We start from the raw sequence: 56,669 nt of genomic DNA, 5'->3' as shown, positions 1-56,669 counted from the left end.
GTGAAGGCGCTGCTGGAGGAGGAGTACTATCCCATCCAGATCAACCTCCATGGAGATATCGAGATCGTGGACACGGATGGTGAGGCGCTGTCGGAAAAGCAGGCGACGCGGAAATGGGGCGTTCTGTTCACCCCGACCATGATCTTCTTTCCCACCGAACTGGACGAATCACTGAACGCGGGACAGCAGGCCGTGGCCATTATGCCGGGCGCTTTTGCACCGGGTACGACCATGGACATGCTCACTTGGGTTGCCGAGGAACGCTATCTCGACCAGTCCGAGGAAGATTTTCAGCGCTATCACGCCCGCAGGATACAAGAACGGGATGACGGCGACACGCGATAACGAATGAAAAGCAACCAGTAGTCTCCGGGAAACAAATGAAAAAGAATCCACCGACGTCGCGGATCGATATAACAATTCACATTCGTGAATTTGATGTTGCGTCCGGTGGGGTCTGTGGCCTACGGTATACAAAGCAATGTCGCCGCTGACCGTTTGTGCGAGTCGGGCGTCAGCCAAGGGAGGAAACATGAAACTGAAATCTCTGACACTGGCCGCCGTTATGATCGGTGGTGTCGCATACGCCGCCGAAGTCGCGCCAACCGAGGTTGCGTTCGACGAATATGGCGCGGTGGAAGCATCGTTGACAGGCAAGCCGGGTGATCCGGCGGCAGGCGCGATGGTGGTCGGATCGAAATCGGCCGGAAATTGCGTTGCGTGCCATGCGGTTTCCGCGCTGTCGGATATTCCGTTTCATGGTGAGGTCGGCCCGACGCTTGATGGGGCAGGCGATCGTTGGTCCGAGGCCGAGCTGCGCGGGCTGATGGTGAACGCAAAGAAAACCTTCGACGGGACTGTGATGCCGGCCTTCTACAAGACCGACGGCTTCACCCGGCCGGGTGACGGATACACCGGCAAGGCTGCCGGGGCTGATCTGCCGCCGCTTCTGAGCGCCGAGCAGATCGAGGATGTGGTCGCCTTTCTGGTGACCCTGAAGGAGGAGTGAGCCGCGCGCTGCCGCGGTTCGACTGACACAAAGGAGAGAACCGATGGAATTCACACGTCGTGATACCTTGGGCCTGGCCCTCGGTGCGGCGGCCCTGACCGTCCTTCCCTACCGCGTCAACGCGGCAGGCGAAGAGGCGATAGAAGCCTTTACCGGCGGGGCCGAGGTCAAGGATGGCGGAGTTAACCTCACCGCACCCGAAATCGCCGAAAACGGCAATACCGTCCCGATCGAGGTGAGCGCCCCGGGTGCTTCGGCGATCATGGTTCTGGCGCTGGGCAACCCGACGCCGGGCGTAGCGACCTTCAACTTCGGCCCGATGGCCGCATCGCAGGCCGCGTCGACCCGCATCCGTCTCGCCGGTACGCAGGACGTCGTCGCCATCGCCAAGATGGAAGACGGTTCCTTTGCCAAGGCGTCCTCGACCGTCAAAGTGACTATCGGGGGCTGCGGCGGCTAAGGCCGACCCCTCCCGCTCGTAACAGGAGTTATAGACATGGCATCTGGTGTAAAACCCCGCGTCAAGGTCCCAAAGAGCGCTTCGGCCGGCGAAGCGGTCGAAATCAAGACCTTGATCAGCCACAAGATGGAAAGCGGCCAGCGCAAGGACAGCGACGGCAACACCATCCCGCGTTCGATCATCAATCGCTTCACCTGCGCGTTCAACGGCGAGACCGTGATCGACGTGACGATGGAGCCCGCGATCTCGACCAACCCGTACTTCCAGTTCGAAGCCACGGTGCCCGAAAGCGGCAGCTTCGCCTTCACCTGGTATGACGACGATGGGTCGGTCTACGAGGACAGCAAGGACATTTCCGTCGCCTGATCCGCGACCCCAAGGCAGAAAAAAGGCCCCGCGCAGAGGTATCTTTGCGCCGGGCCGACCACCCAAGGGAGGATAATGAATGAAATTCAAGGCAATGACAGCAATTGCCGCTTTGGTGGCCGCACCTCTGTCCGCGGTGGCTGAGCCCGATGACGATACTTTGATCGTCAACGAAGAGATCGAGATGGTCACCAAGACGGATGCGCCGGCGCATCTTCAGGACGTGATGGATACCGTCATGTCCGGTTGGCACTTCCGCTCGGACGAAACCCAAGCGCTTCAGGCAGATGACTTCGAGAACCCGTCGATGGTTTTCGTTGATCAGGCACAGGAGCTTTGGGACACGGTCGAGGGAACCGAGGGCAAGTCCTGCTCCTCGTGCCACGAGGATGTTGCCGATAGCATGAAGGGTGTTCGTGCCGTATATCCGAAATGGAACGACGCCACGGAGGAAGTTCGCACCCTCGCCATGCAGATCAACGCCTGCCGCGAGAACAACATGGGTGCCGAGAAGTGGGGCTACACCAGTGGGCAGATGGCGTCCATGGAAGCTCTCATCTCGGTTCAGTCGCGCGGGATGCCCGTCAATGTCGCAATCGACGGTCCGGCCGAGTCGGCCTGGGCAATGGGTAAGGAGATCTACTACACCCGGTACGGTCAGCTCGAGCTGAGCTGCGCATCGTGCCACGAACTGAACTATGGCAACATGATCCGGGCCGACCACCTGAGCCAGGGTCAGATCAACGGGTTCCCGACCTACCGCCTGAAGAACGCCAAGCTGAACACTGTTCACGCGCGATTCAAGGGCTGTGTTCGCGACACCCGCGCCGAAACGTTCAAACCCGGAAGCCCGGAATTCGTGGCGCTCGAGCTTTATGTCGCTTCGCGCGGCAACGGATTGTCGGTCGAAGGACCGTCCGTTCGTAACTGATCATCGCAAGACGCCCCGCGTTCGCAACCGGACGCGGGGTAATTTGCACCAATAAAATTCACACATGCGAATGTGTCGCATGTTTCAGATGGGAAAGCTGAACCAAATGATTTCGCGTCGTGACTTTCTTCAGGTCTCCATGGCTGCATCGGCCCTTGTTGGCGCCTCGGGTTTTGGCGGCTGGGCACGGCTTGCTGCACAGCAGGCTCTGACACAGGATCAATTGCTGGAGTTCGATACCTTCGGCAACGTAACGCTTATCCATGTCACGGATATTCATGCGCAGCTCAAACCCATCTTTTTCCGAGAGCCGTCGATCAACCTTGGCGTTGGTCCCAACAAGGGCGAGGTTCCACACATCACGGGCGCCCAATTCCGCGAATTCTACGGGATCAAGGACGGAAGCCCGAGCCATTATGCGCTGACCTACAACGACTTTTCGTCGCTTGCGCAGGCCTATGGACGCGTTGGTGGCCTTGACCGCGTTTCGACGGTGATCAACGCAATCCGGGCAGACCGGCCCGAGGCGCTGTTGCTTGACGGCGGTGATACGTGGCACGGCTCTTACACCTGCTATCACACCGAAGGGCAGGACATGGTCAACGTGATGAACGCGTTGAAACCCGATGCAATGACCTTCCACTGGGAGTTCACGCTTGGTTCGGACCGGGTCAACGAGTTGGTTGAGGGACTGCCCTTTGCCGCACTTGGCCAGAACATTTTCGACGCGGAATGGGATGAGCCGGCCGAGCTGTTCAAGCCCTATGAGTGGTTCGAACGTGGCGGAGCCAGGATCGCGGTGATCGGTCAGGCTTTCCCCTACATGCCTATCGCAAACCCGGGCTGGATGTTCCCCGAATACTCCTTTGGTATCCGGGACGAGCGGATGCAGGAACTCGTCGATGAGGTTCGTGCCGAGGGGGCCGATCTGGTTGTCGTGCTCAGCCATAACGGCTTTGACGTCGACAAGAAGATGGCGGGAGTGGTGCAGGGCATCGACGTGATCCTGTCGGGCCACACCCACGATGCCTTGCCCGAACCGGTCTTGATCGGAAAGACGCATATCATAGCCTCCGGCTCGAACGGCAAATTCGTCAGCCGTGTCGATCTGGATGTGCAAGATGGCCAGATGATGGGGATCCGGCACAAGCTGATCCCGATCTTCTCGGACGTGATCGCGCCGGATCCGATCATCACCAAGCTGATTGACGAACAGCGCGCACCCTACGAGGCGGAACTCAAGGAGGTTCTGGGCCAGACCGAGTCGCTGCTCTATCGCCGGGGTAATTTCAACGGCACTTGGGACGACCTGATCTGTGATGCGCTATTGTCGGAGCGTGAAGCCGACATCGCCATGTCGCCGGGCGTACGCTGGGGGCCATCGCTGGTTCCCGGCGATGACATCACGCGCGAGGATCTGTGGAACGTGACCTCGATGAGCTACCCCAATGCTTATCGGACGGAGATGACCGGCGAGTTCATCAAGGTGATCCTTGAAGACGTGGCCGACAACATCTTCAACCCCGATCCCTACTACCAGCAGGGTGGCGACATGGTTCGCATCGGTGGCATGGGGTACAAGATCGATATCTCCAAGCCGCAGGGCGAGCGCGTATCCAACATGACCCTGCTCAAGAATGGCGAGGCAATCGACCCGGCCAAGAATTACGTCGTGGCCGGTTGGGCCAGCGTTAACGAAGGCACCGAGGGACCGCCGATCTGGGATGTGGTGGAAAGCCACATCAAGAAGCTGGGTACTGTTTCCGTCACCACGAACAACACAGTCGAAGTCACCGGGATCTGAACCGGTCGATTTCAGAGTTTAAGAGGAGGCAAAACGCATGACGTTTGGTTTCAAGGACAAGAAGCCGTCGCGCCGTCAGTTCCTGACGGGCACGGCGGCTGCAGCGGCCGGAGCGGTCGCGGCAGGCAGCACGCGAGCGGCCGAACCCGATCCGCTCATCACGGAGATCCAGGATTGGGCCGCTGGCCTGGGTGACGGCGTGGATGCAACCCCTTATGGCCTGCCGATCAAGTTCGAGGATGATGTCGTTCGCCGGAACGTCGAATGGCTGACGGCGGACACAATCAGTTCGATCAACTTCACCCCGATCCATGCGCTGGATGGAACGATCACTCCGGCGGGTTGTGCGTTTGAACGCCACCACTCCGGCGCGATTGAACTGCGCAAGGAAGACTACCGCCTGATGATCAACGGGTTGGTCGATAAGCCGCTGATCTTCAATTACGCGGATCTGGAACGGTTCCCGCGCGAGCAGCATGTGTACTTCTGTGAGTGCGCCGCGAATACCGGTATGGAATGGGCCGGATCGCAGCTGAACGGCGCACAGTTCACGCATGGCATGATCCACAACATGGAATATACCGGCGTGCCTCTGCGCACTTTGCTCGAGGAAGCGGGGCTGGACGCCGCAGGCGATCTTTCTGACAAGTGGGTTTATGTCGAGGGTGCCGACGCTTCGTCGAACGGGCGCTCGATCCCGATGGAAAAAGCCCTGGACGATGTGTTGGTGGCCTTCAAGGCCAATGGCGAGGCGCTGCGCAAGGAGCATGGCTATCCCGTCCGCCTCGTTGTTCCCGGCTGGGAAGGCAACATGTGGGTCAAGTGGCTCCGCCGCGTCGAGGTCATGGACGGGCCTGTCGAAAGCCGCGAAGAGACTTCGAAATACACCGATACACTGGCCGACGGGACCTCTCGCAAATGGACCTGGGTGATGGACGCGAAATCGGTTGTCACCTCGCCGAGCCCGCAAGCGCCTATCACGCACGGACCCGGTCCACTGGTGATCACTGGGCTTGCCTGGTCGGGGCGCGGGGCGATCACGGGGGTGGATGTTTCCATTGACGGTGGCAAGACATGGCAGCCTGCGAGACTGGCTGCGCCGGGCACCGACAAGGCGCTAGCACGGTTCTACCTCGACCATGTCTGGGACGGCTCGGAAATGCTTTTGCAAAGCCGGGCACGGGACGAGACCGGCTATGTCCAGCCCACCAAGGCACAGCTGCGTGAAGTGCGCGGCGAGAATTCGATCTATCACAACAACTGCATCCAGACCTGGTGGGTGCGCGAAACCGGAGAGGCGGAAAATGTCGAAGTCTCCTAACTCGATGCTCTTTGTCGGAACAGGCGTCGGCGTGGCTGCCGTGCTGACGCTGGCGGCGAATTTCGGCGATCATTTCGTGCAGTCCGTACCGGACAACCCGAGCATGTGGGTCGCACCGGCGGACAGCCTGTTCGTCAGCGCGGCAAACGCGGACAGCGAAGCAGAGGCGGGCGCCAAGTTCGGCCTCGGGCGCGAAGCGCTGCCAGAAGAGATCGCCGCTTGGGATCTTGACGTGAGGCCGGACGGAACGGGACTTCCCGAGGGCTCCGGCGATGTCTGGACGGGCGATGAGCTGTTTGCAGAGCATTGTGCAGTTTGTCACGGCGATTTCGCCGAAGGGCGCGACAACTGGCCCAAGCTGGCAGGGGGCAAAGACACCCTTGCGGACAAGGATCCGCTCAAAACGGTGGGGTCCTACTGGCCGTACCTTTCGACCGCGTGGGACTATGTGCACCGTTCGATGCCGTTTGGGAATGCCCAGTCCCTGAGTGCGGACGATACATACGCTATCGTGGCCTACATTCTCTACTCGAATGACCTTGTGGACGACGACTTCACGCTGAGCCACGAGAATTTCCTCGACGTCGAAATGCCGAATGCCGACGGGTTCATCGTCGATGACCGTGACACGGCCGAGAAGCATTTCTGGACGGACGAACCTTGCATGGAGAACTGCAAGGAAAGCGTCGAGATCACGATGCGGGCCGCGGTGCTGGACGTGACGCCCGAGGATGAAAGCGCTGAGGTGGAGGCATCGGCAACGACCGAGGATCAGCAAGAAGCCTCCGCGGTTTCGGCCGGTGCTGAAAAGGGTGAGGTTGAGGTCGCAAGCGTGGATGCTGCAGCACAGACCGATGCAGCGGAAAGCACGACAATGGCGGCTCCTGATCCCGAGCTGGTTGCGGCGGGCGAGGGTGTGTTCCGCAAGTGCAAGTCCTGTCACCAGGTCGGGGACGGTGCCAAGAACCGTACGGGTCCGATGTTGAACGGTGTGGTCGGTGCGCCAGCAGGGCATATCGAAGGGTTCCGTTACTCGAAGCCCTTGGAGAAAGCCGCTGCTGGCGGTCTGGTCTGGACGCCTGAAGAGCTTCGCGCTTTCCTCGCCAACCCTCGCGGTTACATGAAGGGTACCAAGATGTCCTTTGCCGGTCTGAAAAAGGATGAGGACCTGGATGCTGTAATCGCCTATCTTCAGAGCTTTTCGCAGTAAAATGCGGGGCTTGGGAGGAATAGTCTTGGCTTGGGCCGCCCTGGCGGGTGCGGCCCAAGCGGAAGAGATCGGTGATGCGTCGCGCGGGGAGGACCTGTTTCAGGTTTGCGCGTCGTGCCATGCCGTAGGAGAGGGAGCTGAGCACGGGATCGGACCGCACCTCAACAACATCTTTGACCGCAAGGTCGCACAGTTTGAGGATTTCGAGTACTCGGAAGGCATTGAGCGCGCGCGTCGTGATGGAATGGTCTGGACCCTCGAAAACCTCGACGCGTATCTTACGAACCCGAAACTGCTCGTCTCGGGTACGAACATGGAGTTCGCGGGACTGCCTGACAAAGGGGAACGGGGCGATGTGCTGGCCTATCTGCGGCAGTACTCGTCAAGCCCCCGAGACATTCCCGAAGCGGCACCCACGGCTGTACCCCAGGAGGTCAGCCTGACCCCCGAAGTTCTGGCGATTGTCGGTGATCCGGAATATGGTGAGTACTTGGCGACCGAGTGCACGACCTGTCACCGCACGGATGGCGACTACGACGGTATCCCGGTGATCACGGGCTGGTACGAGGAGGATTTCGTGCTGGCGATGCACGCATACAAACAAAAAATTCGACCGCATCCGGTCATGCAGATGATGGCAGGGCGTCTCTCGGATGAAGAGATAGCCGCACTCGCTGCATTTTTCGGCGCGTTGGAGTAGACCTCCGGCGCGTTTTTCTTTGGGAGGAGAGGAACATGACCCTGAACAGACGAAGCTTCATAGGGGCTGGAGTGGGCGTGGCTGCCGCACTCGGCGCGCCGATGGTAATGGGACAAGGCACACCGCGTGTCGTAGTGGTCGGTGGGGGCGCCGGCGGAGCTACAGCTGCGCGTTACATCGCCAAGGGTGCACAAGGCGCGATCGACGTTACCCTGGTCGAGCCTACACGCACCTATTACACCTGCTTTTTTTCAAATCTCTATATCGGCGGGTTCCGAGAATATGACAGCCTTGGCCACAGCTATGCCAAGCTTGCCAGCGATTACGGCATCAACGTCGTACATGACTGGGCCGTCGGGGTCGATCGCGATGCTCGGACGGTCTCGTTGGCTTCGGGCGGACAGCTGCCATATGACCGTTTGATCTTGTCGCCGGGTATCGATTTTGTGGACGGCTCGGTGCCGGGCTGGGATCTTTCGGCTCAGGATACCATGCCGCATGCTTACAAGGGGGGGACGCAGGCCGCGCTGCTCAAGGCCCAGATCGAGGCGATGCCCGAAGGCGGAACCTTTGCCATGATTGCTCCGCCCAATCCATATCGTTGCCCGCCCGGACCTTATGAACGGATTTCGATGGTCGCCCATCTGCTGAAGCAGAAGAACCCGACGGCGAAAATCATCGTTGCCGACCCCAAGGAGAAATTCTCCAAGATGGCTCTTTTCCAAGAGGGTTGGGGCAAGCATTACGATGGTATGGTCGACTGGATCGGGCCGGAATTCGGCGGAGGCAATGTCGAAGTGAACCCGGCGGCAATGACCGTAAGCATCGACGGCGAAGAAATGAAGGTCGACGCGTGCAACGTCATCCCCGGAATGAAAGCCGGTCGGATCTGTGAGCAGGCGGGCCTGACCGACGGCAACTGGGCCGCCGTCGATGGCCGCACCATGCAAAGCCGGTTGGATGAGAACGTGCACGTGCTGGGCGATGCGTCGTCGCAGGGAGACATGCCGAAATCGGGCTTCTCTGCCAACAGCCAAGCAAAGGTTGCGGCCATGGCCGTTCGCTCGGCCCTGACCGGGTCCAAGATGTTCCCGGCGAAGTTCTCGAACACCTGCTGGTCGCTGATCGCAACCGAAGACGGTGTGAAGGTCGGCGCAACATATGAGGCGACCCCAGAGAAGATTGCAAAGGTGGACGGTTTCATAAGCCAGACCGGCGAAGATGCCGAGCTGCGGGCACGGACGTACGAGGAAAGCCTCGGCTGGTACTCTGGTATCACGCAGGACATGTTCGGCTGATCGAATTTCCCCGTTTCAGGAGTAGCCACCCCCGGCCCGAGCGTCGGGGGTGTTTCGTTCCGGATCGGAAAATAGGCACACTGTCTCGTCCGGGTGCCCTTGCAGCCCCCCGGAGGCAACACTAAGACTCGGGTAACCCTTGAGCGGGTACCGTCCCCGACTATCCAGAGAAGCAGGCAGATTATATGTTCGATCCAGTTGATACCTACATGAATACCCTCGTCCCGATGGTCGTCGAACAGACCAGTCGCGGAGAGCGCGCATATGACATCTTTTCGCGTCTGCTGAAGGAGCGGATCGTTTTCATCAATGGACCGATCCATGACGGCATGAGCCACCTGATCGTGGCGCAGCTGCTGCATCTCGAGGCAGAGAACCCCAAGAAGGAAATCTCGATCTATATCAACAGCCCCGGCGGTGTGGTCACCAGCGGGTTGTCGATCTATGACACGATGCAGTACATCAAGCCGAAATGCTCGACGCTCGTGATCGGGCAGGCGGCTTCGATGGGTTCCCTTCTGCTCGTCGGTGGCGAGGCTGGAATGCGGTTTTCGCTGCCGAACAGCCGGATCATGGTTCACCAGCCTTCGGGCGGGTTCCAGGGGCAGACGACCGACATCATGATCCATGCGACCGAAGTACAGAAACTGCGTGATCGTCTTTACGACATCTACGTGAAGCATACCGGCCAGACCAAAAAGGCCATCGAAAAGGCGCTGGAGCGTGACTATTTCATGAGCCCGGACGAAGCCAAGGAATGGGGCCACATCGACGAAATCGTCGAGAACCGGGTCAAAGGCGACGAAGTCGAAGCATAAATGAAGCGCGGCGGCGGAGGGCTGCGGCCCTTTCCCGCCGCTTCGGAATTTGCGATTGTAGAGGTCGGATAGCTGGCCTAAGCTGCCCGGAACAGGCGGCAAGAAAGCGTGGCCCGACCGCGGGCCCGGCACGGACGGAGCCGGAAAGGTAGATCATGGCAACGAATTCAGGCGGAGACAGCAAGAACACCCTCTATTGCAGCTTCTGCGGCAAGAGCCAGCACGAAGTGCGCAAGCTCATCGCGGGCCCGACGGTGTTCATCTGCGACGAATGCGTCGAACTCTGCATGGACATTATCCGCGAGGAGACCAAGGCCAGCGGTTTGAAGGCGACCGATGGTGTGCCGACGCCCAAGGATATCTGCGACGTGCTGGACGATTACGTGATCGGCCAGGCCACGGCAAAGCGTGTCCTTTCTGTCGCCGTGCACAACCATTACAAGCGTCTGAACCACGCGCAGAAAGCCGGTGGCGACATCGAGCTTGCCAAGTCCAACATCTTGTTGATCGGCCCGACCGGCTGCGGCAAGACGCTGCTTGCGCAAACGCTGGCGCGGATCCTGGATGTGCCGTTCACGATGGCTGATGCCACAACACTGACCGAGGCCGGCTATGTTGGCGAGGATGTCGAGAACATCATTCTCAAGCTACTTCAGGCCAGTGAGTACAATGTCGAGAAGGCCCAGCGTGGCATCGTCTATATCGACGAGGTCGACAAGATTACGCGGAAGTCCGAGAATCCTTCGATCACGCGCGACGTGTCTGGCGAAGGTGTGCAGCAAGCCCTGCTGAAACTGATGGAGGGGACCGTCGCAAGCGTCCCGCCGCAGGGGGGGCGCAAGCACCCGCAGCAGGAATTCCTGCAGGTAGATACGACGAACATCCTGTTCATCTGTGGCGGTGCCTTTGCCGGGCTTGACCGCATCATCGCTCAGCGGGGCAAGGGCTCTGCCATGGGTTTCGGCGCCGATGTCCGTGACAATGACGAGCGCAATGTCGGTGAGCTGTTCCGCGAACTTGAACCGGAGGATCTGTTGAAGTTCGGCCTGATTCCGGAATTCGTGGGTCGCCTGCCCGTGCTCGCCACGCTTGAAGACCTGGATGAGGATGCGTTGGTCACGATCCTCACGCTGCCCAAGAACGCCTTGGTCAAGCAGTACCAGCGCCTGTTCGAACTGGAAGATGCCGAGTTGGACTTTACCGAGGATGCATTGCGTGCCATCGCGAAACGCGCCATCGAGCGCAAGACCGGCGCGCGCGGGTTGCGGTCGATCATGGAGGACATCCTGCTTGACACGATGTTCGATCTTCCGGGCTTGAAGAATGTAACAAAGGTTGTGGTCAATGAAGAGGCGGTGACCTCTGACGCGCAGCCGCTCATCATTTATGCTGACGCTGAAAAGGAACCGGCAACCGCTGGCTGAGTGATGAGGGCCGGACGGTCACAACGACGCGGAGGCCATGTGCTTCCGCGTTTCTTTTTTGGGGGGCCGGAACCTCTTTGAATAGCATGACAAAGGCTACTGGGGTTTGTGAGATTACCTTGGCAAGTTGATTGTCAGAAAGGACACGGAATGATCCGGCGTATATCCTCAGGCGGAGTATTTGAAGACAAGGCAGGCTATTGCCGGGCAGTCATCGCCGGAGGTTTCGTCCATGTGGCCGGCACTGTCGGAGAGGGTGATACGGCGTATGACCAATGCCGCGATGCCTTGGGAAAGATCGAAAGAGCGCTGTCGGAAGCTGGTGCTGATTTCGCCGATGTCGTTCGGGTGACGTACATGCTGCCTGATCGGACAGAGTTCGAATCCTGCTGGCCCTTGTTGAGGGAGACCTTCGGACCGAACCCTCCAGTGGCCACTATGATCGAATGCGGATTGATCGATCCGAAATACCGAATAGAAATCGAGCTGACTGCGCTCGCGCGGGAATGAGCCTGCGCGCGGATGTCCCGTGCGGTGCCACTGGACCTTGGCGGGGCTTTGCGCCATACCTTCGGACGATACTTGGCAGGAGAAAGCTGATGGGCATCCTGAATACGTTGCTGCAAGCGGTGACCTGGTGGAACGGGTCCACTCTCAACACGCGTATCTACACCTCTCGCAAGGGCGTGAAAGTCGGCGAGGACGATCAGGGCAACGTCTTCTACAAGACCGAAGATGACAGTCGGCGCTGGGTAATCTTCAATGGCGAAGCAGAAGCCAGCCGTATCGATCCATCATGGCATGGATGGCTTCACCGGACGTGGGACGAACCTCCGACCGAAAAGCCGCTGCCCCGGAAAAGCTGGGAAAAACCGCACATCGAAAACCTGACCGGAACGGCCTTGGCCTATGCGCCTGCTGGGTCGCTCCGTCGCGCCGATCCGGTTGAGAGGCGTGACTACGAGGCCTGGACGCCCGAGTGATCGAACATGGGAACGTATTCCTCCACCGAGGTCCTGGTGGGCGGTGCGGTTGTTGCGGTTGCAATTGCCTTTGGCATCTACTCGGCTCAAGCGACAGGCCAACTGCTTGGGGAAGGGGAATACCAACTCGGTGCGTCTTTTCGATCGCTTGAGGGGGTCGGGGTTGGTGCCGATGTCCGGCTGGCTGGCGTCAAGATCGGCTCGGTGACAGAAGTTGCGTTGAACCCTGAGAGCTATTGGGTCGATACGCGTTTCTCGGTTGCCGATAGCGTTCAAATCCCCGAAGACAGTGCGGTGGTTGTTTCGTCCGAAGGTCTATTGGGCGGGAACTTCATCGAGGTGCTTCCCGGTGAATCGCCTTTTCATTTCGAGCCGGGTGATGAGGTTGCCGACACGCAGGGTGCTCTCAGCCTGATTGCCTTGCTCGCAAAATTCGTGGCCAGCAATGGAGGCCGAGATTGATCCGTTCACTATCGATTGTCATGGGATTGGTTGCAGGTCTTGCCGCCGCCCAACAGGATGAACCCGTAACCTCGGCATCTGGTGCGGTGCTTCGGGGACTTGATAAGGTGAATGGCCGCACGCTTGACCTCAGGATCCTCAATGGCGAGACAGCCGAGGTTTTTGGGCTTGACGTGGCACTCGGTGATTGCCGCTATCCGGTCGACAATCCGACAGGGGATGCATTTGTCTATCTCACCATCTGGGAGCGTAACGAGCGTCAGGCGCTATTCGACGGTTGGATGGTTGCGTCCTCCCCGGCGCTGAACGCCCTGGACCACGCCCGTTACGATGTCTGGGTGATCCGCTGTATCACGTCCTGAGGAGTTTGAACGAGCGGGCGGTTGAAATCCGCATTTTCGGCAAGCGCTTTCTCCAGCATACGGTGATACTCGGCTCTTGGTATTTCCACGGCACCAAGTGAGGCGAGGTGGGGCGTCAGAAACTGCGTATCGAACAGTACGAACCCCGTCTCCCGCAGCCGGTCCACTAGGTAAGCAAGCGCGATCTTCGATGCATCCGTCCGGCGCGAAAACATGCTCTCGCCGAAAAACGCCGCCCCGAGTGTCACGCCATACACGCCGCCGGCAAGAAAGCCATCTTCCCAGACCTCGAGGGAATGCGCATGCCCAGCGTTGAATAGAGTTTGGTAGGCCTTCCGCAGATCAGCGTTGATCCATGTCTCTGCGCGATCTGCGCATCCGTCGAGAACGGCGCCGAAATCGCGGTCGATGGTAACGTCCAACCCACCGCGTCGCATACGACGGGCAAGCGAACGAGAGATGTGAAACCCGTTCAACGGGAAAACCCCGCGGCGTTGCGGGTCGACCCAGAAGATCTCCGGGTCGTCCCGGTGTTCTGCCATCGGGAAAATGCCGACGGCATAGGCTCGCAGCAGGAGTTCAGGAGTGAGGCTCACCTGCTCCCCCATCATGAGGCCCGGTTCACGCGCTCAGGTTTTCCTCGAGCCAGCGCTCCAGCCAGTGGATGTTGTACTTTCCCTCAAGAACATCTGGTTCCTGCAAAAGAGCATGGAACAGTGGGATAGTCGTATCGACGCCATCGACGATCAACTCACCCAAAGCGCGCTGGAGTCTCGCCAAAGCTTCCTGCCGGTCGCGTCCATGGACAATCAATTTGCCGATAAGGGAGTCGTAGTAAGGCGGGATGGTGTAGCCGTCGTAAAGAGCCGAGTCCATGCGCACGCCCAAACCACCGGGCGCGTGGTAGGCCGAGATGCGACCGGGGCAGGGTGAGAAATTCGGAAGTTTCTCGGCGTTGATACGCACCTCGATGGCATGGCCGTTGATAGTGAGGTCTTCCTGGCTGAAAGACATTGGCAAGCCTGACGCGACCCGGATCTGTTCACGCACAAGGTCAACGCCAAAAATGCCCTCGGTCACGGGATGCTCGACCTGCAGGCGCGTGTTCATTTCGATGAAATAGAACTCGCCGTTTTCATAAAGGAATTCGATCGTCCCTGCGCCCGCATATTCGATCTTGGCAACCGCTTCGGCGCAAATCCGACCGATTTCGGCACGCTCTTCGGTCGAGATGCTGGGGCCGGGGGCTTCTTCGAACACCTTCTGGTGACGCCGCTGGAGCGAGCAGTCACGTTCACCCAGATGCACTGCGTTACCCTTGCCATCGCCAAAGACCTGTATCTCGATATGGCGCGGCGTGGTCAGGTACTTCTCGATATACACCTCGTCATTGCCAAAGGCGGCTTTGCCCTCGGCCCGTGCGGTGTGAAAGGCGCGCTCCATTTCGGCGGCGGACTTGGCCACCTTCATTCCGCGGCCGCCGCCGCCGGCGGTGGCCTTGATGATCACGGGATAGCCGATCTCGTCGCCGATTTTCTGGGCGGTCTCAAGGTCTGGCACGCCGCCGTCCGAGCCGGGAACGCAGGGAACGCCAAGTTCCTTCATGGTTTCCTTGGCGGTGATCTTGTCTCCCATCACGCGGATGTGCTCGGCGCGCGGACCGATAAAAGAGATGCCGTGATCCTCGACGATCTGAACAAAGGCCGCGTTTTCCGACAGAAAACCGTATCCCGGATGGATTGCCTGCGCTCCGGTTACCTCGCAGGCCGAGATGATGGCTGGCACCGAAAGGTAACTCTGCGGGCTAGGGGCGGGTCCGATGCAGACGGATTCGTCGGCCATGCGCACGTGCATCGCGTCAGCGTCGGCAGTGGAATGCACCGCGACGGTCGCGATTCCCATTTCTCTAGCCGCACGGATAACGCGCAGAGCGATCTCGCCGCGATTGGCAATCAGGATCTTGTCGAACATCGTCCCTGCCTTATTCGATGATGACGAGGGGCGAGCCATACTCGACCGCGGCGCCATCCTCTACCAGGATCCGCTTTACCGTGCCGGATTTCGGCGCGTGGATGTGGTTCATGGTCTTCATCGCCTCGACGATCAGCAGCGTGTCTCCTTCGGAGACCGAGGCTCCGACCGTGATGAAGGGGGCGGCACCCGGTTCTGCCTGCATGTACACGGTGCCGACCATGGGCGAAGTGACCGCGCCTGGATGGCTGGCCGGATCTTCGGGCGCAGCGGACGGCGCGGCTGCCGGAGCCTGGGCAGGGGCCGCCACGGGGGCGGGTGCGGGAACGGCAACTTGCGTCGGGGCCGAAGGGCTGGCGATCGACCGGCTGACACGGACATTCAGGCTGTCCTCCTCGCCGTATTCACGCTTGACCTGCACTTCGGTCAGGTCGTTGTCCCGCAAAAGCTCGGCCAGCGCCTTGATGAACGCGACGTCTGCTTCGTGTCTGCTATCTGTCATTGAGTATCCTCGACGGTTCCTCTTTGGCCCTCATCGTTGCCCGGGCCGAAAATTACGCGGCGTTATAGGCCATCGCCGGGGACATGAAAAGCGCCGTTCTGCGGCGCGCCCATCCACCTTCCGCCGCGTTCGATACCCGCTCAAAGCGGCATACCGGACAGCTTGGCAACAAGCTCGGGCAATTTGCGAGCGCCGAATTTCTGCAAGAGCCGGGCGCGATGCGCTTCGACCGTTCGATAAGACAGTCCAAGCTGCGCGCCGATCTCCTTGGCCGACAACCCGCGGCAGGACAGGATCGCGACGTCGCGCTCGCGCGGTGTCAAAGCGACCATAGGGCGCTCTTCGGATATGTCCGAGAAACTCCAGATGCCATGCCTGAAGGGGTCGTCGGGTGTAAGGGACCGACCCCGAGCCCGGCACCAGAACAGATCGCCATTGCGACGTCGCATGACCCGCTCGTCGGAATACGTGTCGGTGGAGCGCATGACCTCGAGCCATTGTGCGCCGATACGTTCGAAATCAGCCAATGACGGATAGAGCTGCATCAGGGGCAAACCTGCATAATCCGACGTATCGCCGCCAAACATCTGCGCGAACTGGCGGTTGCAGCGGCGAATGACACGGTTTTCCAGTTCGACAAGTCCGACCGGGGCATATTCGAAGGCGGCATCGTTCATGACGCATATCGTGACGCGTATTACTACGGAATTGAAGCCCGGTATGACGCGAGCCTAATCTCGATGCAACAAAGGGGAGGAGGCGATGAATATCGCGAATTGGCTGGCGCGGCGCGCGCAGCTTGATGGCAGACGACCTGCGTTGTTTTTGGGCCGGGAGCAGGTCGCCGAATATGCCGGTTTTCATGATGCAGCGGCCCGGGTCGCCAGTTGGTTGATCGGGAAGGGGATACGGCCGGGGGATCGGGTTGCGATCTTCATGAAGAACTCCCCTGAATACCTGATCTCGCTTTATGCAATCTGGTATGCGGGTGCGGCGGCGGTTCCGATCAATGCCAAGCTGCATGGGCGTGAGGCCGAATACATTCTGAACAATGCCGAAGCGCGGCTGGTCTTTACCTCTCCTTCACTTACCGAAGCGCTGGCCGAAACCGGGACGCGGGCCGATGTCTTGGATATCACGGGCTCGGATTTTGCCGCGGCGCTCGCATGTGTGCCTGTGGACGGTCCGGTTTCGCGCGCGTCCGAGGATTTGTGCTGGCTGTTTTACACATCGGGCACCACGGGACGACCCAAGGGCGTGATGATCACTCATCGCATGATGATCGCGATGTCGCTGACCTACCTTGCCGATGTCGATCAGGCTACGGGGGACGACACGATCCTATACGCCGCTCCGATGAGCCATGGCGCAGGTATCTACAACATGTTGCATGTGCTGGTCGGCGCCCGGCATGTCTGTCCCGTTTCAGGCGGGTTCGACGAAGCCGAGATATTCGAACTCGCCCGCCATTTTCGCAACGTCCAGATGTTTGCAGCGCCCACAATGGTGCGGCGCATGACCGACGTGGCCAAGATGACCGGCGAGACGGGGGAGGGGCTGCGTACTGTCGTCTATGCTGGCGGCCCGATGTACCTGGCTGACATTCGTGAGGCCGTGGACCGGTTTGGTCCGGTCTTTGTCCAGATCTATGGGCAGGGAGAGTGCCCCATGGGTATTACCGCGTTGTCACGGCATGACGTCACCGATCGCGATCATCCGCGCTGGCGCGAACGGTTGGCCAGCGTGGGGCGGGCGCAGTCCACGGTCGAAGTGGCCATCGGCGATGCCGATGGAAACCCTTTGCCTCCCGGCGCCCATGGTGAGATCATGGTGCGCGGCGACGTTGTCATGCCGGGGTACTGGAACAACCCCGAGGCGACAGCCAAAACACTGGTCAAAGGCTGGCTGATGACCGGAGACATGGGATTTCTGGACGAAGACGGGTACCTGACCATGCAGGACCGGTCCAAGGATGTCATCATCACCGGCGGTTCGAACGTGTACCCGCGCGAGGTGGAGGAGGTTCTGCTCCAGCATCCCGACATTGCCGAGGTTTCCGTAGTTGGGCGCAGACATCCCGAATGGGGCGAGGAGATCGTTGCGTTCGTCGTCGGCCAAGCCGAGCCAGCCGAGTTGGACAGGCTGTGCATTGAAAATATAGCCCGGTTCAAACGGCCAAAGGATTACATCGCCATCAAAGCCTTGCCCAAGAACAATTACGGCAAGGTACTGAAGACGGAATTGCGCAGGATGTTGGAGGAGGACGAATGACGGATCTTACGGGGAAAACGGCGCTTGTAACCGGATCGGTGCAAGGCATCGGCTTGGCCATCGCCGAGGCATTGGCCGGGGCGGGCGCGCGGATCGCGGTGCACGGATTGGCGGGCGATGCGCAAATCGAGGAGGTTTGCGCACACCTGAAGCAAAAGGGAAGCCCACAGGCCGAGTTCTTTAACGGCGATCTTCGCCAACCCGACCTCATCGAAGACCTCATGGAAGCGGTGGCAGCCTGGGGCGGGGCGGATATCCTCGTGAACAACGCAGGTGTTCAGCACACGGCTTGGCTGGCAGATATGCCCTCGGACACATGGGACACGGTTCTTGCCATAAATTTGAGTGCAGCGTTTCATACCATGCAAGCCGCGCTGCCGGCGATGGCCGCGCGCGGTTACGGTCGCGTCGTCAACATCGCATCGGTACACGGGCTGGTCGCATCAAGGCAAAAGGCGCCCTATGTCGCGGCGAAACACGGCCTGATTGGTCTGAGCAAGGTGGCGGCGCTGGAATACGCCGCGCGCGGGGACAAAACCAAGGGTGGAGTGACGGTAAACTGCATTTGTCCGGGCTGGACCAACACCGCGATCATCGAGCCGCAGATACAAGAGCGGATGGCCGCTTTCGATGGTGATCGGGACGCCGCCGTCGCCGACATGCTGAAAGAGAAGCAACCCTCGTTGCGCGGGTCCGATCCGTCCGAGATCGGGGCGCTTGCACTTTGGCTATGTGCGCCTCTTGCCCACAACGTTACCGGTGCGTCGATCCCGGTAGACGGCGGATGGACCGCGCAATAGGTCAGGTGGAGCCGAACCAGTCAGGAAGGCGGGTCCGGATCTTGGGCTGGTCCCTTCGAACGCGGACAACGCCGCGTTCGGGTTCGCGCACCGGATCGGCGGGATAAAGGCTGTACGCTTCTGCCTCGGCTTCGTTCCAAGGTATCTCGGGCAGCGCGTGCAGTTGCTGAAAGAACCGCCTGCTATCCGTGCCGGGGTTGGCCCATGCCGGCCCGGGCAGGCCCTTGCCGGGGATCGTGGCCATTTCTCGGCGATGGGAGTAACTGTCTGCCAGGGCTTGCGTATTCGCGTATTTCAAGTGTGCCATGTAGACACCGCGCGGCATCACAAGGGCAAATCGGCGCACGTGACGCGGCCGGACCTGCGCACCGTGCAGCTTCAGCCCCGCTCGGCCGCGGACGGCAAAGGCCTTGGAGTAATTCGGGGTGAATACTGCGGACCTGCGCAGGCCCAGTACCAGTTCATCTGCTCCGCAGGGCTTGTCCTCTTCGCTCTCCGCGACGTTGAGGCCTAGCGCAAACAGGGCACTCGTCTGGTGCTTTGCGAACAGGTCTGCAAAGCTCGAATGTTGTTCGGGGTCGAGACAGATCAGCTCGTCGGCATCGGTACGGATCACCCAATCATAAATGCTGGCGAGCCCAAGCTGGAAGCCGTTCAGCATATCGGTCCGGCGTCGGTCGAAATGCTCAAGGTCGTCGCGGGGAATGGTGAGCACGCTGGCGCCGGGGCAAATTCGTGCGACTTCGGGATCGGCACCATGGGCGACAACGAAAAGGTTCTCGGCCCCTAGATGACGGGAAAAGTGCATGTACCACTGCGCCAAGGCCCAGTAATCGCGATAGACCATGGTCAGGGCGCATATCTTCATGTCGGACATTTAGGCTGGCCGGCCGTGCTCTAGCAAGACTTTCGGCCTTGGGAATTGCCATGAAAAAAAAGAGAACCGGCCCCGAAGGGCCGGCTTGAAGTGGTCAGTATGGCGGCCGTCGCCATACGACGGGGAGTATCCGTTCAGATCGCGAGGTATTCTGCCCGCAGTTCTTCGTTCTCGAGGACTTCGGCAGCCGTTCCGTCGAAGACGATTCCGCCGGTGTCCAGGATCACGGCCCTGTCTGCGAGTTCGAGGGCGCGAACCGCGTTCTGTTCGACAATGACCGTCGTCATGCCCTGTTCCTTGATGTGAATGAGAGTCTTTTCGATCTCGTCGACGATCACTGGAGCGAGACCTTCATAAGGTTCGTCAAGTAGCAGCACCTTGATGTCGCGCGCCAGGGCGCGTGCGATGGCCAGCATCTGCTGTTCGCCACCCGACAGTGTTACGCCCTCTTGCTTGCGACGCTCACCAAGGCGCGGGAACAGGTCGTAAAGACGATCCAGCGACCAGCCGATCGGAGGGGCAATCTGGGCCAGTTGCAGGTTTTCCTCGACCGTGAGGCCGGGAATGATGCGGCGATCTTCGGGTACAAGACCCAACCCGCAGGACGCGGCCTGGTAGCTTGTCATTTTGTGCAATGGCTGGTGGTCCAGCCAGATCTCACCGTGGCGGACCTCGGGATCGCCGGTACGGGCGATCGAACGCAGGGTCGAGGTCTTGCCCGCGCCGTTGCGCCCGAGAAGAGCAAGGATCTCGCCCTCGTGCACGTTGAAGCTAATGCCCTGCACGATGTAGCTTTCACCGTAATAGGAGTGCATGTCCCAGACCGAGAGAAAGGCAGGGGCTGTCTGCGCTGCGTTGGCATTTTTGGAAAAGTCCGGTTTGACGTTCATGATCGGATCTCCTTACGCCGACTCGCCCAGATACGCTTCGCGTACCTTCGGATTGCCGCGGATGTTTTGTGGATCGTCCTCGACCAGCGGTGTCCCTTGCGCGAGCACGGTGATGCGATCGGCCAGGCTGAACACCACGTGCATGTCGTGCTCGATGATCGCGATGGTGATGTCGCGCTCTTCCTTGATTTGCTTGAGCAGGTCGATCGTATTGTTGGTATCGGCCCGGGCCATCCCGGCAGTGGGTTCGTCCAAGAGCAAAAGCCGCGGGTTCTGGCTGAGGCACATGCCGATCTCGAGCCGCCGTTTGTCGCCACGTGACAGCGCGGCCGAGTGCATGTGCCGCTTGTCGGACATGTTCATGTCCTCCAGCACCTGCTCGGCGCGTTCGATCACGTCCTTCTGCGACAGGACCGAGGTGATGGCGTTCATCTCGAATGCCCCGTCGCGTTGGGCGAAGATCGGGATCATCATGTTTTCCATCACTGTCAGATCACCGAAGATCTCGGGGGTCTGGAACACGCGCGAGATGCCCATCTGGTTGATCTCGAACGGTTTGCGTCCCAGAACCGATTGCCCGTCGAACATCACGGATCCGGTATCAGGTATGAGCTTGCCGACCAGGCAATTGAGCAGGGTCGACTTGCCCGCGCCGTTGGGCCCGATGATCGCGTGGCAGGCGTTTTCGCGGATACTGAGGTTGACATCACCCAGAGCCTGCAGGCCACCGAAGCGCTTGTTGACGTCCTTGACTTCAAGAATACCCATGACTTGCGCTCCTTATTCTGCGGGTTCCGTGGCCTTGCCACGACCCGAGCCGTCTTCGGCCTTCTTGCGACGCAGGGCTGCGCCTATCCGCTTGCCGCCTTCGACCAACCCGCCGGGCAGGAAGATGACGACCGCCATGAAGATGAGGCCGAGGGTGAGGTGCCAGCCCTTGCCGATGAAGGGATAGATGATTGCGACCACGAAATCCTCAAGCCCGTCTGGCAGGAAGGCAAACCAGCCATGGAGGATGTCCGAGTTGATCTTGGACAGGATGTTCTCCATGTACTTGATGATGCCTGCACCAAGAACCGGGCCGATCAGCGTTCCGGCACCGCCCAGAATGGTCATCAGGACGACCTCGCCACTTGCGGTCCAGAACATCCGTTCGGCGCCGGCTAGCGGGTCCATCGCTGCCATCAGGCCACCGGCAAGCCCCGCATACATTCCCGAGATCACGAAGGCCGCGAGCGTGTACGGGCGGGTGTTCAGGCCCGTGTAGTTCATGCGCTGCTGGTTCGATTTCACCGCGCGCAGCATCATTCCAAACGGCGAGCGGAAGATCCGGATGGCCAGATAGAAGGCCAGGATCATGAAGGCCGCGGAGAAATAGTAACCGACGTTGAACGTGAACTCCCACGGCCCGAGCACCAGTTCGGCCGAGTCTCGCATTTCGAGGCCGAACAGGCTGGGAACCGGGATGTTTCCGTCCGCCGCCGTGCTGGAGCCCAGGATTCGTGGATCGTCGAGCGCCAATTGCAGCCCGGTTTCGCCGCCGGTGATCGGTGTCAGGACCGAGTAAGCCAGAGCGAATGACATCTGCGCGAAGGCAAGCGTGAGGATCGAGAAGTAGATCCCTGAGCGTCGCAGCGAGACAAAGCCGATCACGAGAGCAAATACTCCGCCCATGATGACCGCGAGGATGATCGCCGGCAAAACGTTCATGCCGAGAAGTTTGAACATCCATACCGCCGAGTAGCTGCCGACGCCGAGGAAGGCGGCGTGACCGAACGAGAGATAGCCGGTCAGACCAAAGAGGATGTTGAAGCCGATGGCGAAGATGCCGAAGATCACGAAGCGCTGCATCAGGTCGGGATAACCCGCGTTGAACTGCGCCATGGCCGAGCCTTCGGGGAAGGGGTTGAGCAGGAAGGGCGCGAACAATGCGAGCCCGACGACGACCAAGAGGAGGGACGTGTCTTTCTTGTCCAGTCCGAACATGGGATTAGTCCTCCATCACGCCTTTGCGACCCATCAGGCCACGTGGACGCGTCAGCAGAATGATGATTGCGACCAGATAAATGATGATCTGGTTGATGCCGGGGATCAGGTCGATCACTGCAGACATCGAGGCGAAGCTCTCGAGAATTCCGAGCAGGAAGCCGGCCAGCACGGCACCAGGCAGAGATCCCATGCCACCGACGACGACCACGACGAAGGACAGGACCAGGAAATCCATTCCCATGTGGTAATTCGGCGAGTTGATGGGGGCGTACATAACACCGGCGAGGCCTGCCACGGCAGCGGCGATGCCGAACATGATGGTAAAGCGCTTGTCGATATTGATGCCCAGCAGTCCCACCGTTTCGCGATCTGCCATACCGGCACGGACAACCATCCCGAAGGTGGTGAATTGCAGGAAGGCAAAGACCGCGCCAATGATCAGCGTGGCGAACGCGAAGTAGACCAGACGCCAATAGGGGTAGATGATCTGGTTCGCCTCGAACCCGATCATTGCACCGAAGTCGAACGAGCCGGTGAACGCATCAGGAGCAGGTGTCGGGATTGGGTTGGCGCCATAGAAATACTTGATGATTTCCTGCAGCACGATGGCCAGCCCGAAAGTCACGAGGATCTGATCGGCGTGGGGACGCTTGTAGAAGTGCTTGATCAGACCACGCTCCATGATGAAGCCGACGGCCAGCATGATCGGGATAGAAAAAAGGATCGACAGGGGAACCGCCCAGTCGATGATCGCGTCACCCGTAGCCACGCCGAAAATGTCGTGGACATACGGAACTTCGACCTTGAGAGGATTTCCCAGGAAGTCTTTCTGCGTTTCATCGACTACCGTATGGCTCCAGGTCAGGATACGGCTCAGCGTGACGGCGCAGAATGCCCCGATCATGAAAAGCGCGCCATGGGCGAAGTTCACCACCCCGAGCGTGCCGAAAATCAGTGTCAGCCCCAGTGCGATCAGCGCATAGGCTGATCCCTTGTCCAGGCCGTTCAGGATTTGAAGGATGATTGCGTCCATGGCCGCACCTCAACGGTTGGTTGCGAGACCCTCCGGGGCCTCGAATTCATGCAAGGAAAGTGGCCCGAAAACCGATTGAGGTTTCCGGGCGCAGTATTTTAGGCGCCGTTGTTGCAGGTTCCCAGCGCACCACCCGAGAACTGCGGGTGATCGGGCGGATAGGTGACCTGGGCGACGGGGGTGACTTCGACGATTTCGAGAAGGTCGAATTCCGACGTCGGGTTTTCCTTCCCTTTCACCACGAGCACGTCCTTGAAGCACTGGTGGTCGTCGGCACGATAGAGCGTGGGGCCGTTGCCCAAACCGTCAAATTCGTAACCTTCGAGCGCTTCGACCACGGCGCAGGGCTGGAAGGAGCCCGCGCGTTCCACAGCGTCTGCATATAGCAGCGTCTGGACATAGCAGGTGTGCGCAGCCTGGCTCGGCGGGAAGCCGTACTTGGTGCCAAACGACTTGACGAAGGCCTTTGAGCCCTCATCGGTCAGCGACCAGTGCCAGTTGGTCGACCCGAAGATGCCCTTGACGTTCTCGCCCGCACCCTTTGCCATCAGGCGCGAGTAGAGCGGCACGACGATTTCGAAGTTCTTGCCGTTCACCTGCTTATCGCGCAGACCGAACTGAACCGCATTGGTGAGCGAGTTCACCATGTTGCCGCCGTAGTGGTTCAGCACCAGCACGTCCGCGCCCGACTGCAGCACCGGAGCGATATACGAGCTGAAATCGGTCTGCGTCAGGGGCGTTTTGACCGTGTTTACGGTTTCCCAGCCCATTGCTTCGGTCGAGGACTTGATCGCCTCTTCGGTGGTGTAGCCCCAGTTGTAGTCGGCGGTCAGGTGATAAGCCTTGCGGTCCGAGCCGTACATCTTCTCAAGCACCGGCGCGAGGGCTGCGCCCGACATGTAAGAGTTGAAGAAGTGACGGAAGCCGTTGGCGCGCTTGTCCTTGCCGGTGGTGTCGTTGGAGTGGGTCAGACCCGCCATGAAGATCACGCCGGCCTCTTGGCACAGCGCTTGAACGGCCACGGCCACGCCCGATGACGAGCCGCCGGTGATCATGATGGCGCCGTCCTTTTCGATCATCGACTTGGCCGATGCGCGGGCGGCGTCCGACTTGGTCTGCGTATCGCCGGTGACGTATTCGACTTTCTTGCCAAGGATGCCGTTCCCCTGCAGCGCCTTGGATGAGAAGGTGCTCATCATGCCGCCATCGCCACCGCCATTCAGGTGCTCAACGGCCAGCTCGTAGGCGCGCAATTCGTCCGCGCCCTCGTCTGCGTATGGGCCGGTCTGCGGCACGTTGAAGCCCAAAGTGACCGTGCTGCCCGTGGGTTCATTGGTGAAAGCGCCGGCCGACGAAGCTGTAAAGATCGTTGGCAGCGCGACGCCGGCACCGGCGACGGCACCCGTCTTGAGGACGCCACGGCGTGTGACAGAAGTCTTTGACATTGATTCCTCCCAAAGTCTTGAGCTGCGCCACGGGCTCCTCTTCCCCGGCGCAAAGCACAACATGTGCAAAGAAAGTATGAGGGGCGGGTGTAAAACTAAGCAATAAGTCCTTTTAAACGCGGAACTATTCTGTCAAGAATTACACATATGCTCTGGCGTGACTGTAAATTACGTTATGTCGCAGCGCAGAAAGCCGTTGAATTCGTGCTGAAAAGGAGGGGTTGGCATCATGCCGCGTGACACGCTTACGGGAAGCCGTATCCGCGAGCGGCGATTGATTGCCGGGTTGCGGCAGGCCGATCTGGCACGCGAGGCGGGCATCTCGGCCTCGTATCTCAACCTCATCGAGCACAATCGCCGCAGAATCGGCGGCAAGCTTCTGGTGGACATCGCCGGAGTGCTCGGGGTCGAGCCGTCGATGTTGACCGAGGGTGCAGGTGCCGCGCTGATTTCGACCTTGCGCGAGGCGGCCGCCGATGCTGAGGGGGTGCCGGCCGAAACCGATCGCGTGGATGAACTCGCAGGTCGCTTTCCCGGGTGGGCCGAATTGCTGGGTAACATGCACCGCCGGATCGTGTCGCTTGAACGGACGGTGCAGACCTTGTCCGATCGCCTGACCCACGATCCCCATCTTGCAAATTCGCTTCACGAGGTACTGTCGACTGCCGCAGCAATCCGCTCGACCGCTGCTATCCTGGCTGAGCCGGGTGAGCTTGACGCCGAGTGGCGCAACCGGTTTCACGGCAACCTTCATCAGGACGCGGAACGACTGGCCGAAAGCTCCAAGGCGTTGGTTGCCTATCTGGATGACAGTGACGCGCACGAAGAACGTAGGGGTAACCCGCAGGAGCAGGTTGAGAGTTTCTTTGCTTCGCACAACCATCATTTCCCGATGATCGAAGAAACCGGGGATCCTGACGCGGTACCTCTCGACCCGGTTGGCTCATCGGCTGCAAAGACTATCGGGCGCGCAGTCTTGTCGGCATATGCCGCCGACGCAAAAGCTATGCCATTGGAAATGTTGACGATGGAGCTGGAAAAAGCGCCGCTCGATCCAATGGCACTGGCCCGACATTTCGACGTGGATCTGCCGACCGTATTCCGCAGGCTCGCGACCCTTCCCGACGGCATTCTGGATCGCCCGGTCGGACTAGTGGTGTGCGATGCCTCTGGGAGCGTTCTGTTTCGCAAATCGCTGCCCGGCTTCGCGATGCCGAGGCACGGAGAGTCTTGCCCCCTCTGGCCGTTGTTTTCCGCGCTCAACAGGCCCTTGGTACCCTTGCGGCGCCGGGTGACGCAGCTGGGGCGTACCCAAGCCGCTTTTGATTGTCTTGCGATCGCCTGGCCGCAGGACATTCCGGATTTCGACCGTGATCCGATTTACCGCTCGATCATGCTGATCCTGCCCGTTTCGGCCGACGAGCAGGGAACGCAGACAGCTTTGCCGGTCGGGACCACCTGCCGCTTGTGCCCTAGTGGCGATTGCGCGGCGCGACGCGAGCCGTCTATCCTTGGTGAAGGGTTTTGACAGGTCCGTGAGGACGGCGCTAAGCTGCTGCGTCAGGGAGACAAGGCCGGTTTAGGCCCGAAAGACCACCGGGGGAGGAAGGGCGCGCATGAACCGCAAGGTCTTGCTGATCGAGGACGAACCGAACATTACCGAAGCGATCCGTTTTCTGCTGACACGCGAGGGCTGGCAGGTAGAAACGCATGATGATGGCAGCACCGCGGTCGGCAAGGTTTCGGACACGCGCCCTGATCTGGTCATTCTTGACCTGATGCTACCAGGTAAAAGTGGGATGGAGATCCTGCGCGAAGTTCGGGAAATCGAGGGGATGGAAGGGCTTCCGATACTGATGCTGACCGCGCGCGGGCAGAGCAAGGATCGTGACATGGCCGAGAAGGCGGGTGTCAGCCGGTTCATGACCAAACCGTTTTCGAACACCGAGGTTCTGACAGCAGTACGTGACCTGCACGCACAGGCGCAGCGTTCATGACCCGCGACCCCGAAGACGGGGCCGCACCGGCAGCGCCGCCGCCGGTATTCCTGGAGCGACAGAGTTATCGCCGCAGACGCCTGAATGATGCGGCGCGCCTGTTGCCTGTCTTGGCCGCCGCTCTGTTTGCAGTACCGCTCTTGTGGCCGTCAGGTTCCGAAGGTGCCGAACCGGTGCCGATGTCAGCTGCAATCCTCTACGTATTCACCGTATGGGCGTTGCTGGTTCTCGTGGCGATCTTGTTCGGCATTGCCGCACGACGCTGGACCGGTCGAGAGGTGCAAGACAGGGATCCGATCTGATGGCGACGCTGAACACGCTTATCATGGTCTGCCTCGCCTACGTGGTGTTCCTGTTCGGCGTTGCCTTTGCAGCGGACAGGCTCGCCTCGCGCGGGCGCAGCACATGGCTTCGCTCTCCGCTTGTCTACACATTGTCCCTGTCGATTTATTGTACGGCGTGGACCTTTTACGGGGCGGTGGGCTATGCCGCACGTTCGGGACTGGAATTCATCACGATCTACCTCGGTCCGACCATCGTCATCGTGGGTTGGTGGTGGGGGCTGCGAAAACTCGTTCGCGTGGGACGCAGCCAGAGGGTCACATCGATCGCGGACCTGATCTCTTCGCGCTACGGTAAATCGAACACGCTGGCTATCTGTGTCACCATCCTAGCTGTTCTTGGCGTAACACCCTACATCGCATTGCAACTGCAATCGATCACACTTTCCTTCGAAACCTTTGCGCAGGCCGATCCATCAGCGGCCGTGTATCGTGACGGCGGCAGTGTTTTCTGGGTAGCAGTGGGGCTTGCTGTCTTTGCCATCCTTTTCGGAACACGCAATCTTGACGCGAATGAGCGGCATCATGGCGTAATGACCGCGGTCGCAGTCGAAGCTGTGGTCAAGCTGATCGCCCTGCTTGCGGTCGGGGTCTTCGTCGTCTGGGGCCTGTCTGGCGGTGTTGCTGCGACGATGGCGCGAATTGATGCCTCCGAGATCGGCACGTGGCAAGTCGATCGCGGCCGTTGGACGGCCATTACCTTTCTTGCTGCTGCCGCTTTCATTTGTTTGCCTCGAATGTTCCAGGTCATGGTGGTCGAGAACGACGATGAACGGCATTTGCGGACGGCCGCCTGGGCCTTTCCGCTTTATCTGCTGCTGATGAGCCTTTTTGTCGTGCCGATCGCCGTTGTCGGACTTGACCTGATGCCGGCTGGCGCCAACCCGGACCAGTTCGTATTGACCATCCCGCTATCGCAGGGTCACGAAGGTCTGGCGATGCTGTCGTTCATTGGCGGTTTCTCTTCCGCGACATCGATGGTGATCGTGGCTGCAATGGCATTGTCTACCATGGTGTCGAACCACATCGTCATGCCGATCTGGTTGCGCGCACAGGGCGGCGGAGCGTCCGTTTCAGGGGATGTGCGAGAGGTTGTCCTCCTGTCCCGGCGGATCGCGATCGCAGTCGTCATGGCGCTCGGCTATTTTTACTACCGGCTATCGGGCGGTGGCGCCGCGCTGGCGTCCATCGGGCTGATTGCCTTCGCAGGGATCGCACAAATACTGCCTGCGCTGGTGGGCGGCCTGTTCTGGCGTGGCGCCACCCGGACCGGCGCGTTGGTCGGGCTTTCGGTCGGCTTCATCTTGTGGGTCTACACGCTGCTTTTGCCCAACATGGGTGGGGCCTTGATGACAGAGGCGGTTTTGAGCCAGGGGCCCTTTGGCATGGGCTGGTTGAGGCCGCAGGCTTTGTTTGGGATCGAGGGTATCGATCCAATGGTGCATACGGTGATGTGGTCGATGGTGTTGAACGCTGCGGCATTCTGCATTGGTTCCCTGATTACCTTTCCCAGCCCCATGGAACGCTTGCAGGGCGCGCAGTTTGTCAATGTATTCGACCATTCCGCGGGTCCTCGCGGTTGGACAGGCTCTGTCGCGCAAAGCGAGGATCTCATGATAATGTCGCAGCGCATCCTCGGTGCGCGCGAAGCGCAGGAGTTCTTTCTCGCCGAGGCTCAGCGGCAGGGAATGCGCGGGCATCTTCCGGAGCCTACACCGACCTTCCTGGAAAAGCTGGAACGCAGGCTGGGCAGTTCGGTCGGTGCGGCTGCGGCCCACGCGATGATCGGGCAGATCGTCGGCGGGTCTTCGGTGTCGGTAGAGGATCTGCTGGCCGTTGCCGACGAGTCAGCGCAATTGATGGAGTATTCCAGCCGGCTTGAGACAAAATCGGCCGAGTTGTCGCGTACCGCTCTGAAGTTGCGCGAAGCGAACGAGAAACTGACCCAGATATCGCAGCAAAAGGACGCTTTTCTGGGACAGATCAGCCACGAGTTGCGAACGCCGATGACATCGATTCGGGCCTTTTCCGAGATATTGCGCGAAGAGGGCGAATTGAGCGCAGAAGACCGTCAACGCTATGCCGGGATCATCCAAGACGAGGCGTTGCGCCTGACGCGGTTGCTGGATGACCTGCTTGATCTCAGTGTCTTGGAGAACCGGCAGTTTACCTTGGACATGGTGAGCGGCGAGCTCGGCAAGGTCATTGATCGTGCGGTGTCGGCTGCACTCACGGGGGTCGAACGGCCGATCCGATTGCGTCGGCACCGCGCGGCAGAGCGCATACTCGTTCGCTCCGACCTCGACCGGCTCGCCCAGGTCTTCATCAACATCATCGCGAACGCGCAGAAATACTGCGATGCGTCCGAGCCGGTGCTGACGGTTTCGGTGCATGATGTGGGTGGGCAGGTTGTCGTCGATTTCATCGACAACGGAAGCGGTATTCCGTCAGAGGCACAATCTATGATCTTCGAGAAGTTTGCCCGGGTCAGCTCCGAAAAGGCGGGTGGCGCGGGGTTGGGATTAGCGATTTGCCGAGAGGTGATGCATCGGCTTGGCGGCGAGATAACCTATCTTGGCGGGCAGGACGGTGCTGCGTTCCGTGTCAGCATGCCCGTGGCGCGAGATCTTGCGGCAGAATGAAAGCGCGTAAGAGCTTGGTAACCTGACTGACCTAGTTGTGAGGTATCGCAATTATACAGTGTTCAGGGAACAATGAGTGACGGTCAGACGGCAATAGCCCGCAAGGTGGCGGCTGCGCGGCAAGATGTGCCAGGCGGAACAGCGCGTTCTGTCCTTCGTGCCTTACGCTTGGGGTTAGCACGGGCAGCAGATGAGGAGTTTGGCCTGTCGATGACCGTAATCGGGGCCACGCAACTCCGCTGTAGCCACGAAGACGTATCCAAAGCGGTGCCCGAGGAACGGCTTTACCTTTTGCTGGCCGGGCCGGAAAACCGGTTGGGTGCCGCATGCCTCGATCTCGCCTGCGTTTCGTCGATCATCCAGAAGCAGACGATGGGCACGCTTCTAGAGGGGCCGACTGACAGTCGCCCCTTCACCTCCACGGATGCCGCAATGGTTGCCCCGTTACTGGAAGGCTTGTTCTCACGCGCCGAAGACCTGGCGGATAGCATGGATGATCGACAATGCCTGAACGGGTATGAATTCTGCGCCCGTCTGCCCGATCGCAGGTCGGTGGGCCTTGCTCTTGCCGCCGAGCGCTACCGTGTTTTCGACCTGACGATCGAGATAGAGGCAGGCAAAGCACAAGGCCACGGTACGCTCATCCTGCCTGATTTCGGGGTGCAGGATGGCTCGGGCGCCGCAGCCGAAGTGCCATCTGGACCGGCCCTTTCAGACGCAGCAGGGATGATCCGAGTCGACCTGAACGCCGAACTCGTGCGCATCCGGCTCACACTGTCCGAGCTCTATGCCCTGACGCCGGGGGCAGTGCTTCCACTGGTTGGGGCAAAACTCGACAAAACGCACCTGACAGCGATTGACGAACGAAGAGTGGCCCAAGGGCGACTTGGACAATGCCGTGGAATGCGGGCATTGCGCCTCAACGAGAAACTGCCGGAACCTTCCGAAGTGACGCCTTATGAAGACTCATTCGTCGGTCTGGAGTCGAAACCGATCGCTACTTCGCGGTCAGCACATCCGTCGTTGTTCGATGAAGCAAAGGTGCAAGAGATCGATGGTGCGCCGCTGGACGTTCAAGAAGGACAAGCTCCACTTGCCATCCACGAGGCGACCGCTGCGGAGATCTCCGCACTTGCAGGTTTGGGTGAAGACGAGTTTGGGACGTGATCGCAATAGTCTGTGCGAAAAGCGTCCGATCCGCCTGAAGGAGCCGCGTCTTGGCTGCGGCTCCCCACTTAGTGGGTTGTCTTAGCTGGCCTGTGCCTGAAGCGCTGGGCGTAACTGATCGATCTGGTAACCAGCGGCTCGCGCCTTCGTCAGGATGTCGTCTGCGCTCATCTTTCCGGCCGAACCGAGCGCCCATGCGACCGTGCTGCGCGTGCCCGATGCGCAATAGGCCAGAACCGGGCCGCCGGCGTCAGCAATCATTTCTACCTGCCGCGCAACGTTCTCTGGCGTCATGGTCTGATGCGTGAGTTCGAGTACCTGATAATCAAGACCGGCCTCACGACAAGCTGCGCCGATCGTCTCGGTGTCGTGGCTCGGAGGAACCTCGGCATTTGGGCGATTGCAAATGACGCGGACGAAACCTGCCTTTGCGATCGCTGGAACGTCATCGACCGAGATTTGTGGGGAGACCGAGTATGCGGGTGTTATCGGGCGTATATCCATCTCTTGTCCTTTACGTCGCTGCCGCCAGCCTGTCCAGACGCGAAGCGACCATAGGTGCCAACAGCATCCCGGCGATCATGGCCCCCATGAAGACCAGCCCGCCAATACCGCCATAGGTGATCGAAGCCATGGCCGGCCCCGGGCACAAGCCTGCAAGCCCCCAGCCCATGCCAAACAGGACCGAGCCGATAATCAGGCGGTGATCGAGTTCAGGACGGGGGAGGGCAGGAAAATCTCCGCCTGCCAATGGACGGCGACCATGCGTGAGGCGCCAAGCGACGAACATCGGAATCATGGCACCGCCCATCACGAAAGCGAGCGTCGGATCCCAGTTTCCGAAGACATCCAACCAGCCCTGTACCTTGGTGGTGTCCGTCATGCCGGAAACGAACAGCCCTGCACCGAAAAGTGCGCCCGCCAGAAGAGAAAGGAGATTGCGCATCAGATCACTCCCAGAACATGGCGAAAGATCGCGAGGGTGAGCCCGCCGGCGAGGATGTAGAACACTGTTGCAACGATGCCGCGCAGCGAAAGTCGGGACATGCCACAGACGCCGTGGCCGGAGGTGCATCCATTTGCGACACGGGTGCCGACGCCGACGAGAAGCCCGGCAATCACCACCACGGACAGGTCACTTGTCAAATGCGTACTGATTTCGGTCGAGTAGAGTGGCCACAGGATAAGCGGTGTGACGACCACCCCGAGAATGAAGAGCAGCCGTTCGGTTGCCGTGCTCCAGCCCGAGCCATCGACAAGGCCGCCAAGTATGCCGCTGGCCCCCATGATGCGGCCGTTTCCTAGCAGGTAAACTGCGCCGCCCAACCCGATCATGAGACCCCCTACGAGTCCCCAAATCCAATCCGTTTCCATGTTCGTGTTCCCGTGTTCGCGCGTTTGTTCGTCCGCCGCAGGGCGATGGATGAGGGGCGAGGCCGGATGCATCCGGCCTCGCCGTGTTCAGATCTTGTTGACCGGAAGTTTCAGAAAGACATCGCCTTTTTCGTCTGCCGGAGGCATCTGACCAGCCCGCATGTTCACCTGAAGCGAAGGCAGGATAAGACGGGGCATCCCGAGCGTCGCATCGCGGGCATCGCGCATTTGCACGAATTCTTCGATCGATTTGCCCTGGCCGATATGAACGTTTAGTGCTTTCTGTTCGCCCACAGTCGTTTCCCAGGCATATTCATCTCGACCGGGCGCCTTGTAATCGTGGCCTACGTAAATCCGCGTCTCGTCGGGCAGGGACAGGATCTTCTGGATCGACTCGTAGAGTGTTTTCGACGAGCCGCCCGGAAAGTCGCAGCGTGCCGTTCCGAAGTCGGGCATGAAGAGGGTGTCGCCGACGAACGCCGCATCACCAATGACGTAGGTCAAACAGGCCGGGGTATGTCCAGGCGTATGCAGGACATCGCCACGCAACTGTCCGACATGAAAGCTGTCGCCTTCGTCGAACAGCTGGTCGAACTGGCTGCCGTCGCGCTGGAACTCTGTCCCTTCGTTGAAGACCTTGCCAAAAGTGTCCTGAACCACGGTGATGTTGCGACCGATGCCGATTTTGCCGCCGGTCTTTTCCTGAATGTAGGGTGCAGCTGACAGGTGGTCAGCGTGGACGTGGCTTTCCAGGATCCATTCAACGTTCAGACCTTCGCCCTGCACATAGGCAATGATCTCGTCGGCTGAGCGGGTATCGGTCCGACCGGAAGCGTGGTCGAAATCGAGAACACTGTCGACAATCGCACAGGCGCGCCCTTCAGGTTCGCGTACGACATACGAGACGGTATTCGTTGCCTCGTCGAAAAAGGCTTTGACAAAGGGTTTCATGGTCGTCTCCGCTTGGTTTCAGAACATCATATAGCAATTAGCGAATGTGTTGCAATGGTGAAAACCCGAAAACGAGTTTGACCTGTCGCAAAGTACAGCCATGGAAACTATGCGAGGAAAATGATCAAGCCTGCGCAGAGTCGCACGTCCTTGCGGCAAGTGATCGAAAAACACGGTCTGTTGCGGCAAACCTGCAAGGCGTCGCGCCGCTGTTACCTTAGACTGGAACTGGACTGACTGTGATTTGGGAGGAGCACCGATGACCGCGAACGATTTGATTCTCGAGGCCGAGCGTCTTGAAAGAACCTTGGCGGGAGCGCCCCGGGAGGCGAGGCTGGAAATGCAGCCCAAGGTCAGCATGTTGATTGACGATTTGCGCGCACAAGGCGCCAAGATCCCGTCGAAGTTGCGGCGGTTGGATGCCATGCTTTGTGACGAAGCGATCGAGGCACGGTTCGACAACATGCCGATCTGACGGCGCTTTTCTTTGGTCAGCCCAACGAAATTCCGAGCATCACCAGCATAAGTCCGATCACGGACAAGAACAGCGCGCCAAGATTCCACGGCAATACCGCCTGAACCGCAGCACGCAGTTCCTCGTCGGGCAAGTTCGCTCGACGCGCTTTGGCGACTTTGACGATCGACCAGACAAGCCCTGCGAGGCCGGCAATCGAAAGGCCGGTGCCGGCCCATATCATGGCTTCGAACATCTTTATCGACCCCTTTCCGGAGGTTGCGGCCTCGCGTTAGCGGATCGTCGCGAAGGGTGCAAGCACAGGCGGAATTGCCGTCTTGCGGCAGGGCCTGAGCAATTGTATCCCGCTTGCTGCCCCAAGACGAGCAGGAGTGCCTTTCATGGACGACATGCAGGACGACAATCAGGTTACCGAAAACTACCGCGTTACCGCAGGTGAGCTGCGCCAGTTCATCGAGCGTTTCGAACGCTTGGAAGAAGAGAAGAAAACCGTAGCCGAACAGCAAAAGGAAGTCATGGCCGAGGCTAAGGCGCGCGGCTACGACACCAAGGTCATGCGCAAGGTGATCGCTCTCCGTAAACGTGACAAGGATGACATTGCCGAGGAAGAAGCCGTTCTGGAGATGTACAAGGAAGCGCTCGGCATGAGTTGAACCTCTTAGTAGCCGTGTGGCCGTCAGCAGGACGGCCCCGGTTGCCTATCAAGGCGCGATAAAGCTCACACCAGGAATGCGCTGGATCTCTAGCACGTCGTCGTCATAGATCTCTGTGAGCGCTTCGATGTGATCCTCTGTCCAGCCCGGCAAGTCCAGTTCTTCCTCTAGGGCCTCATCAATCGCGTACTTGTCCAGGAAAGCGGATATCACCCGGCGCTTTTGCATCTCGGTCAGTTCGGGATGCTCATGCAGGTAAGTGCGAAAGCGGGACATCCCCTCTTGCGACATGATCTCGGCCAGAAGCGCAAAGCCGCCCTTTATCTTCTCTCCATGATCAAGGCCTGCCAGTTCCCGTACCACTTCGCCCCAGATCAGCGGCGTATCCTCGTTGCACCAGATCGTCAGCCGAACCTGTGGAGCTTCTTCCCGGATTCGATGAATGAGGTCTGACCAGCGCAGCGCCCCGATATCGGTAGTGCGGAGGATTTGGTCACGATGTTCGGTCGACAGGCGCGAGAGAATGACCGGGACAAAGCTGGCGGGGTTTCGGATCGCCATGAACATTTCGACCTCGTCAAAGGCAAAGATGCTGGCCAATTGCGCCATGCGAGGTGCTGCGAGCGGATAAAACATACCATCCCGGATGGCCGACCAGCTCGTACCGAAGAAATCGAAATGGGACAGGATCACGCGATCGACGCTCTGATCGCCAATGAAGGCATCGAGTAACACATCACGCCCATCAGGATTCGGTTCGCCCTCCTCCAGTGCGGCAAAAGTCTTCTTCATCAGGCCGCGATATCTGACCGGTCGGGGAATCGCTGCGCCGAGTGCGGACAGGTCATCGGCGTTGCGCAACAGTGTCTTGAGAAGGCGATCCTCGTCGGTCGCGTGGGCCCCGGTGTGGAAAACCAACTGCATATCGGCGTTCTACTCCCGTCGTCCTGGCCGCCCGTCTTGGGTTACCCCTTGCCGCAAGCGCAGTCAAACCCGCGGGCAAGAGCTGTGAATATGACTTGCACAGATGGCACAGCCCGTATAAGCGAGCTTCCAGTGCCCCTATAGCTCAGCTGGTAGAGCAACTGATTTGTAATCAGTAGGTCCGCGGTTCGAGTCCGTGTGGGGGCACCAGAAAACATCACAAAAACAAAAGCTTACGCAAGTGTGATGCTTGGTAAAGCGCTTTGATCTTTTGCCTTGTCACCGGATTTGTCACTAGTTTCCGCTGCGTTTTGTCACCTGCCCAGAATCAACAGAAAGCGCGGCCCAGATGAGATGCCTCTGCATCGCGGAACTTGCGGGCCTCGTGGATTTCGTCGCGACGAATGCCGAGGTCTGCGCTGGTAGTGATGTTGTCCTTATCAACACCACTTTCCCAGCCACGCTTTGCAACCTCGCCGCGCTCTTGCGCAGCGTCGTATTCCTCGGCCAGCCGCATTTCGGCGCGGGCGCGGATCGCCAGCGCGCGGTGAACGTCCGAAATCAGACTGTGATGAGGCTAGGGCAAACTGATATGCTTGTGCGACAACCATCAAGGATGTGAGTATGTCGCGGTATCAGAAAATTCTTGAGCAAATTGCCCGGTGTGACGACGAAACCAAGTTACGAAACTGGATTTCCAACGCCATCCGAGAAGGCGCATCCGAGGTCGAAGACGCCGCAAGAAGGCGGCTTATCGAAGTACGGGCCTCCCTTGATGTGGACGACGTTAACGACCCGCTAGTGTTGGATTTCTGGAGGAGCATCACGGCATTGGAGCAAGTTCTCAGCACGGAAAGAGGAAAGACAATCAGGTTAAGTCGCACGCGCCAGAAGATTGCAAGGGTGGGGGTCGAAGCGACGTTGCGAGATCTAGCGATGCAGACTCAACCGTCAGATGGGTACTTTTTGCTAAAGGAACGACAGATGCTCGATTTGAGTGCGGAAGCTGTTGTTTTGCGTTTCCCTGACCGATTCCAAGAAAATGTTCTGCAAGCGGCCCGTGACCGGTTGAATGATATTGAAGGTTAATCATCGCCGGTCGTCTGGAAATGGACCTTCGCCGGCGAGGAAAGAAAAGGCCAGCCCCGCCTCTCGACGTGCTGGCCTGCGCCGCGTCCCTTCACATAGGAGGCTAGGGACCGCGCCTTGACGGGGTTCTAACGTGACTCGCCGTCTATACCGGGCCTGATGCGCTCAAAGACAACGCGGGCAGGCCAGCCTATTCCTGTTCCTTTGTCCGTCCGTCATTCACCAGCCGCAGAAGCGGCCACCACGACGCATTGAAGCCATAGATCCGAAAGTCAGGATCGTCCCAGGGCGAGCGTGTCGCTTTGCCCTCGGGCTTCGCGGGTTTCCGTATCGGTGCCTTCATGTCATCCGGTCCAGTGCAGCGAAGGGGTTTTGATCCGGGGTCTTGTTCGCGCTGACGCGAGATCTGGCCGCAGGGGTCAGGCCAAACTCTGCCAAGAGCGACTGCGCGTGCCGCATCGCTTCCGACCGTTGCGCCACCTCAGGCCGCGCCCGCACCAGCTTGTCGCCGCTCGTTGCCGTGGTGAGATAGGTACGCCCGCCATCCTCCAGGACCGCCGTGCAGACCTCGATTTCCTCCAGGCGGCTGGCAAGCATGGCCTGCGCCCAGGTATCCGCGACCGATGCAATCTGCATTTCCACCAGCATCAGCGTGATCCCGTCGAAGATCTCCGTTGCACGCTCGGAGAGCCACGCAGGAGCCTCGGGAGCGGCCACAGGTGCCGCAGGTGCGTCAGGGTTCATCCGGCAAGGCCGGTCGGTCCCTGCGACGACCTTTAGCCGGTCTGGTGTCCGTTTCCTGCCCATGTGCAAAACCTCCATCATTCTGGCCGCGTAGAAAAACGGCTGCCCCCGCCGGTCCCGTGGAATGGTGGTGAGAGATCGAAGATACCCCCTCCCAGAGCGGGAGGGGGCGAGAGCCTTAGCCTTGCACGCCGGTGAGCGTGTAGAACGCGCCCGCCTGCTCGACCGCAACATCTGCCCGCATGTGGGCAATCAGATCGTATTGCAGGTTGGTCGCCCACGATCCCAGCTTGAGAACCTCGACGCGGATCTCCTGCCGGATGCCGATCAGCAGGCGATTGAAGTTGCCCGCGATGATGGTGGATTCATCCGAACCGGAGCCGCCATCGGTGGGAATGCTCGTGGTCGTCAGCCACGGGATTTCCGCAACTGCCTTCGGAGCCATCAACGGCTGATCGTCCGTGGCGGTGAGGCCGGTGAACGTACCTTCATCGCGGGGATGCATCACGAATGCCGTGAGCGGCCCGCAATTTGCCGACAGGATGCCGGTGCGCGCGGTGACGAGGTTGCCGTAGCTGGTGAGCGCTGACCCGACTGCCGTGGTGCCGATCCCGCTGGTATTGGCAACGCCACGCGGTTCCGGTGCGCTGCCGCTGCCCAGAAGGCAAACGCGGTCCAGTTCTGCGGCCATTACAGCCGCCACGACGCGCGGCAGTTCGGTCTCAAGGTTGAGACTGTCCTGCATCAGTTCGTGGCTGATACGCATCCGAACCGCCAGCGATTTCGGCGCAAGGGTCACTGCGTCGAAGGTCGGGTCGCTTTCGGCAACCGCACCAGCCTCCAAGCGCCACGCCGGAACCGGATCGCTGGCAACGCGGGCGATCACGTTGCTATCGGACGTGAGCGGCACGGTGCGCGCGCCAGCCCGAACGCAGACGCTGGCCGCGCGGGTTGCGTCGATCAGCTGCGCCGACAGTTCAACCGGAGTTGTGTAACCGCCTGCGCTGTCCGTCCCTTCGCTCAGGGCGCGGCGTTCCAGTTCGGTTTCCGGGCCAGTCACCATTGCCCGCAGGTAGCGGCCAAGGCTCAGTCCCTTGTAACGGCTATAACCGCCGTCCTGCGCCGTCGCCCAGGTCTTGAATCGCTCGTTCGGCTTCAAGGCGGTGAACAGGGTGTCCGCGCCCTCGATTTCGCCGCCGTCCACAGCCGATGCGGTGATGGTGCTGCCGATCGGTCGCTTGTTCTGGATATGCGGCGGCAACTCGTGCTCGCGCGGTTCGCGGCTGCCGATCTCGGTACGAATGTCGCATTCTTCCTCGATTGCATAGCGCAAGTTCATCATCCCATCGAATGCGTTCTCAATATCAAGGGCGCGCTCGGCAGGAGTGTTTTTGTCGATCTTGTCTAGGATTTCGCGCGCGTCACGGGCCAACCGTTTCTTGGTGGCTTGAAGGTCTGCCCACCTCATCGTGTAGGGCTGGATGTCGTACAGGGACGTGATGCCCTTGTCGCGGAAGAAATCCATGCAGTTCTTGCGTGCGGCGAGATCGTTTTTTTCAGGGATAAACATTTTCAGGTGCCTTTTCTGGCGAATGCCAAGACGCGCAAAAGAACGCCCTGGCGAGGGGTGGTTCTTTCGCGCTCAGCCATCAGCATCGCGGGAAAAGGTTTGTCAGGACGCGCCATCAGCGCAGATCCGTTAAAAGTATCATATGACATATTTTGAGTTCCTTCAAGCGGTCCCGGCAACGCCCCGCTCCTTGGCAACGCGCACCGCCGCTGCGGTGACGGCACTCACAAGCGACTGCGGCCCCTCGATATCGGCGTGCAGGCGAAACGCGGCCATCAGTAGGGCGGCGCTGAAAAAGCGAAGATCTCCGCCCTCGGTTTCAAGTTCGGTCAACGCTGCGTCCAGCGCGGCCAACACGCGGGCTTTCTCGTTTGCCATCTTTTCCATTTCGTCGGTCATGGTGGTCTCCTGTGTCGGGGTCATTTCCAGTTGTCGGGGTTGAACCGGTCGTCTTGTGTCTCGCAACCAAATGTCTCGGCATTCTCAGGCGTAACCCCGTAACCTTCGTTTTTTATCAATGGGTTGTCGGATCTGGCGGGTGTAACCTTTTCCGCAGGGTTACGCTTTGAAATCGCTCTAACCTCTTGTTTTTGTTGTAGGGTTACGGGGTTACACTTCTGGACCGTGTAGCGAGCGGCTGCGGCCTCTACCTCGCTGCGGAGGTAGACGCGGGCCGATGCGCCGCGCAGCTTGAGCACCTTGGCCTTGATGCCGAAAGGCTTCATCAGTTTGGCCACTGACTGCGCCGACAGCGGCCTGCCGTGACGCCAGTCTGCCCACGGGCGCTCTTCCATCGTGATCAGGTCGCCGACGATCTCCGAGGTTGCGATGCGGTCTGTGCTATGGCTGGCAAAAATCTCCGCGATATCGCGCAGCATCATGATGCCTGCCGGTTCGGCGTCGTCATCCTTGGCCATCGCCTGCGCAGCGTAGGCGGCGGCGATGCGTTCGGGCCATACGTCTCCAAGAACCTCTGCGATACGCCAGAGCGCGGTGAAGTTGTCCTGCATCCGGTCGTCGCCAGAGGCGGGCGGCTCGATCTCCATCGCCCCAAGGGTCAACGAATGGTCGGCAGACCAGCGTGCAGCTTGTCTGCGGATGCGCAACAGTTGCGCGTGTAGGTCGAATGGCAGGCGCTGCACCGCCTCATTGGGCAGTTTGCGGCGTAGGCCGATTACGATGCTGCGGCTCATGAGTGTATCGCGCTGGTCTCCGATCCCGGCGATCACCATCGGGCACCATGTCGAAAACGCGGTCGGCAGGTGTTCGCCATTGACCTCCTGCACCCGGATAACGCGGGCGGTGCGGCGGGTGTGGCCAGAATTAAGCACTCCGGCCAGTTCCTCGTTTTGCTTCATCCAGGTGTCGGCCTCGTCCAGTAGCAGCGTCGGACGCCATGCCTCGATTGCCCGGAAGATTGCCGCCGGGCTGGCGTTTGAGACGATGAAGCCCCGATGCGCCATCGCGTCGATCACCTCTAGCAATGTGCTTTTGCCGCACTGCTTCGTCGGCGACGTGATGAGCAAGCGCGGCCAGAGCCGCCATGTGTCCATCAGATACGATCCCAATATCCACAAGGTCGCGGCGTCTGCATCGCCGCTGCCCGCGAAGATCACATGCGCATGAAGCCGGTCCCGGATCTCCTCGGCCAAGGACGCGCCATCAACCGGGTCGGGCCACGGCTCTACCTTCTCGATGGTCTCCGGCCTGTCATTGTCGCCATCACCCATGTCACGCGGGCGCGCCTTGCTGACCTCGGCGTCCAAAACCGATGCGCGCCAGCCCAGCCGCGCGGCGGCGTGCTTGCGCTCGCTCTCATACGCCGCGGCGTTCAGCGTGGCCAACCGCTGCACCTCGGCCACTGCATCGGCGGCGGTCACGTCCTCGACTTGCGGGATATCGCTCCAGTCATCTTGTCCGTCCATCACGCGGCCCTCCCGTTCACGTGCTTCAGGAAGGCGGCGCGCTCTGCATCGGTGAAGCTGCGCCACAACTCCTTGAACAGGCGCTTGCGCATCTGCTTTCCGAGGGCGCGCTGGCCCAACTTGCGAAGCGCGAAGGTGGCGTAATTCTCCAGTTCTGCCGGGTGCGCGAGATCCGCCCAAAAGGCAGCATCCGAGCGGATGCTGCCCCAAGGGTCCAAGTCCGGCATTTCGGCTGCGACCTCATCCAGCACAGCGCAGCAGATTTGGGCCGCGTCCTGTGGGTCCAGGTCTGTCAGGGCAATCGAAGCAGTCAGGCGTTTCTCATGGCGGTAGCGGGCTGCGGGTGGCAATGCTTCCATGTGCATTACATCGCCCCCCAGATCAGGACGGCGAGCGCGTTAGCTTGCGCTTCGGTCAAGCCATAGAGGCGGCGAAGGTAGAGGATTTGCAGGCGGGTCATTATGCGCCCTCCGCCAGTTCGAGCGGATCGTAGAAACCGGCCCCCTCGATGCGCGCCAGCACGCGGCCCTTATCGTCTTTCAGTACGCGGTCGGGATTGCAGGTGCAGATACGCTCTGCGGAATAGATTCCGCAGTCGTGGTCGTGGAGATATTCTAGGATGGTGATGCAGCCGCGCTTGATGTGCTTCTTGCGGGCTGCGGCCCACGCGCGGCGGGCCTTGCGATTGTTCTTTGCCATAAGTGCCTCATGGTTGCCCAAGAAGGCGCGGCGGGTTATATTCAGAAAATCGAATTGCCCACTCGATTAGACTGATAGCCCGTCCGCGCCTCCCCGCGGGCGGGTTACTTTTTGTGTTTTGCGATTTCGACCAGCGTGGCTTGCGCTTGGCGCGCTGCCGTCTCGGCTTCCAGGGCGTCGGCATGTTCCAAATACCACTGGCCCATGTCGCGGATCGCGTCTGCGATTGCTGGAACCGCCTGCGGATACTGCTCAAGACGCTGCAGGAGAAACTGAAGCTGTACGCTAGGATACTCGCCTGCGCCTTCCATCGTGCGGCGCACCACGTTCTTCTGCCAGTCCATCACGCGCGCCCCCGCTTTGCGCGGGGTTGCGCCTGTTCCTGTGCCAGCAACCACTCCTTGATTGCGTCGGGGCGGTAGAAGATCTTGCGGCCCAGTGGAATGTAGGGTGGGCCGATGCGCTGCGCACGTTCGCGCTGCACTGTGCGAAGGGAAACGCCACGCGCGGCGGCGTATTCGGTTTCCGGGATCAGGTCTTTCAGGTTCATCCAAAGCCTCACTTAAAACTTGTGGCGGACAAGTGAGGCTTGTCATTCTGTGTCCTCACACTGTCGCCCGATGCGGGTTTAGTGAGGTCGAATGTCACATATGGGCGAGAGGCGAAGAATTTGGCTTGATTAGGTCGCTATTTTGGGGGGCTAATCCCACCGTCCTTTGAGAGGCGTCGGAACCTTGCCGATGCTCGCCATGCCCCTCGAACATTCTCGAAAGTCACAGCCTCGGTGGCATAGGTCTTGGTCCAGACGATCCCTGCCGCTTGAGCTGCCTCGGCCACAACTCGGATTGCTTCGTTTTGGCTGGTTCCAGCCAAAACAAGAGCGCAGACGCTCGCCGCAATCTGTTCCTGACGGTGCCAGTCGTGCGGTTTCTGCCGCCGCGTCTTCGAAGAAGTGCTTACCAGCCCAGCCCAATCGTCAGCGACGAAATCGAGCAGTATTTCAGGCTTTTTTCCAGCTTGGATAAGCTCGCGTAGAAGCCTCTGTACTGCTTCGTGTGCCACGGGTTCGGCTCTAGCTTGGTTCAACAGGCTTTCGAGTTGTTGTAAGTCCGTTTCTGATGGTCTCTTCGGGTCTGATGCTACGCCTTGCAGCCAACGGGTCTGAAACTCCACGATGCGCTTAAGAAACTCGTCTTGATCTTGGATTTTCTCGCGCGCAACGCGTTGAGGCTCGGCTTGAAGATAGACTCCGACAGTTTTCATCATGGCGGACCGGCGCATCGCCTTGTCAGTCAAATTTGCGCTTTCGCGGACCTTGCGGCAAAGCAAAGCGAATTCGGCAGCACTTAATCCGGGTGGAGTATCCGTGTCTCTCTTGGTCTGTCCGCTCATGTGTTGACCTCCAACATCACCACATTCTCGGCCTGCGGCGCGTCCGGGTCTTGCCCGGTCACGATCCGCGACAAGCGGGCGTCCCACGCCTCTAGCGCGGCCTGCCGTTCATTCTTAAAGTCGTGACGATCATACACTCCACGAATGCCGGGAATCACATGGCCGGTGACGATCTCGGCAATGTCTGGTCTTACCTTGCAAGCGCTCAATTCCGTGCGCATCGTGCGCCTCAGATCATGTGGACGCCACCGCCCGCGACCGTCCGTTTCCCCTCTGTCTCCGAGGGTCTCACCCGCGCGCAAGACTGCCCGTGCAAGCGCGGCGTTGGTGATCGGCGCGCCGGGTCTTGCCTCGAAGATGAAGCCGCTCCAAGGCTCTTTGCGGCGCTTGTGCAGGCGTTCCAACTCGGCCTTGGCGTCCGCGATGATCTCCAACGCGGTATCACTCAAATAGACCTCTTGCGCGCTGTCCGTCTTGCCGCGCCGTTCCGCAGGAATAGTCCACCAGCGGCCCGAGATTTCATCCTGGTGCATACCGGCAACCTCTCCTGGCCTCTGCCCCGTGACCAGCACCAGTTTGAGGCACAAAGCGGTCAGGCGGTGCAGGTCGCTTGTATCTGCCTTCGTCCAGAAGGCGCGGATCTCGTCGTGATCCAGGACGCGGGCGCGCGGGTTGGCCTTGAGCGGGTTGCGTTGACCTTTCACGGTGATGGAGGTGGGTTTCAGATCGGCCACCGGGTTCACCGGTATGATTTCGCGGTCTGCGGCATAAGAAAGGATCTTGCGCGCGTAGATCAGAAGCTGTGCCGCGCTGCGCGGTGCTCTTTCGGCCTTGGCCTCTACCATGTCGATCACGTCGCGGCGGCGCACGTCCGTCACCTTCAAGTCGCCCAGCGTCGGCACGATATCGTTGTTCACCAGTCCGCGAATTGTGCCGATGCTTTTCAGTCCGGTCTGTTTGTCCAGCCATTCCCCGGCCAGATCGGCCATTGTCGGCTCTGCCTTGCGGCGTCTCTTGGCCTCAAGGGGATCGTCGCCCCGGTCTATTCGCTGCGCCAGATCCCGCGCTTCGGCCCGCGCGGATTCGAGCGTCCATGTTGGCCAGTCGCCAATCGTCTTGCGGCGCTGCCTGCCTTCCACCGTGTATTGCAGTACGAAAGCCTTGCCGCCTGCCGCCGTGATCCTCAGCGCGAAGCCGCGCGGCGCGTCCCGGTGATCGTCCCAGACGAAGCGCTGCCCCTTGGCTGGTGCCTCAGCCTTGGCAATCGTGCCGCTCTTACCATCTGTCAGTTTGCCCACGGTCATATCCTCTTGATGCCTGCGCCGCGATTTGTCACCGGATTTGTCACTTACTGGAATGGGGTCCAGTGGCGTAGCGTGTCGTCATGTGTCAGTTAACATGTCGCTTACGTCCATATAATACAAGGATTTATAGGCACGATTTTCTCAATTTGTCACTAAATCAGAGGCTTGAAATGGCTCAGGAAACTGATTTGTAATCAGTAGGTCCGCGGTTCGAGTCCGTGTGGGGGCACCATCGTCAAGCCTAAAAGATTAAGAAAATTGGATTTTTTAGGTTTTTTGATGCGATGCCTCACGAAATTGCCCCACAAACTGCGACACAGCTCGGCGGAGCAGCGGTAACAAAAAAAACGCTGACTCGTCTTTCTCGGCCCGGGACTGGTTTGCGTTAAGTGGTGTCGTGATACGTTTCAACAGATATACAGAATGGCTGCTTGAGACGTTCTGACCGGCCTCCCCCTATCGGGTGGCGCAGCTTCAATCATGGTGCACGACGGATCTGGGTAATATGGTCGGCGCAGTCGTCGCCATCTGCAACTTGAGGCGCTCGCCGCCGACTGGAGCACAGTCCTCGCCCAGTCGAACTGGAATGCTTAACCCGGCTGGAATACCAACGGCACAAATGCCCCGTGGTCGGCGTTCTGGTGCGCGCGCTGCCGGTTTCCTGTCCAGGTGCGCACAAAAGCTGCGACACGCTCACAAGGGCCGTCATAGCCAAGCTGAACCAGATCAGCTTGCATCTGTTTGGCGGTGCACCGGTCCTTGCGCGTCTTGCGCTACTCCTTCACCAGCCAACCTGTCAGCTTCTGGGCATATGGGGTCCAGCTTGCTTATCTCCCGGCCCCAGAAATGCGCACCGCCATACATCTCTATCCCCACTGTATAGCGCGGAAGCCCTACCAAAACCTACAGTACCTGCCCCCGCCAAAGCACCGGCCATCCGTCCCTTACAGCCTGATAACATTCTTCGCAAGATTGAGCCCGATCATGGTAATCTCCGACATGACCGTTCTCCTCGTGGATCGTTTATGACGCACCTTGGCACACAAGATGCCTTTGGGGAGCGGTCACAGCATCAATGCCGTTTCAAATTCAAGTTCAATCAATGGTGGATTTAATTTGAATTTAGCAACCTATTAGTGCGAGGCCGCCCGACGCAATTCCAATGTGGTTTGCATTTATCGTGGCCAACCGCTTCTTAAGTATATGATTTTGTGAGATTTTAGGCTGTTTTGATGTTTCGGCCCCGGCATCCCGGCCCGAGTTTGTGGGCGAATTGTATAAACTTCGTGAAAATTCTTGACCGAACTATGGCTTTGCGCGAACTTGTCTTCAAGTGAGAGCGATTTTCGGGCTGCGACTTTTTTTGAGTTGCGGCGTGGGGGGCAAAGCCGAGTAGAAGTATCTCCTTCTACGTTCGCTTGGCCAGAAAATCGTCTATCGAGGAGACTTTGAGGGGCCAATGACTCATTCTTTTTTTGCTTCGGTCTATCCGATTTGTTTTGGGTGCGTAGCTCCACCCAAATAGAGCTTGGGCTCTTTAATCCTGACACGAAATGAACCTTCCCGCGTGGTGTGAAGCCGCTCGGGCAATCTTTTGCATCTTGTTCAATGAGGCACGTTCCATGCCAACCGTCACTCTCGCAGCTTTCGATAAAAACCTAATCACCGAGGCAGAGCTCGGGCAAACCGTCGAACTGACGCTGACTTTTTCCGTCGCAATGGATCCCTCGGTTTTCCCCTTGATCACACTGTCCGGTGGTGCGGAGCTTGTGCTGACTGCGCCAGATACCTCAAACGCCGGGCTGGGCTGGATCACGGGTGGAGCGGAGGTTCTCGAGTACAAGGTTCGTTACACGATCGCCGGTGACGAGGTCGAATTAAGCGATATCGTGGTAGAAGTCTCCGGCGCGCAGGATGACGCGGGAAACCCCATGGCCGGTTCGCAATTTGTGTCCACGCAGACCGAAATCGATACTATTGCGCCGGCATCGGAATCTGAAACGAAAACGATCGACGAAATTCCCGATCAGGACGTTGCCCCGACCGGCACCCCTGTCGAACTTGCGTCGCTGTCGGGAACTGACGGCACGACCTATGTGCTGGACGGTTCGGGCGGAGTCTATGAACACGTGCAGATTTCTGCAGACGTGTCCGGTGACTACAGGCTCGAGATCAAGGATGATCCCGCCGCGCGAGGGTATTTCGACGCGGAAGAAAACCCCACGATAAACATCGGCGTGATCGGCACGGACGATGCCGGCAACCAGACCACATCCGTCATCGAGCTGACGCTCGCCGATCTCAATGATGCACCGCAGTTCGGGGCGGGTCTGCTGGCTGACACAATCTCAGAGCGCGCGGATGGCGCGGGCGAGAACGCCCTGCCCTTTGGTGTTTCGGGCAGCTATGGCGTGACGGACGACGATCTGTCCGACACCCATTCGGTCAGCGTCACGAACATCTCCGCGACACGCACCATAGACGGCACCTCTTCACCTGCGCCATTCCTTGGCCTTTTCCTCGCTGGCTTGGACAACCCGCTTACGGGCGACGGGCAGGGGACCATTGGCTGGAACTGGTCGGTCGGCTCGCCGCTGCCAGCCTCGGCGCAGGCGTCGCAGATTGCGACGATAGATGCGTTGGCCGTGGGAGAAACTATCGTTCAGGAATACGATGTTACGATCAGCGACGGCAATGGGGGCGTGCTAACAGAGCGTGTCGTGGTAACGATCGAGGGCACGAACGATGCGCCGGTCATATCGGGTGCTGCGATTTCCGACAGCGTGACCGAGGCCGCTGATGACGGCGGCAACCAGGCGCTGGCCGCCACTGGCACGTTGACGGTGTCGGACACGGACACCTCGGACACGGTCTCGGTGGGTGTCACCTCAGTCACGGTCGACGGGGCGAGCGCCTATTCCGGAACCGCGCCGGACAATACCATCTTGCTTGCTATGATGAGCGTCGTCGCAGGCGACGGTAGCGGAGGAACGCCCAGTAGCGCGACCGGCGACATGGATGCAGACGTGCCGGCCGGCTCGGAATTCACTTGGGAGTTCACTGCCGGAACGGCGGGGTCAACCCCATTCGACTTCCTCGGTGCGGGAGAAACCCTTCTCCTCAACTACACCCTGACGGCGACGGACTCCTCGGGGGCGGGGGATGCTTTCGCGACCCAGGTGGTGACGATCACCGTGAACGGGACGAATGACGTGCCGGACATCGTCGCGAACACCGTCGAGGACACGATACTGGTCGAGGCAGGCGTCGGTCCCGCCAATGCCCCCACTGTGGGTACGGACGAGGCCACAGGCAATTTGTCGGACGGGAGCAACTGGTCCGATTCCGACGCGGGCGAGACGACCGACTTGGAAGTGGTATCCGCAGAACTGAGCGGCGGCACTACGACGTCCATTGCCGGCACGGGCGAGACCGCTGTCGCAGGTCAGTACGGGACGCTCTACCTGTCAGCGGATGGCTTCTACCGCTATGAGCTCGATAACGATCGCACCGAATCCCAGGCGCTTTTTGACGGCGAAACTGTGACCGAGGTTTTCGACTACACGATCGCGAACCGCGGGGGCGGTGATGGCAACGAGGCAAGTGCCCAGCTGACGATCTCGATCACCGGCGAAAATGACGCCCCTGTCATTGCGGTCGATACAGGCGCGCCGATCGACAATACCGTTACCGAGCAGGGCGCGACCGAGACCGGAGATGCAACCGCATCGGGCAGCTTCGTCGCGCCGGATGCCGATTCCGATGCGCCCAGTACGGCCGATGATGAGCAGATCTGGTCGATCACCGCTGTCAACGGCGCAGGCATCACCCACGAGGTCGCAAACGGCGCTGCGGCCGAGGCGACCGGGACCTATGGCTCCCTGTCGCTCGACTCGGCCGGCCAGTGGACCTATTCGCTGAACGATGCCGATCAGGACACCGATATGCTGACCGAAGGCGCGTCGGTGACAGATGTCTTCACGGTGCGTGTGGCCGACGGCCTCGGCGGATTCACCGAACAGGACGTCACCGTCACCGTGACCGGCAGCAACGATGCGCCCACCATCACTACGGCGTCCACCGTCTCGGGCGTGGTCGAGGCCGGGGGCATCGACAATGCCGACACCGGGATTGATGAGGTCTCCGGTGACCTGTCGGTAGGGGGCAACTGGACGGATATCGACACGGGCGAGGCTGCCGGCCTGTCGGTGGTTTCGGCCAATCTCAGCGGCAATTCCGCAACCGCCATTGCCGCTGCGGGCGAAACCGTGGTCGCGGGCATGTTCGGGAACCTGCACCTGTCGGCTGACGGGTCATACCGCTACGTGCTCGACAATACCCTTGAAAAGACACAGGCGCTGGACGCAAACGATGAGGCAACCGAGGTCTTCAGCTACACGATCGCCAACAATGGTGGCGGCGCGGGCAACGAGGCTTCATCGACCCTGACCGTCAACATCACAGGCGCGAACGACAATCCGGTCATCACTGCCGGCACCGACGAAGGTTCCGTCATCGAGGCTGGCGTGGACGAAAGCAACGGCCCTGCCGCGGGCACTCCCACCGTGGGCGGCATGCTGGCGGCCGATGACGTCGACGACGAGGACGGTGCGTCGGGCACCGCCTTGACCTGGAGCCTGGTAGCGGAGTCCGGCCAGTCGGGCGGTGGTACAAGCCCCGTCGAGAGCGTGTATGGCGACTTTAGCGTCAACCAGTCCGGCGAATGGGAATTTATACTCAACAACCTGTCGGATGAGGTGCAGTCGCTCCATGAAGGTCAGGTCGTCACCGAGACCTTCAAGGTACAAGTCACTGATGGAGAGAGCGCAACCGACACCCATGACGTGACCGTAACGATTACCGGCGCAAACGACGCCCCGACTCTCGGTATCTTCGAACAGGGATTCGAAACCGATACCGACGGCATCTTCGACGGAGGAGCATACGGCATCGTCACGCGCGTTGCCAATGGAACGAATGGAATCTCTGCCCCCGATGGCCTTTGGTTCGCGTTGGTTGACGAGGCTGGTGGAAGCGGTCCGTTCACACGGTTCGACGGCTACCGCGATACCTTCACCGACGGGTTGTCAACTGAGGTCAAGGTCTATCTGGATACGTCCTGGGCCGCCGGCAGTGGTTTCGGCTACTCCGTTGCGGCCAATGGCGCGGACGGCAGCCACGAGCGTGATTTCATCTTCCACGTGACTCAGGATACTTCGAGCGGCAAATTGCTGATCGGGGTCAGTAACAATAGCAATTCCGCGCCGCGCGAAGATCTTGAGACCGGAAACAACACCGAGATCACCCAAAGTGGGTGGTATACGCTTCAGCACGTTTTCCGCGAGGACGGTGGAGTGCTGGCTGTCGACCTGAATGTGATTGCAGACGACGGTACAGTGCTATTCACAGAAACACTTTCAGACCCCGCTGACACCATTGGCGTAGTCGTCGGTGGAAACCGGTATGGCTGGTTCACCGACATCACTATTCCGGGAGGTCTTGCAATCGACTCGGTCACCCTCGGCAAGGTCGAAGGTGCAGTGACCGAACTGGATGACAACGCGGCAGGAGAGGGAACCGAAACACTTTCCGCAGTCGGAGTGATCCCATTCGAGGACGTTGATCTGACTGACACGCACAGCGTGACCGTAACTGAGGACGGAACAGGGTATCTCGGTAGTTTGACTGCGGTTGTCGTGGACACGGCTACGACTGATCAGCGCGGTACGGTGCGCTGGAGCTTCGAGGTTTCGGACGGCGTTATTGATTACCTCGCGGCGGACGAGCAGTTGACGCAGACCTACACATTGCGTGTTTCGGACAACAATGACGGCTTTGCCGAGGAAACCGTCACCGTCACGATCAGCGGCACCAATGATGCGCCGACGATCACCGCCGGCAGCACCGATGGCGCCGGCATCGTGACCGAGGAGGACGCGGACCCCACGCTGACGGATAACGGTACGATCACCTTTGAAGATGTCGATCTGACCGACACCCACGGCACAACCGTGACTGCCGGCGCCGGCAACACACTGGGTGGCACGCTGACGGCGGGCACCATCACGCAAGATGCGAACACCAGCGCGGGTTCCTTCGGCTGGACCTACGAGGTGGCCAACAGCGCGGTGCAGTACCTGTCCGCCGGTCAGCAGGTGACCGAAACCTTCACCGTCTCGATCGATGACGGCGAGGGTGGCACCGTCGATCAGGCGGTTGTGGTGACCGTGACCGGCACCAATGACCGGCCCACGATCGAAGTCGAGTCGGGTGATTCCATTGCCGAGACCATCGTGGAATCGAGTGCCGCTACCCTGAGCACGGCAGGCACGCTGAGCATCGCGGATACCGACACGCAGGACACGCATGCCGTCACCGCCAGCTACAGTTCGGCAAACTGGACGGATCTGAATGGCGCCGACAACAGCGGCACCGCGTCCCAGGTTTCGCCACTGCCTACAGATCTGGAAACCGCTCTGATGTCCGCCCTGACGGCCCAGATCAACGGGTCCGACGCGCGCCAGATCGACTGGAGTTTCTCGCTCGACGATACCCTGGCCGATTTCCTGGGCGCGGGGGAAACTCTGACGGTTGTTTATGATATCTCCACGAATGACGGGGGCGGTTTCGACGGCTCCGGTGTTGATGAAGACTCGGAATCCGTCTCGCAGGAGGTGAGGATCACCATTACCGGCACTAACGAGGCGCCGGTGGTCACGGCTGACGCCCTGAACCATTTCGACGAGGGCGACTCGATCGAAGTGGTGGACTCGGTCCTTGTCGGTTCTGCCAATCCGAGTCTGGTTACGGTCAACCTTCTTGGCGACGGGACGGATACAGCAAGCGAAATCTGGGTGACCAACCTTCAGGACGAGGACCAGAACGACACCCGGGCGATCACTGGAGCGACCTCGGTGTCGGTTCAGGCCGGCTCGACGCTGAACGGCTTCAGCGCGACGGATGTGATGGATGCGTTTGACCTTTCAGGTGCGGCTGGCGCAGCGGGCGCGGTCTCCTTCAACCGCAACGCGGCCGTGTTCGACGCACTGGATGACGGCGAATGGATCGATGTCCAGATCTCGTACCAAGTGACGACGACTTCGCCGGACGGTACGACGCCGGATGTCGACGACCTGACCACAACCATCCGCGTCGATGGTGTCAACGACGCTCCCTACATCACCGAAGGCGACGGCCTGACGACAGGTGTCGTCGAACTGGACGACAACGCGAGTGGTGAAGCCACCAATGCCATCAGCGTCGGCGACACCATCGAGTTCAGCGATGTGGACGTGAACGACATCGACACGGCCAACCTGTCAGTGACAGTCACGCCGATTTCGGGTGACACCGCCTTGGGGGACTACGTCGGGGGTATTTCGGCTGGCTTCATCGCGCCGGCCGGTGGCGCCGACGGCACGGTCTTCTACACCTTCACGGTCAACGATGGCGTGCTGGACAACCTGTCGGCCACGGATTCCTTCGTGCAGCTCTATAAGGTGTCCATCACGGACGGGGATCTAACGATCGAACGCCCGATCGAGATCACGATCCAGGGCACCAACGACGCACCAATCATCACTGCCACGACCGGTGATTCTATCCTTGTGGAGGACGGAGGCACCGTGGAATCTGACTCCGCGGCGACCCAGCAGTTGACGGGTACGATCACCTTCGATGACGTCGACATTTCGGACCTTCCCGCCAGCGGGGCGGATGGTGCCGACACCCATGCGGTGACGGCGGTCTTCTCGACCGCGGTGATCGGAGCGACCGACGCGAGCGCCCATCTGGAAGCCGCCTATACCGGGACGCCGACGGCGCTGACCTTCGATACCGACTCCGCGGGCCTGGCCAATGACACTTCGACCGTGGACAACACCGCAAACTGGTCCTTTCAGATCACGGATGGTGATTTCGACTTCCTGGCCGGCGGCGAGACGTTGGAGATCACCTACACCGTCACCGTTGCCGACAACAATTCGGGGACAGTGACCCAGGATATCACCTTCTCTATCACCGGCACGAACGATGCGCCTGTTCTTGCGGCGCTGCCCGGGGTGACCCTGACCGACACGGCCGCACCTGACACATTTGCCGACGTGACGGGAACGGCGATTTCCAGCGACGTGGACAATGGAAGCAGCGCAATCTACTCGATCACCGGTCAGGTGGCGAGCGCCGAAGCCGGCTTTGACCAACAGGTCTCCAACGCCTTCGGGACGCTCTACCTCAACGAGACGTCCGGCGTGTACAAGTTCGTGGCGAATGCAGCGGCGGTGAATGCGCTGACGGCGTCTCAGGACATCAACTTCGACGTGGTCGTGACCGACGCGCACGCTGCCTCTGACACCCAGACGTTGACGATCACGCTGGAGGGAGCGAATGACGCGCCGGTGCTGGGGGCCATTGCGAATGGTACCATCGCGGACACATCGGCGGACGATACCTATGCGGACGTAACTGGCAGTTTCGCGGCGACCGATATCGACGACATGTCGACCGCGACGTTCAGCGTCGATGCGCAGGTCGCAGACAGCAGCGAACTGGGCTATGACCATAGCGTCGCACACGCTTTGGGAACGTTGTACCTCAACGAAACCACCGGCGATTATAAGTTCGTCGCGGATGATGCGGCTGTCGAGGCGCTTTCGGCCGACACGACGATCAGTTTCGCCGTCACCGTGACTGACGATGCCAGTGCCACCGACACAGGCACGCTGACCATCGACGTAACGGCGGTCAACGACAACCCGCGCGGGGCGCCGGATGTCGCCCTGGCGGACGGAACCGAAGACACCGCCTATACTGTGTCCGAAGCGGACCTGCTGTCCGGGTTCACCGACGCCGAAGGCGGAACGCTTTCGGTTGGAACGATTGCCGCGGACAATGGCGCGACCGTTGTCGCCGATGGCATGGGCGGGTTTACGGTGACCCCTGTCGCCGATTTCAACGGGACGATCACGCTGACCTACAGCGTGGTGGACGGTAATAGCGGTGAAATCGCGGGCCAAACGCAAACCTTCCATCTCAACGCGACGGCCGATCCGGATATGATTGCCGGCAACGCAACTCTGGACGCCAGTGTGACCGACCAGGTCGAAGGCGACTGGATCATCGGCGACGGCATTCCTGTCGACGGTTGGGCGGTTGCGACCGATGGCGTCGATGCTCCGGGCCTCGAAATAGGTCTCAACGCGCCGTTGAGGCTCACCGGCGAGCGCTACATCGACCTTGATCAGGACCCGAATGGCCAGACCTACGTCGTGCCAGACGGGTCAGCTGATGGCACACCGCAGGGTGACGTTACGACCGGAAATGCCGACGACAACTATGCGCGCTGGAACTTCCAGATCTCCATCGCGGCCAATACCGATGGCTCGGGTGGAACGATCGGCGACAGCGACTTTACCTTCCGCCTCGAAGAGATCGGCGGTTCCTCCTTCACGCCTGTCGAATTCACATCGGCACAATTCGCCGCGGCCTTGAACCTGGACAATCCGGGGTCCGGCGACGCGTTCCTTGCCTCCGAGACCTTCACGGTTAGCTGGAACTTCGCGATGAATTTCCTCGGCCTCACGGGCTTCAACCCCGAAGCGCCCGGCACATATCGTGTGTCGGTCACGGCGGATGATCCCGACGCCGGCACGCCCATTCTGGCAAACCACATCGACATCATCGTCAACGAGGCGCCGGTGGCCGTCGATGACACCGTAATCGCGACAGAGGATACGCCGGTCACCTTCCTCGCGGCCGACCTTCTCGGTAACGATACGGATGGCAATGGCGACAGCTTAGAAATTCAGTCGGTCACGGCTGTCTCGGGCGGTACCGCCGTCCTGAACGGCGACGGTTCTGTGACCTTCACGCCGGACGAGAATTTCAACGGCAACGCGAGCTTCACCTACGTGGCGACCGATGGCCAGATGGTGAACGACCTTTCCGGCACAGGTACCGTCACAGTCAACGTGTCTGCGGTGAACGACGAGCCGGAAAACACGCTCGCCCCGTCCTACGAGACGGACGAGGATACCAGCCTGCCCCTGACCGGGCTGTCGGTCTCCGACGTTGATGCCGCCTCGGGTACGATCACAGTGGAATTGTCCGTGGACTCCGGCACTCTGGCTGCGTTGAGCACTACAGGGGTTTCCGTCAGCAACAGCAGCACGGGAGCCATCCAACTCAGCGGGACCGTGGCGGATATCAACGCCTTCCTCGCGTCCCCGATCACTCAGCCGATTTTCACCCCGGCCGCGGATGTCAATGGCGATGTCACGCTGACAATGACGAGCAACGATGGCGGGAATTCCGGCTCCGGCGGCAACCTGACCGACATTGATACCGTCACGATCACCGTCAATCCGGTGAATGATGCGCCGGTTGCGAACACTGTCCCTGCGGGCACCTTCCCGACCGTGGACGAGGACGAAGGCTTCACCGGAACGGTCGTGTCCGGCACGTCGTCCGGCCCGACGGAGATACCGCTGAGTACCTTCGCGACGGATGTGGACGGCAATATCGACCCGTCTTCGCTCAGCTTCGTTTCGGCGACGATCGACGGCGTCGTGGCCACGCTGGCCGACGCAGGCATCACCTATGTGCCGGGTGATGGCAGCTTCACCTTCGATGGCTCTGTCGAGGCATACCAGCCCTTGGACGAAGATGACGAGATCCACGTCGTAGTGAATTTCTCCGTTACGGACACGGAATCCGACTCTGACAGCGGCTCCGTAACCTTCACGGTTCGCGGGACCAATGACGATCCTGTCGTCGAGGATCTGAACATCGGTACTGTCAGCGACACGGCCGCCGACGATGCGCTTGACACGCCGCTGACGGGTACCCTGACATCCACCGATGATGACGCCTCGAGCATCGCCAGCTATGCCGTCATCGGCAGCGGTGTTGTGACAGGCAATGACGGGGCAGATTACTCCGAGCTTAACGGAACCTATGGAACGCTGCGTGTCTATGTCGACGGCAACTACACCTATGCCGTGAACGCTGCGGCGGTGAACGCTCAGCCCGAAGGCTCCAATATCGACGAGGACTTCTCGGTCGAGGTCTCGGATGGCCTGGGCGGCAGCGACACCGCAACGCTGACCGTCACCATCGATCCGGCCAATGACACGCCGGACTTGGCGCCGGTGGGCGACCTGTCGTTCACGGATACGGCTGCCTCTAACGATTTCGGAGCTCAGGGGGGGACACTGTCCGCGACGGACCGCGATACTGGGCATGCCGTAGCGATTGAATACACCATCGACGGCGAAACACCCCAGGACGGCGAAACCACGCTGACCTATTACTGGGACCGGGATGCCAATGGCGGGACGGGGGCCGTCTCAACGTCGGAACCGGCGAATGGCGTGACGTTGGGCACGCTGACAGTGCAGACCGTGGGGGGATACAGCTTCGAGCCGAATGACGCCGGCATCAATGCCCTGCAACTGTCCGAAGATCCAATCATCAACACTGTGCTGCGCGCCACGGATCCGCAAGGCGCATCCGTCACGACGACGCTCGCGATCAACATCGCCGGCGAGAACGACGATCCGGTCGTCGTGGGCAGCGGCACGATCGAGCTTACGGCCAAGGAGCAGGGCGAGGGCAACGAAGGTGCTCTGATTGATGTCTCCGACACAATCGCGTTCTCCGACGTCGACAGCGACAATACCCCGTCCTTCGGTTTCAACCCGCAGGGATCCGGGTACCAGGGGACTATTTTCTTCATCCCCTCCGGCGGGACCGTCGCGGACGGATCGGTCGGGGTTCGTTTTCAGATCAATGACAGCACTCTGAATTCGCTTGCCGAGGGACAAGCGCTGAGCACGAGCCCCCAGAGCTACGAGATAACCATCAGTGACGGCGACGGTGGTTCGGTCACCCAGAACATCACTGTGAATATCGTGGGTACGAATGACCGGCCGGTCATTGCCGGTGCCCTCGGCGGCGGCATGGAAGACACGGCTGCCCTGAACGAGGCACCCGACGGAGCGCTCGATGCAACATTGAGAGCATCGGGTACGCTGTCCGTTTCCGACGAAGACACCACCGATGACGTCGTGATTTCCGTTGCGGGCGCCCAGTTGTCCGGAGGCAGCTTTAGCGGCACCTCGCCACTGAGCGACGCACAGCTTCAGGCCATGATGCAGGTTGCAGCCGGCTCCGCTGCGTCCTCCGGGTTTGGGAACTCCGCGACCTTGTCCGCGGATGGTGCCGGGTCTGATTTCACCTGGCAGTTCACGTCCGGCAGTGCAGGCGCGTCCTCTTTCGACTTCCTCTCCGAAGATGAAACCCTGGAGGTTACCTATTCGCTCGAGGCCGATGACAAGTCCGCTACGGGAACTGCAACGCAATCGAAATCGGTGACGATCACGATCACCGGCACCAACGATGCGCCGGTGGTGGATGCGGCCCTGGCGGACCAGTCCTCGGACGAGGACACGGCGTTCTCCTTCACGGTTCCTGCGGGCACCTTCTCGGATGTTGATGG

The 56,669-nt window shown here is 59.9% G+C and carries 55 protein-coding genes, 1 tRNA gene and 1 pseudogene (1 of these 57 running past the window's edge); 28 read left to right on the top strand and 29 right to left on the bottom strand.

Annotation, left to right across the window (positions count from 1 at the left end; all coding sequences use genetic code 11):
• The 16 genes from ACFORG_RS07530 to ACFORG_RS07455 form a co-directional block, all read left to right on the top strand.
• On the top strand, nt 1-345 hold the 3' portion of the coding sequence (locus ACFORG_RS07530; protein ID WP_386734795.1) for a thioredoxin family protein. The gene continues 234 nt to the left of window position 1, outside the view; only the last 345 of its 579 coding nucleotides appear in the window; its start codon lies beyond the left edge, outside the window; the stop codon is at nt 343-345.
• Nucleotides 346-532: 187 nt separating this feature from the next.
• On the top strand, nt 533-1,009 hold the full coding sequence (gene soxX / locus ACFORG_RS07525) for a sulfur oxidation c-type cytochrome SoxX (RefSeq protein WP_386734794.1): 477 nt from the start codon (nt 533-535) through the stop codon (nt 1,007-1,009).
• A 43-nt stretch (nt 1,010-1,052) separates the two neighbouring features.
• Nucleotides 1,053-1,469, top strand: a complete 417-nt coding sequence (gene soxY, locus ACFORG_RS07520) for a thiosulfate oxidation carrier protein SoxY (protein WP_386734793.1) — start codon at nt 1,053-1,055, stop codon at nt 1,467-1,469.
• A 36-nt stretch (nt 1,470-1,505) separates the two neighbouring features.
• On the top strand, nt 1,506-1,835 hold the full coding sequence (gene soxZ / locus ACFORG_RS07515; RefSeq protein ID WP_386734792.1) for a thiosulfate oxidation carrier complex protein SoxZ: 330 nt from the start codon (nt 1,506-1,508) through the stop codon (nt 1,833-1,835).
• 79 nt (nt 1,836-1,914) lie between these two features.
• Nucleotides 1,915-2,766, top strand: a complete 852-nt coding sequence (gene soxA, locus ACFORG_RS07510) for a sulfur oxidation c-type cytochrome SoxA (protein WP_386734791.1) — start codon at nt 1,915-1,917, stop codon at nt 2,764-2,766.
• A 106-nt stretch (nt 2,767-2,872) separates the two neighbouring features.
• Entirely contained in the window at nt 2,873-4,570 is a 1,698-nt protein-coding gene (gene soxB, locus ACFORG_RS07505; protein WP_386734790.1) for a thiosulfohydrolase SoxB, read from the top strand.
• A gap of 37 nt (nt 4,571-4,607) precedes the next feature.
• A complete protein-coding gene (gene soxC / locus ACFORG_RS07500; protein ID WP_386734789.1) occupies nt 4,608-5,891 on the top strand; it encodes a sulfite dehydrogenase in 1,284 nt (427 codons plus the stop codon).
• Nucleotides 5,875-7,101 carry a c-type cytochrome gene (locus ACFORG_RS07495; RefSeq protein WP_386734788.1) on the top strand — a complete coding sequence of 409 codons (1,227 nt, stop codon included), beginning with the start codon at nt 5,875-5,877 and terminating at the stop codon, nt 7,099-7,101. Before soxC ends, ACFORG_RS07495 begins: the two co-directional genes overlap by 17 nt.
• Nucleotide 7,102: 1 nt before the next feature.
• Complete coding sequence (locus tag ACFORG_RS07490) at nt 7,103-7,801, top strand: c-type cytochrome (RefSeq protein ID WP_386734787.1); 699 nt, start codon at nt 7,103-7,105, stop codon at nt 7,799-7,801.
• 35 nt (nt 7,802-7,836) lie between these two features.
• A complete protein-coding gene (locus ACFORG_RS07485) occupies nt 7,837-9,099 on the top strand; it encodes an FCSD flavin-binding domain-containing protein (protein WP_386734786.1) in 1,263 nt (420 codons plus the stop codon).
• 185 nt (nt 9,100-9,284) lie between these two features.
• Entirely contained in the window at nt 9,285-9,917 is a 633-nt protein-coding gene (locus ACFORG_RS07480; protein WP_386734785.1) for an ATP-dependent Clp protease proteolytic subunit, read from the top strand.
• Between the two features lie 155 nt (nt 9,918-10,072).
• Nucleotides 10,073-11,341 carry an ATP-dependent Clp protease ATP-binding subunit ClpX gene (gene clpX / locus ACFORG_RS07475; protein WP_386734784.1) on the top strand — a complete coding sequence of 423 codons (1,269 nt, stop codon included), beginning with the start codon at nt 10,073-10,075 and terminating at the stop codon, nt 11,339-11,341.
• Nucleotides 11,342-11,491: 150 nt separating this feature from the next.
• Complete coding sequence (locus ACFORG_RS07470) at nt 11,492-11,851, top strand: RidA family protein (protein WP_386734783.1); 360 nt, start codon at nt 11,492-11,494, stop codon at nt 11,849-11,851.
• Nucleotides 11,852-11,940: 89 nt separating this feature from the next.
• Complete coding sequence (locus ACFORG_RS07465; RefSeq protein WP_386734782.1) at nt 11,941-12,324, top strand: NADH:ubiquinone oxidoreductase subunit NDUFA12; 384 nt, start codon at nt 11,941-11,943, stop codon at nt 12,322-12,324.
• A gap of 6 nt (nt 12,325-12,330) precedes the next feature.
• Entirely contained in the window at nt 12,331-12,786 is a 456-nt protein-coding gene (locus tag ACFORG_RS07460; RefSeq protein WP_386734781.1) for an MlaD family protein, read from the top strand.
• 20 nt (nt 12,787-12,806) lie between these two features.
• Complete coding sequence (locus ACFORG_RS07455; protein WP_386734957.1) at nt 12,807-13,148, top strand: DUF2155 domain-containing protein; 342 nt, start codon at nt 12,807-12,809, stop codon at nt 13,146-13,148.
• Here ACFORG_RS07455 and aat read toward each other — a convergent pair.
• The 4 genes from aat to ACFORG_RS07435 all read right to left on the bottom strand — a co-directional run bounded on the left by aat (nt 13,112) and on the right by ACFORG_RS07435 (nt 16,298).
• Nucleotides 13,112-13,744: a leucyl/phenylalanyl-tRNA--protein transferase gene (gene aat, locus ACFORG_RS07450; RefSeq protein ID WP_386734780.1), complete on the bottom strand. Its 633-nt coding sequence runs from the start codon at nt 13,742-13,744 to the stop codon at nt 13,112-13,114. The genes ACFORG_RS07455 and aat overlap by 37 nt on opposite strands.
• A 25-nt stretch (nt 13,745-13,769) precedes the next feature.
• Nucleotides 13,770-15,119, bottom strand: a complete 1,350-nt coding sequence (gene accC / locus ACFORG_RS07445) for an acetyl-CoA carboxylase biotin carboxylase subunit (RefSeq protein ID WP_386734779.1) — start codon at nt 15,117-15,119, stop codon at nt 13,770-13,772.
• Nucleotides 15,120-15,129: 10 nt separating this feature from the next.
• Nucleotides 15,130-15,621: an acetyl-CoA carboxylase biotin carboxyl carrier protein gene (gene accB, locus ACFORG_RS07440; RefSeq protein ID WP_386734778.1), complete on the bottom strand. Its 492-nt coding sequence runs from the start codon at nt 15,619-15,621 to the stop codon at nt 15,130-15,132.
• Nucleotides 15,622-15,761: 140 nt separating this feature from the next.
• Nucleotides 15,762-16,298, bottom strand: a complete 537-nt coding sequence (locus tag ACFORG_RS07435) for a LuxR C-terminal-related transcriptional regulator (RefSeq protein WP_386734777.1) — start codon at nt 16,296-16,298, stop codon at nt 15,762-15,764.
• Between the two features lie 85 nt (nt 16,299-16,383).
• Between ACFORG_RS07435 and ACFORG_RS07430 the strand changes: the two genes are divergently transcribed.
• Both ACFORG_RS07430 and ACFORG_RS07425 read left to right on the top strand, forming a co-directional pair.
• Nucleotides 16,384-17,892 (top strand): class I adenylate-forming enzyme family protein, encoded by a 1,509-nt coding sequence (locus ACFORG_RS07430; RefSeq protein WP_386734776.1) that lies wholly within the window; start codon nt 16,384-16,386, stop codon nt 17,890-17,892.
• Complete coding sequence (locus ACFORG_RS07425) at nt 17,889-18,692, top strand: 3-hydroxybutyrate dehydrogenase (protein ID WP_386734775.1); 804 nt, start codon at nt 17,889-17,891, stop codon at nt 18,690-18,692. The genes ACFORG_RS07430 and ACFORG_RS07425 overlap by 4 nt, the downstream gene beginning before the upstream one ends.
• Nucleotide 18,693: 1 nt before the next feature.
• On the opposite strand, the gene ACFORG_RS07420 is transcribed toward ACFORG_RS07425, so the two are convergent.
• The 6 genes from ACFORG_RS07420 to ACFORG_RS07395 all read right to left on the bottom strand — a co-directional run bounded on the left by ACFORG_RS07420 (nt 18,694) and on the right by ACFORG_RS07395 (nt 24,926).
• On the bottom strand, nt 18,694-19,569 hold the full coding sequence (locus ACFORG_RS07420; RefSeq protein ID WP_386734774.1) for a glycosyltransferase family 2 protein: 876 nt from the start codon (nt 19,567-19,569) through the stop codon (nt 18,694-18,696).
• A 134-nt stretch (nt 19,570-19,703) separates the two neighbouring features.
• Nucleotides 19,704-20,459 carry an ABC transporter ATP-binding protein gene (locus ACFORG_RS07415; protein WP_386734773.1) on the bottom strand — a complete coding sequence of 252 codons (756 nt, stop codon included), beginning with the start codon at nt 20,457-20,459 and terminating at the stop codon, nt 19,704-19,706.
• Between the two features lie 12 nt (nt 20,460-20,471).
• Entirely contained in the window at nt 20,472-21,227 is a 756-nt protein-coding gene (locus ACFORG_RS07410) for an ABC transporter ATP-binding protein (protein ID WP_386734772.1), read from the bottom strand.
• 12 nt (nt 21,228-21,239) lie between these two features.
• The gene (locus ACFORG_RS07405) at nt 21,240-22,445 is read right to left on the bottom strand and encodes a branched-chain amino acid ABC transporter permease (protein WP_386734771.1); all 1,206 of its coding nucleotides are present in this window, start codon (nt 22,443-22,445) and stop codon (nt 21,240-21,242) included.
• A 4-nt stretch (nt 22,446-22,449) separates the two neighbouring features.
• A complete protein-coding gene (locus ACFORG_RS07400) occupies nt 22,450-23,481 on the bottom strand; it encodes a branched-chain amino acid ABC transporter permease (RefSeq protein WP_386734770.1) in 1,032 nt (343 codons plus the stop codon).
• Nucleotides 23,482-23,579: 98 nt separating this feature from the next.
• Nucleotides 23,580-24,926: a substrate-binding protein gene (locus ACFORG_RS07395; RefSeq protein WP_386734769.1), complete on the bottom strand. Its 1,347-nt coding sequence runs from the start codon at nt 24,924-24,926 to the stop codon at nt 23,580-23,582.
• 229 nt (nt 24,927-25,155) lie between these two features.
• On the opposite strand from ACFORG_RS07395, the gene ACFORG_RS07390 reads away from it, so the two are divergent.
• The 5 genes from ACFORG_RS07390 (at nt 25,156) to ACFORG_RS07370 (ending at nt 31,073) form a co-directional block, all read left to right on the top strand.
• Nucleotides 25,156-26,454, top strand: a complete 1,299-nt coding sequence (locus ACFORG_RS07390; RefSeq protein ID WP_386734768.1) for a helix-turn-helix domain-containing protein — start codon at nt 25,156-25,158, stop codon at nt 26,452-26,454.
• Between the two features lie 88 nt (nt 26,455-26,542).
• The gene (locus tag ACFORG_RS07385; RefSeq protein WP_386734767.1) at nt 26,543-26,923 is read left to right on the top strand and encodes a response regulator transcription factor; all 381 of its coding nucleotides are present in this window, start codon (nt 26,543-26,545) and stop codon (nt 26,921-26,923) included.
• Nucleotides 26,920-27,225 carry a hypothetical protein gene (locus tag ACFORG_RS07380; RefSeq protein WP_386734766.1) on the top strand — a complete coding sequence of 102 codons (306 nt, stop codon included), beginning with the start codon at nt 26,920-26,922 and terminating at the stop codon, nt 27,223-27,225. Before ACFORG_RS07385 ends, ACFORG_RS07380 begins: the two co-directional genes overlap by 4 nt.
• Complete coding sequence (locus ACFORG_RS07375) at nt 27,225-29,906, top strand: ATP-binding protein (protein ID WP_386734765.1); 2,682 nt, start codon at nt 27,225-27,227, stop codon at nt 29,904-29,906. The genes ACFORG_RS07380 and ACFORG_RS07375 overlap by 1 nt, the downstream gene beginning before the upstream one ends.
• A gap of 210 nt (nt 29,907-30,116) precedes the next feature.
• The gene (locus tag ACFORG_RS07370; protein ID WP_386734764.1) at nt 30,117-31,073 is read left to right on the top strand and encodes a FliM/FliN family flagellar motor C-terminal domain-containing protein; all 957 of its coding nucleotides are present in this window, start codon (nt 30,117-30,119) and stop codon (nt 31,071-31,073) included.
• Between the two features lie 81 nt (nt 31,074-31,154).
• Here the strand turns inward: ACFORG_RS07370 and ACFORG_RS07365 are convergent, their stop codons facing one another.
• The 4 genes from ACFORG_RS07365 to ACFORG_RS07350 form a co-directional block, all read right to left on the bottom strand.
• A complete protein-coding gene (locus ACFORG_RS07365; RefSeq protein ID WP_386734763.1) occupies nt 31,155-31,577 on the bottom strand; it encodes a TIGR01244 family sulfur transferase in 423 nt (140 codons plus the stop codon).
• Between the two features lie 10 nt (nt 31,578-31,587).
• Nucleotides 31,588-32,019: a DUF6691 family protein gene (locus ACFORG_RS07360; protein WP_386734762.1), complete on the bottom strand. Its 432-nt coding sequence runs from the start codon at nt 32,017-32,019 to the stop codon at nt 31,588-31,590.
• Nucleotides 32,019-32,447 carry a YeeE/YedE family protein gene (locus ACFORG_RS07355; RefSeq protein ID WP_386734761.1) on the bottom strand — a complete coding sequence of 143 codons (429 nt, stop codon included), beginning with the start codon at nt 32,445-32,447 and terminating at the stop codon, nt 32,019-32,021. Before ACFORG_RS07355 ends, ACFORG_RS07360 begins: the two co-directional genes overlap by 1 nt.
• Before the next feature lie 87 nt (nt 32,448-32,534).
• A complete protein-coding gene (locus ACFORG_RS07350; protein WP_386734760.1) occupies nt 32,535-33,398 on the bottom strand; it encodes an MBL fold metallo-hydrolase in 864 nt (287 codons plus the stop codon).
• Between the two features lie 259 nt (nt 33,399-33,657).
• On the opposite strand from ACFORG_RS07350, the gene ACFORG_RS07345 reads away from it, so the two are divergent.
• Nucleotides 33,658-33,873, top strand: coding sequence for a hypothetical protein (locus ACFORG_RS07345; RefSeq protein WP_386734758.1), 216 nt, complete (start codon nt 33,658-33,660; stop codon nt 33,871-33,873).
• A gap of 16 nt (nt 33,874-33,889) precedes the next feature.
• On the opposite strand, the gene ACFORG_RS07340 is transcribed toward ACFORG_RS07345, so the two are convergent.
• The gene (locus tag ACFORG_RS07340) at nt 33,890-34,108 is read right to left on the bottom strand and encodes a hypothetical protein (protein ID WP_386734757.1); all 219 of its coding nucleotides are present in this window, start codon (nt 34,106-34,108) and stop codon (nt 33,890-33,892) included.
• A gap of 145 nt (nt 34,109-34,253) precedes the next feature.
• Between ACFORG_RS07340 and ACFORG_RS07335 the strand changes: the two genes are divergently transcribed.
• Nucleotides 34,254-34,526, top strand: coding sequence for a DUF2312 domain-containing protein (locus tag ACFORG_RS07335; RefSeq protein WP_386734756.1), 273 nt, complete (start codon nt 34,254-34,256; stop codon nt 34,524-34,526).
• Between the two features lie 48 nt (nt 34,527-34,574).
• Here ACFORG_RS07335 and ACFORG_RS07330 read toward each other — a convergent pair whose 3' ends face one another.
• Nucleotides 34,575-35,450, bottom strand: coding sequence for a hypothetical protein (locus ACFORG_RS07330; protein WP_386734755.1), 876 nt, complete (start codon nt 35,448-35,450; stop codon nt 34,575-34,577).
• Between the two features lie 134 nt (nt 35,451-35,584).
• On the opposite strand from ACFORG_RS07330, the gene ACFORG_RS07325 reads away from it, so the two are divergent.
• Nucleotides 35,585-35,660, top strand: a tRNA-Thr gene (locus tag ACFORG_RS07325).
• Nucleotides 35,661-35,778: 118 nt separating this feature from the next.
• On the opposite strand, the gene ACFORG_RS07320 is transcribed toward ACFORG_RS07325, so the two are convergent.
• Entirely contained in the window at nt 35,779-35,967 is a 189-nt protein-coding gene (locus ACFORG_RS07320) for a hypothetical protein (RefSeq protein WP_386734754.1), read from the bottom strand.
• Between the two features lie 107 nt (nt 35,968-36,074).
• Here ACFORG_RS07320 and ACFORG_RS07315 point away from each other — a divergent pair, with 107 nt between their 5' ends.
• A complete protein-coding gene (locus ACFORG_RS07315; RefSeq protein ID WP_386734753.1) occupies nt 36,075-36,539 on the top strand; it encodes a hypothetical protein in 465 nt (154 codons plus the stop codon).
• Between the two features lie 190 nt (nt 36,540-36,729).
• Here ACFORG_RS07315 and ACFORG_RS07310 read toward each other — a convergent pair whose 3' ends face one another.
• From ACFORG_RS07310 to ACFORG_RS07255, 12 genes and pseudogenes are all read right to left on the bottom strand, one after another.
• Entirely contained in the window at nt 36,730-36,882 is a 153-nt protein-coding gene (locus tag ACFORG_RS07310) for a hypothetical protein (protein WP_386734752.1), read from the bottom strand.
• The gene (locus tag ACFORG_RS07305; protein WP_386734751.1) at nt 36,879-37,346 is read right to left on the bottom strand and encodes a P27 family phage terminase small subunit; all 468 of its coding nucleotides are present in this window, start codon (nt 37,344-37,346) and stop codon (nt 36,879-36,881) included. The genes ACFORG_RS07310 and ACFORG_RS07305 overlap by 4 nt, the downstream gene beginning before the upstream one ends.
• 115 nt (nt 37,347-37,461) lie before the next feature.
• A complete protein-coding gene (locus tag ACFORG_RS07300; RefSeq protein ID WP_386734750.1) occupies nt 37,462-38,853 on the bottom strand; it encodes a phage major capsid protein in 1,392 nt (463 codons plus the stop codon).
• Between the two features lie 162 nt (nt 38,854-39,015).
• Nucleotides 39,016-39,252: a hypothetical protein gene (locus ACFORG_RS07295; protein WP_386734749.1), complete on the bottom strand. Its 237-nt coding sequence runs from the start codon at nt 39,250-39,252 to the stop codon at nt 39,016-39,018.
• A 20-nt stretch (nt 39,253-39,272) separates the two neighbouring features.
• Nucleotides 39,273-40,778, bottom strand: coding sequence for a DUF3631 domain-containing protein (locus ACFORG_RS07290; protein WP_386734748.1), 1,506 nt, complete (start codon nt 40,776-40,778; stop codon nt 39,273-39,275).
• Entirely contained in the window at nt 40,778-41,143 is a 366-nt protein-coding gene (locus ACFORG_RS07285) for a hypothetical protein (RefSeq protein ID WP_386734747.1), read from the bottom strand. The genes ACFORG_RS07290 and ACFORG_RS07285 overlap by 1 nt, the downstream gene beginning before the upstream one ends.
• A 94-nt stretch (nt 41,144-41,237) precedes the next feature.
• On the bottom strand, nt 41,238-41,477 hold the full coding sequence (locus ACFORG_RS07280) for a hypothetical protein (protein WP_386734746.1): 240 nt from the start codon (nt 41,475-41,477) through the stop codon (nt 41,238-41,240).
• A gap of 104 nt (nt 41,478-41,581) precedes the next feature.
• The gene (locus ACFORG_RS07275; protein ID WP_386734745.1) at nt 41,582-41,821 is read right to left on the bottom strand and encodes a hypothetical protein; all 240 of its coding nucleotides are present in this window, start codon (nt 41,819-41,821) and stop codon (nt 41,582-41,584) included.
• The gene (locus ACFORG_RS07270; RefSeq protein WP_386734744.1) at nt 41,821-42,027 is read right to left on the bottom strand and encodes a transcriptional regulator; all 207 of its coding nucleotides are present in this window, start codon (nt 42,025-42,027) and stop codon (nt 41,821-41,823) included. Before ACFORG_RS07270 ends, ACFORG_RS07275 begins: the two co-directional genes overlap by 1 nt.
• A gap of 137 nt (nt 42,028-42,164) precedes the next feature.
• Nucleotides 42,165-42,869 (bottom strand): hypothetical protein, encoded by a 705-nt coding sequence (locus ACFORG_RS07265; protein ID WP_386734743.1) that lies wholly within the window; start codon nt 42,867-42,869, stop codon nt 42,165-42,167.
• Nucleotides 42,866-44,167, bottom strand: a complete 1,302-nt coding sequence (locus ACFORG_RS07260) for a tyrosine-type recombinase/integrase (protein WP_386734742.1) — start codon at nt 44,165-44,167, stop codon at nt 42,866-42,868. The genes ACFORG_RS07265 and ACFORG_RS07260 overlap by 4 nt, the downstream gene beginning before the upstream one ends.
• 528 nt (nt 44,168-44,695) lie before the next feature.
• Nucleotides 44,696-44,988 (bottom strand): annotated as a pseudogene (locus ACFORG_RS07255) (IS21 family transposase); the annotation flags it as partial.
• Nucleotides 44,989-45,795: 807 nt separating this feature from the next.
• Between ACFORG_RS07255 and ACFORG_RS07250 the strand changes: the two are divergent.
• Nucleotides 45,796-56,669 (top strand): VCBS domain-containing protein (locus ACFORG_RS07250; RefSeq protein ID WP_386734741.1); only part of this gene is annotated, 10,874 nt, incomplete at its 3' end.

The sequence above is a fragment of the Lutimaribacter marinistellae genome, from assembly GCF_042648365.1.
Lineage (GTDB): Bacteria > Pseudomonadota > Alphaproteobacteria > Rhodobacterales > Rhodobacteraceae > Lutimaribacter_A > Lutimaribacter_A marinistellae.
The sequence above is the reverse complement of the archived record's forward strand: the minus strand, read 5'-3'. Positions and strand labels throughout refer to the sequence as shown.

Excerpts from the sequence above, each read along its gene's own strand:
- soxX (WP_386734794.1), top strand. The coding sequence starts at position 533 with ATGAAACTGAAATCTCTGACACTGGCCGCCGTTATGATCGGTGGTGTC.
- soxY (WP_386734793.1), top strand. The coding sequence starts at position 1,053 with ATGGAATTCACACGTCGTGATACCTTGGGCCTGGCCCTCGGTGCGGCG.
- soxZ (WP_386734792.1), top strand. The coding sequence starts at position 1,506 with ATGGCATCTGGTGTAAAACCCCGCGTCAAGGTCCCAAAGAGCGCTTCG.
- soxA (WP_386734791.1), top strand. The coding sequence starts at position 1,915 with ATGAAATTCAAGGCAATGACAGCAATTGCCGCTTTGGTGGCCGCACCT.
- soxB (WP_386734790.1), top strand. The coding sequence starts at position 2,873 with ATGATTTCGCGTCGTGACTTTCTTCAGGTCTCCATGGCTGCATCGGCC.
- soxC (WP_386734789.1), top strand. The coding sequence starts at position 4,608 with ATGACGTTTGGTTTCAAGGACAAGAAGCCGTCGCGCCGTCAGTTCCTG.
- ACFORG_RS07495 (WP_386734788.1), top strand. The coding sequence starts at position 5,875 with ATGTCGAAGTCTCCTAACTCGATGCTCTTTGTCGGAACAGGCGTCGGC.
- ACFORG_RS07490 (WP_386734787.1), top strand. The coding sequence starts at position 7,103 with ATGCGGGGCTTGGGAGGAATAGTCTTGGCTTGGGCCGCCCTGGCGGGT.
- ACFORG_RS07485 (WP_386734786.1), top strand. The coding sequence starts at position 7,837 with ATGACCCTGAACAGACGAAGCTTCATAGGGGCTGGAGTGGGCGTGGCT.
- ACFORG_RS07480 (WP_386734785.1), top strand. The coding sequence starts at position 9,285 with ATGTTCGATCCAGTTGATACCTACATGAATACCCTCGTCCCGATGGTC.
- clpX (WP_386734784.1), top strand. The coding sequence starts at position 10,073 with ATGGCAACGAATTCAGGCGGAGACAGCAAGAACACCCTCTATTGCAGC.
- ACFORG_RS07470 (WP_386734783.1), top strand. The coding sequence starts at position 11,492 with ATGATCCGGCGTATATCCTCAGGCGGAGTATTTGAAGACAAGGCAGGC.
- ACFORG_RS07465 (WP_386734782.1), top strand. The coding sequence starts at position 11,941 with ATGGGCATCCTGAATACGTTGCTGCAAGCGGTGACCTGGTGGAACGGG.
- ACFORG_RS07460 (WP_386734781.1), top strand. The coding sequence starts at position 12,331 with ATGGGAACGTATTCCTCCACCGAGGTCCTGGTGGGCGGTGCGGTTGTT.
- ACFORG_RS07455 (WP_386734957.1), top strand. The coding sequence starts at position 12,807 with ATGGGATTGGTTGCAGGTCTTGCCGCCGCCCAACAGGATGAACCCGTA.
- accC (WP_386734779.1), bottom strand. The coding sequence starts at position 15,119 with ATGTTCGACAAGATCCTGATTGCCAATCGCGGCGAGATCGCTCTGCGC.
- accB (WP_386734778.1), bottom strand. The coding sequence starts at position 15,621 with ATGACAGATAGCAGACACGAAGCAGACGTCGCGTTCATCAAGGCGCTG.
- ACFORG_RS07435 (WP_386734777.1), bottom strand. The coding sequence starts at position 16,298 with ATGAACGATGCCGCCTTCGAATATGCCCCGGTCGGACTTGTCGAACTG.
- ACFORG_RS07430 (WP_386734776.1), top strand. The coding sequence starts at position 16,384 with ATGAATATCGCGAATTGGCTGGCGCGGCGCGCGCAGCTTGATGGCAGA.
- ACFORG_RS07425 (WP_386734775.1), top strand. The coding sequence starts at position 17,889 with ATGACGGATCTTACGGGGAAAACGGCGCTTGTAACCGGATCGGTGCAA.
- ACFORG_RS07420 (WP_386734774.1), bottom strand. The coding sequence starts at position 19,569 with ATGTCCGACATGAAGATATGCGCCCTGACCATGGTCTATCGCGATTAC.
- ACFORG_RS07415 (WP_386734773.1), bottom strand. The coding sequence starts at position 20,459 with ATGAACGTCAAACCGGACTTTTCCAAAAATGCCAACGCAGCGCAGACA.
- ACFORG_RS07410 (WP_386734772.1), bottom strand. The coding sequence starts at position 21,227 with ATGGGTATTCTTGAAGTCAAGGACGTCAACAAGCGCTTCGGTGGCCTG.
- ACFORG_RS07405 (WP_386734771.1), bottom strand. The coding sequence starts at position 22,445 with ATGTTCGGACTGGACAAGAAAGACACGTCCCTCCTCTTGGTCGTCGTC.
- ACFORG_RS07400 (WP_386734770.1), bottom strand. The coding sequence starts at position 23,481 with ATGGACGCAATCATCCTTCAAATCCTGAACGGCCTGGACAAGGGATCA.
- ACFORG_RS07395 (WP_386734769.1), bottom strand. The coding sequence starts at position 24,926 with ATGTCAAAGACTTCTGTCACACGCCGTGGCGTCCTCAAGACGGGTGCC.
- ACFORG_RS07390 (WP_386734768.1), top strand. The coding sequence starts at position 25,156 with ATGCCGCGTGACACGCTTACGGGAAGCCGTATCCGCGAGCGGCGATTG.
- ACFORG_RS07385 (WP_386734767.1), top strand. The coding sequence starts at position 26,543 with ATGAACCGCAAGGTCTTGCTGATCGAGGACGAACCGAACATTACCGAA.
- ACFORG_RS07380 (WP_386734766.1), top strand. The coding sequence starts at position 26,920 with ATGACCCGCGACCCCGAAGACGGGGCCGCACCGGCAGCGCCGCCGCCG.
- ACFORG_RS07375 (WP_386734765.1), top strand. The coding sequence starts at position 27,225 with ATGGCGACGCTGAACACGCTTATCATGGTCTGCCTCGCCTACGTGGTG.
- ACFORG_RS07370 (WP_386734764.1), top strand. The coding sequence starts at position 30,117 with ATGACCGTAATCGGGGCCACGCAACTCCGCTGTAGCCACGAAGACGTA.
- ACFORG_RS07365 (WP_386734763.1), bottom strand. The coding sequence starts at position 31,577 with ATGGATATACGCCCGATAACACCCGCATACTCGGTCTCCCCACAAATC.
- ACFORG_RS07360 (WP_386734762.1), bottom strand. The coding sequence starts at position 32,019 with ATGCGCAATCTCCTTTCTCTTCTGGCGGGCGCACTTTTCGGTGCAGGG.
- ACFORG_RS07355 (WP_386734761.1), bottom strand. The coding sequence starts at position 32,447 with ATGGAAACGGATTGGATTTGGGGACTCGTAGGGGGTCTCATGATCGGG.
- ACFORG_RS07350 (WP_386734760.1), bottom strand. The coding sequence starts at position 33,398 with ATGAAACCCTTTGTCAAAGCCTTTTTCGACGAGGCAACGAATACCGTC.
- ACFORG_RS07345 (WP_386734758.1), top strand. The coding sequence starts at position 33,658 with ATGACCGCGAACGATTTGATTCTCGAGGCCGAGCGTCTTGAAAGAACC.
- ACFORG_RS07340 (WP_386734757.1), bottom strand. The coding sequence starts at position 34,108 with ATGTTCGAAGCCATGATATGGGCCGGCACCGGCCTTTCGATTGCCGGC.
- ACFORG_RS07335 (WP_386734756.1), top strand. The coding sequence starts at position 34,254 with ATGGACGACATGCAGGACGACAATCAGGTTACCGAAAACTACCGCGTT.
- ACFORG_RS07330 (WP_386734755.1), bottom strand. The coding sequence starts at position 35,450 with ATGCAGTTGGTTTTCCACACCGGGGCCCACGCGACCGACGAGGATCGC.
- ACFORG_RS07320 (WP_386734754.1), bottom strand. The coding sequence starts at position 35,967 with ATGCGGCTGGCCGAGGAATACGACGCTGCGCAAGAGCGCGGCGAGGTT.
- ACFORG_RS07315 (WP_386734753.1), top strand. The coding sequence starts at position 36,075 with ATGTCGCGGTATCAGAAAATTCTTGAGCAAATTGCCCGGTGTGACGAC.
- ACFORG_RS07310 (WP_386734752.1), bottom strand. The coding sequence starts at position 36,882 with ATGAAGGCACCGATACGGAAACCCGCGAAGCCCGAGGGCAAAGCGACA.
- ACFORG_RS07305 (WP_386734751.1), bottom strand. The coding sequence starts at position 37,346 with ATGGGCAGGAAACGGACACCAGACCGGCTAAAGGTCGTCGCAGGGACC.
- ACFORG_RS07300 (WP_386734750.1), bottom strand. The coding sequence starts at position 38,853 with ATGTTTATCCCTGAAAAAAACGATCTCGCCGCACGCAAGAACTGCATG.
- ACFORG_RS07295 (WP_386734749.1), bottom strand. The coding sequence starts at position 39,252 with ATGACCGACGAAATGGAAAAGATGGCAAACGAGAAAGCCCGCGTGTTG.
- ACFORG_RS07290 (WP_386734748.1), bottom strand. The coding sequence starts at position 40,778 with ATGGACGGACAAGATGACTGGAGCGATATCCCGCAAGTCGAGGACGTG.
- ACFORG_RS07285 (WP_386734747.1), bottom strand. The coding sequence starts at position 41,143 with ATGCACATGGAAGCATTGCCACCCGCAGCCCGCTACCGCCATGAGAAA.
- ACFORG_RS07280 (WP_386734746.1), bottom strand. The coding sequence starts at position 41,477 with ATGGCAAAGAACAATCGCAAGGCCCGCCGCGCGTGGGCCGCAGCCCGC.
- ACFORG_RS07275 (WP_386734745.1), bottom strand. The coding sequence starts at position 41,821 with ATGGACTGGCAGAAGAACGTGGTGCGCCGCACGATGGAAGGCGCAGGC.
- ACFORG_RS07270 (WP_386734744.1), bottom strand. The coding sequence starts at position 42,027 with ATGAACCTGAAAGACCTGATCCCGGAAACCGAATACGCCGCCGCGCGT.
- ACFORG_RS07265 (WP_386734743.1), bottom strand. The coding sequence starts at position 42,869 with ATGAGCGGACAGACCAAGAGAGACACGGATACTCCACCCGGATTAAGT.